55 protein-coding genes (1 of these 55 only partly in view) are annotated in these 55,107 nt (G+C 72.3%); 21 read left to right on the top strand and 34 right to left on the bottom strand.

The genetic code is table 11. The features are described 5' to 3' along the window. Positions 1-116: 116 nt before the first annotated feature. Positions 117-1,622, bottom strand: coding sequence for an MFS transporter (locus tag IO20_RS0127450; protein WP_030554766.1), 1,506 nt, complete (start codon positions 1,620-1,622; stop codon positions 117-119). Between the two features lie 150 nt (positions 1,623-1,772). Between IO20_RS0127450 and IO20_RS0127455 the strand changes: the two genes are divergently transcribed. After that, the gene (locus IO20_RS0127455; RefSeq protein ID WP_030554767.1) at positions 1,773-2,210 is read left to right on the top strand and encodes a MarR family winged helix-turn-helix transcriptional regulator; all 438 of its coding nucleotides are present in this window, start codon (positions 1,773-1,775) and stop codon (positions 2,208-2,210) included. Between the two features lie 44 nt (positions 2,211-2,254). Here IO20_RS0127455 and IO20_RS0127460 read toward each other — a convergent pair whose 3' ends face one another. The 6 genes from IO20_RS0127460 to IO20_RS0127485 form a co-directional block, all read right to left on the bottom strand. Continuing rightward, on the bottom strand, positions 2,255-2,833 hold the full coding sequence (locus IO20_RS0127460; protein ID WP_030554768.1) for a hypothetical protein: 579 nt from the start codon (positions 2,831-2,833) through the stop codon (positions 2,255-2,257). Further along, a complete protein-coding gene (locus IO20_RS0127465) occupies positions 2,830-4,005 on the bottom strand; it encodes an ROK family glucokinase (protein ID WP_030221020.1) in 1,176 nt (391 codons plus the stop codon). Before IO20_RS0127465 ends, IO20_RS0127460 begins: the two co-directional genes overlap by 4 nt. Before the next feature lie 57 nt (positions 4,006-4,062). Next, positions 4,063-4,857, bottom strand: a complete 795-nt coding sequence (locus tag IO20_RS0127470) for an ATP-binding cassette domain-containing protein (protein WP_030554769.1) — start codon at positions 4,855-4,857, stop codon at positions 4,063-4,065. After that, positions 4,854-5,909 carry an ABC transporter permease gene (locus tag IO20_RS0127475; protein WP_030554770.1) on the bottom strand — a complete coding sequence of 352 codons (1,056 nt, stop codon included), beginning with the start codon at positions 5,907-5,909 and terminating at the stop codon, positions 4,854-4,856. The genes IO20_RS0127470 and IO20_RS0127475 overlap by 4 nt, the downstream gene beginning before the upstream one ends. Then, positions 5,906-6,925 carry a sugar ABC transporter substrate-binding protein gene (locus IO20_RS0127480; RefSeq protein WP_030554772.1) on the bottom strand — a complete coding sequence of 340 codons (1,020 nt, stop codon included), beginning with the start codon at positions 6,923-6,925 and terminating at the stop codon, positions 5,906-5,908. The genes IO20_RS0127475 and IO20_RS0127480 overlap by 4 nt, the downstream gene beginning before the upstream one ends. A gap of 101 nt (positions 6,926-7,026) precedes the next feature. Continuing rightward, positions 7,027-7,746, bottom strand: coding sequence for a UTRA domain-containing protein (locus tag IO20_RS0127485; RefSeq protein ID WP_030554773.1), 720 nt, complete (start codon positions 7,744-7,746; stop codon positions 7,027-7,029). A 167-nt stretch (positions 7,747-7,913) separates the two neighbouring features. Between IO20_RS0127485 and IO20_RS0127490 the strand changes: the two genes are divergently transcribed. Then, positions 7,914-8,915, top strand: a complete 1,002-nt coding sequence (locus IO20_RS0127490; RefSeq protein ID WP_030554775.1) for a Gfo/Idh/MocA family protein — start codon at positions 7,914-7,916, stop codon at positions 8,913-8,915. 62 nt (positions 8,916-8,977) lie between these two features. On the opposite strand, the gene IO20_RS0127495 is transcribed toward IO20_RS0127490, so the two are convergent. The 3 genes from IO20_RS0127495 to IO20_RS0127505 all read right to left on the bottom strand — a co-directional run bounded on the left by IO20_RS0127495 (position 8,978) and on the right by IO20_RS0127505 (position 11,388). Then, a complete protein-coding gene (locus IO20_RS0127495) occupies positions 8,978-9,403 on the bottom strand; it encodes a PaaI family thioesterase (RefSeq protein WP_030221005.1) in 426 nt (141 codons plus the stop codon). A gap of 102 nt (positions 9,404-9,505) precedes the next feature. Continuing rightward, the gene (locus IO20_RS0127500) at positions 9,506-10,177 is read right to left on the bottom strand and encodes a response regulator (RefSeq protein ID WP_030554777.1); all 672 of its coding nucleotides are present in this window, start codon (positions 10,175-10,177) and stop codon (positions 9,506-9,508) included. After that, positions 10,174-11,388, bottom strand: a complete 1,215-nt coding sequence (locus IO20_RS0127505; RefSeq protein WP_030554779.1) for a sensor histidine kinase — start codon at positions 11,386-11,388, stop codon at positions 10,174-10,176. Before IO20_RS0127505 ends, IO20_RS0127500 begins: the two co-directional genes overlap by 4 nt. Positions 11,389-11,534: 146 nt before the next feature. On the opposite strand from IO20_RS0127505, the gene IO20_RS0127510 reads away from it, so the two are divergent. Then, a complete protein-coding gene (locus IO20_RS0127510; protein WP_030554781.1) occupies positions 11,535-11,759 on the top strand; it encodes a hypothetical protein in 225 nt (74 codons plus the stop codon). Positions 11,760-11,781: 22 nt separating this feature from the next. Here IO20_RS0127510 and IO20_RS0127515 read toward each other — a convergent pair whose 3' ends face one another. The 3 genes from IO20_RS0127515 to IO20_RS0127525 all read right to left on the bottom strand — a co-directional run bounded on the left by IO20_RS0127515 (position 11,782) and on the right by IO20_RS0127525 (position 13,801). Next, positions 11,782-12,138, bottom strand: a complete 357-nt coding sequence (locus IO20_RS0127515; protein WP_030554783.1) for a hypothetical protein — start codon at positions 12,136-12,138, stop codon at positions 11,782-11,784. Between the two features lie 11 nt (positions 12,139-12,149). Then, positions 12,150-13,079 (bottom strand): DMT family transporter, encoded by a 930-nt coding sequence (locus IO20_RS0127520; protein WP_030554785.1) that lies wholly within the window; start codon positions 13,077-13,079, stop codon positions 12,150-12,152. Positions 13,080-13,192: 113 nt separating this feature from the next. Further along, positions 13,193-13,801 (bottom strand): dihydrofolate reductase family protein, encoded by a 609-nt coding sequence (locus IO20_RS0127525; protein WP_030554786.1) that lies wholly within the window; start codon positions 13,799-13,801, stop codon positions 13,193-13,195. 195 nt (positions 13,802-13,996) lie between these two features. Between IO20_RS0127525 and IO20_RS0127530 the strand changes: the two genes are divergently transcribed. Beyond that, the gene (locus tag IO20_RS0127530) at positions 13,997-14,749 is read left to right on the top strand and encodes an SDR family NAD(P)-dependent oxidoreductase (RefSeq protein ID WP_031127727.1); all 753 of its coding nucleotides are present in this window, start codon (positions 13,997-13,999) and stop codon (positions 14,747-14,749) included. 170 nt (positions 14,750-14,919) lie between these two features. On the opposite strand, the gene alc is transcribed toward IO20_RS0127530, so the two are convergent. Both alc and allB read right to left on the bottom strand, forming a co-directional pair. Further along, on the bottom strand, positions 14,920-16,038 hold the full coding sequence (gene alc / locus IO20_RS0127535; RefSeq protein ID WP_031127728.1) for an allantoicase: 1,119 nt from the start codon (positions 16,036-16,038) through the stop codon (positions 14,920-14,922). Between the two features lie 3 nt (positions 16,039-16,041). After that, positions 16,042-17,376, bottom strand: coding sequence for an allantoinase AllB (gene allB, locus IO20_RS0127540; protein WP_030554790.1), 1,335 nt, complete (start codon positions 17,374-17,376; stop codon positions 16,042-16,044). A 329-nt stretch (positions 17,377-17,705) separates the two neighbouring features. Between allB and IO20_RS0127545 the strand changes: the two genes are divergently transcribed. Beyond that, entirely contained in the window at positions 17,706-18,518 is an 813-nt protein-coding gene (locus tag IO20_RS0127545) for an IclR family transcriptional regulator (protein WP_030554792.1), read from the top strand. A gap of 33 nt (positions 18,519-18,551) precedes the next feature. Further along, on the top strand, positions 18,552-19,151 hold the full coding sequence (locus IO20_RS0127550; protein WP_030554794.1) for a hypothetical protein: 600 nt from the start codon (positions 18,552-18,554) through the stop codon (positions 19,149-19,151). 40 nt (positions 19,152-19,191) lie between these two features. Here the strand turns inward: IO20_RS0127550 and IO20_RS0127555 are convergent, their stop codons facing one another. After that, positions 19,192-19,875, bottom strand: coding sequence for an ABC transporter ATP-binding protein (locus tag IO20_RS0127555; RefSeq protein WP_030554796.1), 684 nt, complete (start codon positions 19,873-19,875; stop codon positions 19,192-19,194). Beyond that, positions 19,872-20,960 carry an ABC transporter permease gene (locus IO20_RS0127560; protein WP_030554798.1) on the bottom strand — a complete coding sequence of 363 codons (1,089 nt, stop codon included), beginning with the start codon at positions 20,958-20,960 and terminating at the stop codon, positions 19,872-19,874. Before IO20_RS0127560 ends, IO20_RS0127555 begins: the two co-directional genes overlap by 4 nt. Before the next feature lie 112 nt (positions 20,961-21,072). Between IO20_RS0127560 and IO20_RS0127565 the strand changes: the two genes are divergently transcribed. Both IO20_RS0127565 and IO20_RS0127570 read left to right on the top strand, forming a co-directional pair. Then, on the top strand, positions 21,073-22,311 hold the full coding sequence (locus IO20_RS0127565; protein ID WP_030554800.1) for a sensor histidine kinase: 1,239 nt from the start codon (positions 21,073-21,075) through the stop codon (positions 22,309-22,311). Between the two features lie 3 nt (positions 22,312-22,314). After that, positions 22,315-22,941, top strand: coding sequence for a response regulator (locus IO20_RS0127570; protein WP_030554801.1), 627 nt, complete (start codon positions 22,315-22,317; stop codon positions 22,939-22,941). A gap of 85 nt (positions 22,942-23,026) precedes the next feature. Here the strand turns inward: IO20_RS0127570 and IO20_RS0127575 are convergent, their stop codons facing one another. Further along, positions 23,027-23,356 (bottom strand): DUF5955 family protein, encoded by a 330-nt coding sequence (locus tag IO20_RS0127575; RefSeq protein ID WP_037636385.1) that lies wholly within the window; start codon positions 23,354-23,356, stop codon positions 23,027-23,029. Between the two features lie 197 nt (positions 23,357-23,553). Between IO20_RS0127575 and IO20_RS0127580 the strand changes: the two genes are divergently transcribed. The 3 genes from IO20_RS0127580 to IO20_RS0127590 all read left to right on the top strand — a co-directional run bounded on the left by IO20_RS0127580 (position 23,554) and on the right by IO20_RS0127590 (position 27,480). Further along, positions 23,554-24,177 (top strand): nucleotidyltransferase family protein, encoded by a 624-nt coding sequence (locus tag IO20_RS0127580; RefSeq protein WP_030554805.1) that lies wholly within the window; start codon positions 23,554-23,556, stop codon positions 24,175-24,177. 271 nt (positions 24,178-24,448) lie between these two features. Further along, positions 24,449-26,071: a malate synthase A gene (gene aceB / locus IO20_RS0127585; protein ID WP_030222423.1), complete on the top strand. Its 1,623-nt coding sequence runs from the start codon at positions 24,449-24,451 to the stop codon at positions 26,069-26,071. 263 nt (positions 26,072-26,334) lie between these two features. Continuing rightward, positions 26,335-27,480: a GDSL-type esterase/lipase family protein gene (locus tag IO20_RS0127590; RefSeq protein WP_030554807.1), complete on the top strand. Its 1,146-nt coding sequence runs from the start codon at positions 26,335-26,337 to the stop codon at positions 27,478-27,480. 3 nt (positions 27,481-27,483) lie between these two features. Here the strand turns inward: IO20_RS0127590 and IO20_RS0127595 are convergent, their stop codons facing one another. The 3 genes from IO20_RS0127595 to IO20_RS0127605 all read right to left on the bottom strand — a co-directional run bounded on the left by IO20_RS0127595 (position 27,484) and on the right by IO20_RS0127605 (position 31,642). Next, a complete protein-coding gene (locus IO20_RS0127595) occupies positions 27,484-29,271 on the bottom strand; it encodes a hypothetical protein (protein WP_030554809.1) in 1,788 nt (595 codons plus the stop codon). A gap of 64 nt (positions 29,272-29,335) precedes the next feature. Further along, positions 29,336-30,562, bottom strand: coding sequence for a beta family protein (locus IO20_RS0127600; RefSeq protein WP_078946192.1), 1,227 nt, complete (start codon positions 30,560-30,562; stop codon positions 29,336-29,338). 114 nt (positions 30,563-30,676) lie between these two features. Then, positions 30,677-31,642, bottom strand: a complete 966-nt coding sequence (locus IO20_RS0127605; protein ID WP_030554812.1) for a fibronectin type III domain-containing protein — start codon at positions 31,640-31,642, stop codon at positions 30,677-30,679. A gap of 131 nt (positions 31,643-31,773) precedes the next feature. On the opposite strand from IO20_RS0127605, the gene IO20_RS0127610 reads away from it, so the two are divergent. Further along, positions 31,774-32,358, top strand: coding sequence for a hypothetical protein (locus IO20_RS0127610; RefSeq protein WP_030554814.1), 585 nt, complete (start codon positions 31,774-31,776; stop codon positions 32,356-32,358). An 85-nt stretch (positions 32,359-32,443) separates the two neighbouring features. Here IO20_RS0127610 and IO20_RS0127615 read toward each other — a convergent pair whose 3' ends face one another. The 9 genes from IO20_RS0127615 to IO20_RS0127660 all read right to left on the bottom strand — a co-directional run bounded on the left by IO20_RS0127615 (position 32,444) and on the right by IO20_RS0127660 (position 40,515). After that, positions 32,444-33,115 (bottom strand): aspartate/glutamate racemase family protein, encoded by a 672-nt coding sequence (locus IO20_RS0127615; protein ID WP_030554816.1) that lies wholly within the window; start codon positions 33,113-33,115, stop codon positions 32,444-32,446. Positions 33,116-33,177: 62 nt separating this feature from the next. After that, positions 33,178-34,626 carry a nucleobase:cation symporter-2 family protein gene (locus IO20_RS0127620; protein WP_030554817.1) on the bottom strand — a complete coding sequence of 483 codons (1,449 nt, stop codon included), beginning with the start codon at positions 34,624-34,626 and terminating at the stop codon, positions 33,178-33,180. A 310-nt stretch (positions 34,627-34,936) separates the two neighbouring features. Next, on the bottom strand, positions 34,937-36,325 hold the full coding sequence (locus IO20_RS0127630; RefSeq protein ID WP_030554819.1) for an 8-oxoguanine deaminase: 1,389 nt from the start codon (positions 36,323-36,325) through the stop codon (positions 34,937-34,939). A gap of 48 nt (positions 36,326-36,373) precedes the next feature. After that, positions 36,374-37,792: a nucleobase:cation symporter-2 family protein gene (locus IO20_RS0127635; RefSeq protein WP_030554821.1), complete on the bottom strand. Its 1,419-nt coding sequence runs from the start codon at positions 37,790-37,792 to the stop codon at positions 36,374-36,376. Positions 37,793-37,864: 72 nt separating this feature from the next. After that, positions 37,865-38,788 (bottom strand): factor-independent urate hydroxylase, encoded by a 924-nt coding sequence (gene pucL, locus IO20_RS0127640; RefSeq protein ID WP_030554823.1) that lies wholly within the window; start codon positions 38,786-38,788, stop codon positions 37,865-37,867. Between the two features lie 5 nt (positions 38,789-38,793). Continuing rightward, positions 38,794-39,186 carry a hydroxyisourate hydrolase gene (gene uraH / locus IO20_RS0127645; protein WP_030554825.1) on the bottom strand — a complete coding sequence of 131 codons (393 nt, stop codon included), beginning with the start codon at positions 39,184-39,186 and terminating at the stop codon, positions 38,794-38,796. Continuing rightward, positions 39,183-39,725 carry a 2-oxo-4-hydroxy-4-carboxy-5-ureidoimidazoline decarboxylase gene (gene uraD / locus IO20_RS0127650; RefSeq protein WP_030554827.1) on the bottom strand — a complete coding sequence of 181 codons (543 nt, stop codon included), beginning with the start codon at positions 39,723-39,725 and terminating at the stop codon, positions 39,183-39,185. The genes uraH and uraD overlap by 4 nt, the downstream gene beginning before the upstream one ends. Before the next feature lie 155 nt (positions 39,726-39,880). Beyond that, the gene (locus IO20_RS0127655) at positions 39,881-40,219 is read right to left on the bottom strand and encodes a helix-turn-helix domain-containing protein (protein WP_051874731.1); all 339 of its coding nucleotides are present in this window, start codon (positions 40,217-40,219) and stop codon (positions 39,881-39,883) included. Between the two features lie 44 nt (positions 40,220-40,263). Next, a complete protein-coding gene (locus IO20_RS0127660; RefSeq protein ID WP_078946193.1) occupies positions 40,264-40,515 on the bottom strand; it encodes a YkoF family thiamine-binding protein in 252 nt (83 codons plus the stop codon). A 140-nt stretch (positions 40,516-40,655) separates the two neighbouring features. On the opposite strand from IO20_RS0127660, the gene IO20_RS0127665 reads away from it, so the two are divergent. From IO20_RS0127665 to IO20_RS0127680, 4 genes are all read left to right on the top strand, one after another. Further along, a complete protein-coding gene (locus tag IO20_RS0127665; protein ID WP_030554832.1) occupies positions 40,656-41,489 on the top strand; it encodes a TIM barrel protein in 834 nt (277 codons plus the stop codon). A 47-nt stretch (positions 41,490-41,536) separates the two neighbouring features. Then, on the top strand, positions 41,537-42,427 hold the full coding sequence (locus IO20_RS0127670; protein WP_030554833.1) for a 2-hydroxy-3-oxopropionate reductase: 891 nt from the start codon (positions 41,537-41,539) through the stop codon (positions 42,425-42,427). Between the two features lie 188 nt (positions 42,428-42,615). Further along, complete coding sequence (locus IO20_RS0127675) at positions 42,616-44,073, top strand: catalase (RefSeq protein WP_030554835.1); 1,458 nt, start codon at positions 42,616-42,618, stop codon at positions 44,071-44,073. Positions 44,074-44,699: 626 nt separating this feature from the next. Beyond that, positions 44,700-45,365, top strand: a complete 666-nt coding sequence (locus tag IO20_RS0127680) for an HNH endonuclease family protein (RefSeq protein ID WP_030554837.1) — start codon at positions 44,700-44,702, stop codon at positions 45,363-45,365. On the opposite strand, the gene IO20_RS0127685 is transcribed toward IO20_RS0127680, so the two are convergent. Next, entirely contained in the window at positions 45,301-46,533 is a 1,233-nt protein-coding gene (locus IO20_RS0127685) for an MFS transporter (RefSeq protein ID WP_030554838.1), read from the bottom strand. The two genes, IO20_RS0127680 and IO20_RS0127685, sit on opposite strands and share 65 nt — an antisense overlap. Positions 46,534-46,608: 75 nt before the next feature. Between IO20_RS0127685 and IO20_RS0127690 the strand changes: the two genes are divergently transcribed. Continuing rightward, entirely contained in the window at positions 46,609-47,583 is a 975-nt protein-coding gene (locus IO20_RS0127690) for an ArsR/SmtB family transcription factor (protein WP_030554840.1), read from the top strand. 79 nt (positions 47,584-47,662) lie between these two features. Here the strand turns inward: IO20_RS0127690 and gcl are convergent, their stop codons facing one another. Then, positions 47,663-49,441: a glyoxylate carboligase gene (gcl, locus tag IO20_RS0127695; protein WP_030554841.1), complete on the bottom strand. Its 1,779-nt coding sequence runs from the start codon at positions 49,439-49,441 to the stop codon at positions 47,663-47,665. Positions 49,442-49,983: 542 nt separating this feature from the next. On the opposite strand from gcl, the gene IO20_RS38085 reads away from it, so the two are divergent. The 3 genes from IO20_RS38085 (at position 49,984) to IO20_RS0127710 (ending at position 52,318) form a co-directional block, all read left to right on the top strand. Continuing rightward, positions 49,984-50,856 carry a hypothetical protein gene (locus IO20_RS38085; RefSeq protein WP_245685069.1) on the top strand — a complete coding sequence of 291 codons (873 nt, stop codon included), beginning with the start codon at positions 49,984-49,986 and terminating at the stop codon, positions 50,854-50,856. A 114-nt stretch (positions 50,857-50,970) separates the two neighbouring features. Then, complete coding sequence (locus IO20_RS0127705; protein WP_051874732.1) at positions 50,971-51,771, top strand: TIGR04222 domain-containing membrane protein; 801 nt, start codon at positions 50,971-50,973, stop codon at positions 51,769-51,771. Positions 51,772-51,790: 19 nt separating this feature from the next. Next, the gene (locus IO20_RS0127710) at positions 51,791-52,318 is read left to right on the top strand and encodes a GNAT family N-acetyltransferase (protein WP_030554847.1); all 528 of its coding nucleotides are present in this window, start codon (positions 51,791-51,793) and stop codon (positions 52,316-52,318) included. Positions 52,319-52,450: 132 nt separating this feature from the next. Here the strand turns inward: IO20_RS0127710 and IO20_RS0127715 are convergent, their stop codons facing one another. Further along, positions 52,451-53,110: an NADPH-dependent F420 reductase gene (locus IO20_RS0127715; RefSeq protein ID WP_030554848.1), complete on the bottom strand. Its 660-nt coding sequence runs from the start codon at positions 53,108-53,110 to the stop codon at positions 52,451-52,453. A gap of 76 nt (positions 53,111-53,186) precedes the next feature. On the opposite strand from IO20_RS0127715, the gene IO20_RS0127720 reads away from it, so the two are divergent. Beyond that, positions 53,187-53,537 carry a winged helix-turn-helix transcriptional regulator gene (locus IO20_RS0127720; protein WP_030554849.1) on the top strand — a complete coding sequence of 117 codons (351 nt, stop codon included), beginning with the start codon at positions 53,187-53,189 and terminating at the stop codon, positions 53,535-53,537. 22 nt (positions 53,538-53,559) lie between these two features. Here IO20_RS0127720 and IO20_RS0127725 read toward each other — a convergent pair whose 3' ends face one another. Beyond that, on the bottom strand, positions 53,560-55,107 hold the 3' portion of the coding sequence (locus IO20_RS0127725; protein ID WP_030554851.1) for an AMP-binding protein. The gene runs 66 nt beyond the window's last position; 1,548 of the gene's 1,614 nt are visible here — the last part of the coding sequence; its start codon lies beyond the right edge, outside the window — the gene reads right to left on this strand; the stop codon is at positions 53,560-53,562.

A 55,107-nucleotide genomic window follows, 5' to 3' on the forward strand; every position in this document is an offset into this window, starting at 1 on the left:
CATCGCCACCCGCTACGACAAAACCGCCCAGTCCTACGAAGCAGCCGTCACCCTCGCATCACTCCTGATGTGGGCGTGACATTTGACGACAGAACCTAGGGCAGCCGGTCCTTCCCTCAGGCGGCCGTCACCTTCTCGGGGGCCGCGGCGGGGACGTTCGCCGGGGTCGTGCGGGCGGCCCGGCGGGGGCGGAGGCCCAGGCCCGCTATGGCGGCGACCAGGGCGAAGGCCGCCGCTCCGATCCAGAAGGTGAGGGTGAAGCCGGACTCGGCGGGCAGCGGCGGGGCGCCGGCCGGGAGGTGGTCCAGGGTCTGGGAGGCCAGGATCGTCGTCACGACGGCGCTGCCGATCGCGCTGCCGGTGGAGCGGGAGATCGAGTTGATGCCGTTGGCGATGCCGCTCTGGTGGTGCGGGACGCTCGCCATGATGACCGCCGGCATGGCCGCGTAACCGAAGCTGACGGCCGCGCCGACCACGATGCCGGCACCGATCACCGAGGCGGTGTGCCCGTGGTCGAGGCCGAGCCAGGCGAAGCCGAGGGCGCCGAGGCCGGCGGCCAGGGCCAGGGCGGTGCGCGGGCCGCGGTGGCGGACCAGCATGCCGCCGATCGGCGAGGCGAGCAGCGAGACGATCGCGCCCGGCAGCAGGAACTGGACGGAGGCGCGGAGGATCGACGCGTCGAAGCCGTAGCCGGTGAGCGCCTCGGGCATCTGGACGAGGTAGGAGACGCCGAGGAAGTTCGCGAACATGCCGAAGCCGACGAGGACGCCGGCCAGGTTGGCCATGAGGACGGGCCGGTGAACGAACATCTTCATGTCGACGAGGGGCTCGCGGACCTTGAGTTCCGTGAGGACCCAGACGGCGGCCATGACGGCCGCGCCCGCGAAGGCGCCGAGCGTGCGGCCGGAGGTCCAGCCCCATTCGTTGCCCTGCGAGATGGGCAGCAGGAGCAGCAGCAGGGTGAGGCCGAGGGTGAGCGCGCCGAGGAGGTCGGTGCGGCCTCCGGTCTTGTGGCGGGTCGCCGGGACGAGGAGGACGACGGCGAGCAGGGCGAGCGCGGCGAAGCCGGTGGCCATCCAGAAGGCGTTGCGGTAGTCGGCGGCGGAGCCTGAGGTGAGCAGGCCGGTCGCGACGAGCGCGAGGCCGCTGCCGAAGGCGAGCGTGCCGCTGACCAGGGACATGGCGCCGGGCAGCTTCTGCGGGCGGACCTCCTCGCGCAGCACGGACAGCGCGAGCGGGAAGATCGCGGTGGCGGCGCCCTGGAGGACCCGGCCGAGGATCAGCAGCGGCAGCGAGGTCGCGAGGGCGGCGACGACGGAGCCGGCGACCATGACGACGAGGACGGCGACGAGCGTGGGCTTCTTGCCGTGCTGGTCGCCGAACCGGCCGAGCAGCGGGGTGAAGACGGCGGCGGAGAGCAGCGTGGCGGTGGTCACCCAGCTGACGTCGGCGGTCGAGACGCCGAGGTCGGCGCGGATGAGGCCGAGGATCGGGACCGGCAGGGTCTGCATCATCGACACGACCATGGCGGCGAGGCTGAGCGCGAAGACGACGACCGTCTCGCGCCGGGGGTCGGCGGCGGACGCGGCGGACGGCGCCGACGTGGCGGGGGTGTGACTCATGGCAAAGGGGCCTTTTCGTGCCTGTCAGCGTCAGAGCTTCAGGCCATCGATGTTTGATGTCGTCAAGTACTTCGGCGACGGTAGACCCCGATAGTTGAGGTGGTCAAGTAAACAATTGATAATGTCAAGCATTCTGAGTACCCTCGCACCATGAGCGCGACCCCCGAGACCCCCACGAAGCTCCAGCTCCTGGAGCTGCTCGCCGCCATCGGCACCGCCCAGTGGCGCGACTTCGCCGCCGCCGCGGCGCACCACGGTCTGACCTCCACCCAGGCCAAAGCCCTCGCCCAGCTCAACGGCCCGCTGCCGATGCGCGCCCTCGCCACCCTCCTGGTGTGCGACGCGTCCAACGTCACCGGGATCATCGACCGCTTGGAGGCCCGCGACCTGGTGCGCCGCGAGCCCGACCCCGCCGACCGCCGTGTGAAGAACGTCGTCGCGACCGACGAGGGCCGCGAGATCATCCGCCGCGTCCGCGAGGAGATGCAGGCCACCAGCGGCGCGCTCGACACCCTCGACGCGGACGAGAGCGCGACCCTCTACGCCCTGCTCGGCCGACTGCGTCCGGGCATGGAGAAGAGCGCCTGACCGGATCCGATCAGGCGCTCGGCTGCCCCTGGGGGGGCGGCGGGTCAGGGGCTCGTCGTCGAGACCGCGTAGACCCGCGGGAACGCGGGGTCGGTGAGGTCGACGGTGAGGTCCGTGGTGGGGCGAGGCCTTTCGCGCCCCACCGTCGTGCCCGCCCAGTTCATGCCCTCGGTGAAGGTCCAGCCGGCGATGTCGGTGTCCCGCTCGCCGACCGTGACGCGGCCCGGGGCGAGGGCCGCCCGGCTGGTGCCGGACTCGGCGAGGAAGGCGTCCAGGCCGGTGGCGGTCGTGGTGAACTGGACGTACAGCCGGCTCGTCTTCCAGTTGCTGGTCTCGTAGTAGGCGACACCCCAGGAACCGGCCGGGACCGGGACCTCGAAGACCCGGCGCTTCATCAGCGAGGGCCAGTTGTCCTGGAGACCGGCCGCCGAGGACTCGCGCTCCTTGTCGCGGCCGCTGTCACGGCTCTGACCGGCGGAGATGACGAGATACCCGGCCGGGATCCCCACGAGCAGCACGATGATGACGGCCGTCAGCCAGCGCCGGCGGATCATGTGCCGGCGGTCCTCGGGCAGCTTGTCCTGCGGGGTGCGGGCGGGGGTGGACTGGTGGCGCACGGTCATGAAGGCGGATCCTCGGGGGTACGGGCGGCCCGGCCCGAGGTCCCGTTGCGCAGGGCCTGGGCGTAGCGCTCGTACCGTTCGTACCGCTCGACCCGGCGCCGGTTGGCGCGGCGGAAGCGGCGGGCGACGAGCCGGGCGAGGTCGGCGGCGCCGACCATCCCTGCCTCGGGGCCGAGCTGGGCGCGGGTGATGCGGGCCTCGGGACGGTACCCGCGGCCGGTGAGATGGCGGCGGAAGGCCTCCCTCGCGGGGCCGATGAGCAGGTCGTCGGCGGCCGAGACGCCGCCGCCGATGACGAAGCAGGAGGGGTCGAGGGCGGCGGCGAGGTTGGCGATGCCGACGCCGAGCCACTGGCCGATCTCCTGGAGCAGCTCGATGCTCATGGCGTCGCCCTCACGGGCGAGCTCGGTGATGAGCGGCCCCGTGATGTCGGGGATGTTGCCCTTGACCCGCTCGATGATCCCGTACGCGACCGGGGAGTCGGCCGCGGCCAGCTCGCGGGCCTCGCGGACGAGGGCGTTGCCCGAGCTGTACTGCTCCCAGCAGCCGCGGTTGCCGCAGGGGCAGCGGTGTCCGCCGGGGACGACCTGCATGTGGCCGAACTCGCCGGCGACCCCGTACTTGCCGCGCTTGACCTGGCCGTCCTCCAGGATGGCGCCGCCGATGCCGGTGCCGAGGGTGATCATGACGAGGTGGTCCTCGCCGCGACCGGCGCCGAAGCGCCACTCGGCCCAGGCGGCGGTGTTGGCGTCGTTGTCCACCATGACGGGGACGGCGAGGCGACCCTGGAGGGCGTCCCTGAGCGGCTCGTTGCGCCAGGCGAGGTGCGGGGCGAAGAGGACCCGGGCCCGGTCGGCGTCGACCCAGCCGGCCGCGCCGATCCCGACCGCGTGCACGTCGTGCCGGTCGGCGAGGTCGAGGACCAGCTCGACGATGGTGTCCTCGACGACCTTGGGGCTCTTGGACTTGTCCGGGGTCTCCGTGCGGAGCTTCTCCAGGATGTTGCCGTCGGCGTCGACGACGCCGGCCATCACCTTCGTACCGCCGATGTCGATGCCGACGGTCGGCACCCGGGGCGCCGTCAGGTGGGAGCGCCGCTCCCGGGTCCCGACGGTCCGCAGCACGGTGCCGCGGGCGGATCCCCGGTGCGCGAGGTCACGGTAGGTACTCATCGGCTCCGATTCTGCCAGGTGGGGTGTGAAGGGGCCGTCACCATGAGGGCGTGGGGGTCACGCGCCGGAGGGCCTCTCCAGTTCGTGGCGCAGGTCCTCCAGCTCGGTGCCGCCGGCCATCTGCCGGGTCAACTCGTCGAGCGTGACGGAGCCCTTGGTGTGACTGCCGGCCATCACCCCGCGCTTGAGGAGGACGAACCGGTCGCCGACGAGGTAGGCGTGGTGCGGGTTGTGCGTGATGAGGACCACGCCGAGTCCCTGGTCACGGGCGGCGGCCACGTACTTGAGGACGACGCCCGACTGCTTCACGCCGAGCGCGGCCGTCGGCTCGTCGAGGACGAGGACCTTGGCGCCGAAGTGGACGGCGCGGGCGATGGCCACGCACTGGCGCTCGCCGCCGGAGAGGGTGCCGATCGGCTGGTCGACGTCCCGCAGGTCGATGCCCATGCGGAGCAGTGCCTCGCGGGTGGTGGACCGCATCAGGCCGACGTCGAGCCGCTTGAAGGGGCCGGAGCCCCTGGTGGGCTCGGAGCCGAGGAAGAAGTTCCGCCAGACCGGCATCAGGGGGACCACGGCCAGGTCCTGGTAGACGGTGGCGATGCCCCGGTCGAGGGCGTCGCGCGGGTTGGCGAGGGCGACCTCCTCGCCCTCGATGCGGAAGGTGCCGGCGTCGTGCCGGTGCAGGCCCGCGACGATCTTGATGAGGGTGGACTTGCCGGCGCCGTTGTCGCCGAGGACACAGGTGATCTCGCCCGCGCGGACCTCCAGGGAGACCCCTTCGAGGGCGCGGATGTTGCCGTAGTACTTGCTGACGTCGTCGAGCTCGACGAGGGAGGTCCGTTCCGTGGTCACTTGGTGGCCTCCACACGCTTGCGGATCCAGGCGTTCAGCAGGGTCGCCAGGAGGAGCATCGCTCCCAGGAAGAACTTGAACCAGTCCGGGTTCCACTCGGCGTACACGATGCCCTTGCTGGTCATGCCGAAGATGAGGGCGCCGACCGCCGAGCCGATGGCGGAGCCGTATCCGCCGGTGATCAGACAGCCGCCGATGACGGCCGCGATGATGTAGATCAGCTCGTTGCCGACCCCTTCGCCCGACTGGACGACGTCGAAGGAGAACAGCAGGTGCTGGCCGGCGATCCAGGCGCAGAACGCCACGCCCATGTAGAGGCCGATCTTCGTCCGGTAGACCGGGACGCCGACCGCGCGGGCCGCGTCGGCGCCGCCGCCGACCGCGAAGATCCAGTTGCCGAAGCGGGTCCTGAGCAGGATCCAGGTGGCGAGCGCGACGAGACCGAGCCACCACAGGATGGTGACCTTGAACTCGACGCCGCCGATCGTGAGCTCCGAGGCGAAGAGCTTGCGCGCGGAGGAGAAGCCCTCCATGTCGGCGATGGTCTTGGTGGAGACGGTGCCGCTGATCAGCTTGGTCAGGCCCAGGTTCAGGCCGGTCAGCATGAGGAAGGTGCCGAGCGTGATGATGAAGCTGGGCAGTCGGGTACGGGTCAGCATGAAGCCGTTGAAGACGCCGATGGCCAGGGTGACGAGCAGCGAGACGCCGACGCCGACCCAGACGTTCGCCGTCATCTGGTAGCTGACCATCGACGAGACGAGGGCCGAGCTGGTGACCAGGACACCGGCGGACAGGTCGAACTCGCCGCCGATCATGAGCAGCGCGACGGGGACCGCCATGATGCCGATGGTGGAGGCGGCGTAGAGGACCGTGCCGAGGCTGGAGGGACGCAGGAAGCTGTCCGCTACCACCGAGAAGAAGACGAAGACGGCGACGGCGCCGACGACCGAGCCCAGTTCGGGCCGGGCGAGCAGCTTCTTCAGCGGGGAGGTCCGCAGCAGCCGCTCGTCGACGTGGTCGATGCCGTCCGAGGGCGGGGCGGTGGAACTCATCGGGTGCCCCGCTCCGCGTAGTCGACGAGTGCCGCGGCGTCGTCCTTGGTGATGATCTGCGGGCCCGTGAGGACCGGCCTGCCGCCACCGAGGACGTCGGCGTTGTAGCGGTACAGCCAGAGCAGGTCGACGGCCTCGTAGCCCTGGAGGTAGGGCTGCTGGTCGACGGCGAAGCCGAGCGTGCCGGCCTGGAGGGCGCCCGCGACCTTGGCGTTGAGGTCGAAGGTGTCGACCTCGGCCTTGCTCCCGGCGCTCTTCGCGGCCTGCACGGCGGTGTCGGCGAAGGGCGCGCCGAGGGTGACGACGGCGTCGACGTCCTTGTCGGACTGGAGCTTGGCCTCGATGGACGCCTTGACGTCGGGCATGTTGGTGCCGTCGACGTACAGGTTGACGAGTTCGCCGCCGAAGGTCTTCTTCGCTCCGGCGCAGCGCTGCTCGTGGCCGACGTTGCCCTGCTCGTGCAGGACGCAGAGCGCCTTCTTCTTCCCCCGCTTGTCGAGTTCCTCGCCGACGGCCTCGCCCGCGACACTCTCGTCCTGGCCGATGTGGGTGAGCGCGCCGTACGCCTTGGACTGCTCGGCACCGGAGTTCACGGTGATCACCGGGATGCCCGCCTCGACGGCCTTCGCGACGGCGGCCTTCATGGCGTCGGGCTTGGCGAGGGTGACGATGAGTCCGTCGACGCCCTTGGAGACGTACGAGTCGATCAGCTGCGCCTGCTGCTGGGCCTCGTCGCTGTGGGCGTAGAGGAAGTTGATGTTGTCCTTGGCGGCGGCCTGCCTGGCGCCCTTCTGGACGATGTCCCAGAAGGTGTCGCCGTCACCCGAGTGGGTCACCATGGCGACGGTCCAGCGGGGGGTGTCGACGGCCGCCCTGCCCTGGGCCTCGGCGGCCTTGCGGGCGTCCTCGGCCCGCTTTCCGCCGGTGCTGCTGCATCCGGCGAGTGCTCCTGTGAGCGCGAGCGCGAGCACGGCGCCGACTGCGGCGCGTACCCCTCCGGTCCGAAGCCTGGTCACGAGGCGGTGCCCTCCTTTGTGTCCTTCTGCGTGCTGTGTCCTGCGTGCACTGCAGTATCGGTCATGCGGATCCTGGCGCCCGTCAGGGGGGCCGTCCAGGGCTACGGACGGACCATCAGCTGGAACTCGAAGGAGTAGCGGGCGGCCCGGTACAGGTGGGAGCCGTACTCGACGGCCCGGCCGGTGTCGTCGAACGTGACCCGCTCCATCGTCAGCAGCGGGGCACCCGCCCGCTCGTCGAGCAGCGCCGCCTCCGCGGCGTTCGCGGCGCGGGCGCCGACGGCCTGGCGGGCGCTGTGCAGGGTGAGCGCGGCGGCGCGGAGCAGCCGGTAGAGGCCGGTGGTCCCGAGCCGCTCGCCGTCCGGTTCCAGGAGCCCGGCCGGCAGGTGGTTGCGGAGGTACGCCAAAGGCTCGCCGTGCGCGGTACGGAGCCGCTCCAGATACAGGACCTCGTGGCCCTCCGGTACGCCGAGGGCCGCCGCGACCTCGGCGGTGGCGGGTTCGAGGCGGTTGACGAGGACCCGGGTCGCGGGGAGCTGCCCGGCGGCGTCCAGGTCGTCGTAGAGGCTGCTGAGCTCCGGCGGGCGCCGGACCGCGCTGTGCACGACCTGGGTGCCGATCCCCCGGCGGCGGACGAGGAGGCCCTTGTCGACGAGCGTCTGGATGGCCTGGCGGACGGTCGGGCGGGAGAGTCCGAGACGGGTGGCGAGGTCGATCTCGTTGCCGAGGAGGGTGCCCGGTGTCAGCGTCCCGTCCGCCACGGCGTCCTCCAGCTGCCGGGCGAGCTGGAAGTACAGCGGGACCGGACTGGTGCGGTCCACGGCGAGCGGGGGCAGGGAGGAGCCGGACTGCTTGGACACGGGGGGAGCGTAGCCCGGGGCGCCGACGACAGGAAGGTGACGGCGGGAAGCCGCTGACGGGACGTCGTGACGTCCGGTTGTCCTGACACCTCCTTGACACCGTGGACGGGCGCCTCCACGGTGGGCCCATGCGCATCGGACTCATCGGTACGGGACGGATCGGGAGCTTCCACGCGGGGGTGCTGGCCCGCCACCCGGAGGTCGCGTCGCTGGTCGTGGCGGACGCGGACGCCACCCGGGCCGCCGGGGTCGCGGGGGCGCTCGGGGCGGAGGCGGCACCGGACGTGACGGCGCTGTTCGGGCACGCCCTGGACGCCGTGGTGATCGCGTCGGCGACGGCCGCGCACGCCGAGCTGATCGCCCGCGCGGCGGCCGCGGGGCTGCCCGCCTTCTGCGAGAAGCCGATCGCCCTGGACGTGCCGGGGACGAGGGTCGCGCTCGCGGCGGTGGCGGAGGCGGGGACCGCGCTGCAACTCGGGTTCATGCGGCGCTTCGACGCGGGGTACGGGGCGGCGCGCGAGGCCGTCCGGTCGGGAAGGCTCGGCCGGCTGCACACCGTACGGGCGGTGACGTCCGACCCGGAGCCGCCGCCGGCCGCGTATCTGCCGCTCTCCGGGGGTCTCTTCCGGGACTGCCTGGTGCACGACTTCGACATCGTCCGCTGGGTGACCGGCCGGGAGGTCGTGGAGGTGTACGCGACGGGCTCGGACGCGGGCCCCGCGATGTTCCGGGAGGCGGGGGACGTGTCCACGGCCGCCGCGCTGCTCACCCTGGACGACGGCACGCTGGTGACGGCGACCGCGACCCGCAGCAACGGCGCCGGGTACGACGTCCGCATGGAACTGGCGGGCGACCGGGACCAGATCGCGGTGGGCCTGGACGACCGCACCCCGCTCACCTCGGTGGAGCCGCAGGGCCCGGCAGCGCCGGGGAAGCCCTGGTCGGGGTTCCTGGAGCGGTTCGGCGCCGCGTACGAGGCGGAACTCGACGCCTTCGTACGGCTGGTGCGCGGCGAGGCGGCCAACCCGTGCGACGGCCGGGAGGCCCTCGCGGCACTCCGGATCGCGGAGGCGTGCGAGCGCTCGCGCCGGGAACGGCGGCCGGTACGGGTGGACGACGCCACCGGGTAGCCGGCCGGCGTCACGATCGGCCGGCTGCCCGGTCGGTCGACGCCACGTCCGGGCGGCCGCCGTCAGGGGTTCGCCGAGCGGACCGTGCCCTGCGCCAGGGCGCACAGCGTCTCCACACCGTCCGCGTCGACGGTCAGCAGCTCGCAGCGGACCACCGCCTGCCTGCGGCCCGCGTGCAGGACGTCCGCGCGGGCGCGCAGGGTGCCGTCGGCGGCGGGCCTGACGTAGTCGATGGAGTAACCGGCGGTCAGGACGGCCGGGCCGAGGACCGTGCCCGCGGCGAAGGTGATCGCGTTGTCGGCGGCGTACGAAAGGACCCCGCCGTGCACGAATCCGTTCTGCTGCCGCAGGTCTTCCCTGATCGCCAGCTCCAGAGTGGCTCCCCCGTCGCCGAAGGCGGTGACGGTGGCTCCGAGGAGGCGGCTGAACGGCTGGGCGTCCAGCACCTTCCGTGCGAGGGCGAGGGCGGGTTCGTCGATGTCGGTCATCCGGTCAGCCTATTCAGGGCTTGATCCGAACGACACGACCTAGGGCCTTTCGTTTGGATCATGCCGGGCTCGCGGGGTCCGGCCTGATCCAAACGAAAGACCCTAGGCGCCGTCCTCCGCGTCGAGGAGGCCCGCGTCGTGGACGAGCAGGGCGATCTGGACGCGGTTGTTGAGGCCGAGTTTGGCGAGGACGCGCGACACGTACGTCTTGACGGTCGGCACGCTCATGTAGAGCTCGGCGGCGATCTCGGCGTTGGAGTGCCCGCGGCCGACGGCGACGGCCACCTCCCGCTCGCGGTCGGCGAGTTCGGCGAGCCGGTCGGGGGCCGCGGGGCGCCGGGGCCGGTGCGGCTCCCCCGCCACGTGGGTCATCAGCTGGCGGGTGACGGCCGGGGAGAGCACCGGGTCGCCGGCCGCGACCCGGCGGACGGCGGCGACGATCTCGGCGGGCGGGGTGTCCTTGAGGACGAACCCCGCGGCGCCTGCGCGCAGGGCGCGCAGGACCTGCTCGTCGGCGTGGAAGGTGGTGAGGACGACGACCTCGGGGGCGCCGGGGAGGGAGCGGAGCCGTTCCGTGGCGGTGAGCCCGTCGACGTGGGGCATCCGGATGTCCATGAGGACGACGTCGGGGGCGAGCCGGTCGACGAGTTCGGGGACGTCGCGGCCGTCGGCGCCCTCGCCGACGATCTCCAGGTCCTCGGCGCCGCCGAGCATGAAGGTGAGGCCCGCGCGGACCAGGGGGTCGTCGTCGACGATGAGCAGCCGGATGGTCATGAGGGCCACGGTAGCCAGGCGCGCAGGGTGAATCCGCCGTCGGGGTCCGGGCCGTGCTCGAGTCTGCCGCCGGCGAGGGCGGCGCGTTCGGTGAGTCCGATGAGGCCCTGGCCGGAGCCGGGGACGTGCGGGACCGGTCCGGCGGGTGCCGGGTTGTGGACGCCGACGGTGAGGCCGTCGCCGGGGCGGCCCCGGACGGTGACGGTGACCTTCGTGCCGGGCGCGTGCTTGCGGGCGTTGGTCAGGGCTTCCTGGGCGATGCGGTAGACGGTGCGGCCGGTGGCGGCGGGCACGGTCGCCGGGTCGTCCACGGTGGTGTCGAGGACGACGTCCGCCCCGGCCTCGCGGGATTCGTCGATCAGCGCGTCGAGGGTGGCGAGGGTGGGCTGCGGCCGGTGGCCTCCGTCGCCGTTCTCGCCGGGGGCGCGCAGGACGCCGATGATCTCGCGGAGGTCCTGGAGCGCTTCGTGGGCGCTGTCGCGGATGACGCCGGCGGCGCGGGCGATCTGCTCGGGCGGGGCGTCGGGCCGGAACTCCAGGGCTCCTGCGTGCACGCTGAGCAGGGTGAGCCGGTGGGCGAGGACGTCGTGCATCTCGCGGGCGATGGACTCGCGGGCGAGCCGCTGGGCCTGAGCGGCGCGCAGTTCGGCCTCCGCCTCGGCGCGGCGGGCGCGTTCCCTGAGGGCCTCGACGAGCTGGCGGCGGGAGCGGACGAGCATGCCCCAGGCGGTGACGAGCAGGATCAGGACGAAGCCGAGGAGGGCGGAGACGCCGGCGTTGAGGGTGGGATCGGGCCGGACGAACACCTGCACGGTGGAGGCGGCCACGGCGAGGGCCCCGAGCCAGGCCACCTCGCGGAAGGGACGGCGTACGGCGACGCTGAACAGGCTCGCGAGGAGGGCGCCGCCCGCGACCGGGGCCACCACGCTCGCCAGGGTGAGCGCGATCGCGAGGCCGGCGGGCCAGCGGCGGCGCAGCCAGAGGGCGCAGCAGGCGGCGGCGCCGGCGAGTTGGTCGAAGAGGATGACCGGCTCGCTGCTGTACTCCGCCGCGGCGTCGGCGGCGACGAGGCCGACGAGGGACGCGAGGAGGAAGAGCGAGATGTCCACGATCCAGTCGCGGACGGTACGGCGCGGCCGGGCCGTCCCGCTCGCGCCCGGTTCGACCAGGTGGGAGGGGAGCAGCCGGCGCTGCCGGTCCGTGCGAGTCATGTCCGCAATGTACGCAGGCGGGGGCGCCGGGCGGGGCATGGGCGGCCCGGGGAGGTACCGAAGTCGCGGAGGTCGATACTTCGGTAGCGGGGAGCGTGGACCGGAGGCGGACGCGGCGGGGAACCGCCCCCGGTCATGATCACTTCATGAAGAAGTTTCTGGAGGTCATCGGTTTCCTGCTCGCCCTCTTCGGTGTGGCGGGGGTGGTGCGCGAGCTGACGGACGGCTGGTTCCGGCTCCTCGGCGTGACGCGGTTCCTCACGGAGAACGTGGGGTTCCTTCAGGGTCGGGAGCTGTTCGCCAACATCGTGATCGCGGTCCTCGGCGTCGTTCTCCTGATCGTGTCGGACCGGGTGCCGAGGAAGTCGTGAGCGGCCCGCCCGTGTGCGGGGGTCAGCCCTTCGCCGCGTCGAGGCGCTTCACCTCGGCGAGGTGCTCGGCCATCCGGTGGGAGACGGATCCGCTGGTGTAGAGGACGCCGCCGATGACGGCGAAGGGGACGGAACCACCGAGGACGGCGAGGAGTCCGGGCCAGTCGCGGGCCTCGACGCAGTCGTCGTGGTGGACGTACTCGCTGGTGAGGAGCGCGGGGCAGGGGCTGCCGCCGCCGTCACCGTCCTCGTACGGGGTCAGGAGCAGGACCCCGAACCAGACCCAGCACAGGGCGGCGACGGTCAGGAGGGCGAGTCCCCAGCCCTGGGTGCGGCGGGCTCGGGCCCGGAACTCGTTGTCGTAGACCAGTGAACGCATGGTCGAAGAACCTACCCGGCGTCCTTGTCGGCGGCCCGGCGGCCCCAAGTGGTGCCCGCGAGCACGAGGATGGCGCCCGCCAGGCCGAGAGCCCCGGGGCGGTCGCCCGCGAGGGCGATGCCCACGGCGGCGGCCCAGAGCGGTTCCGTGCCGAGGAGGAGGCTGACCCGGGACGGGGAGCTGCGGCGCACCGCCCACATCTGCACGAAGAAGGCGAAGAGCGTGCAGAAGACGGAGAGGAAGATCAGCCCGGCCCATTCGCGGGGGCCGAAGTCGAGGGCCACCGTCCAGGGCGAGGCGCCGGTGCCGGGGAAGGCCGCGATGACGGCGAAGACCGCGACGGCGGAGCCGAGCTGCACGGTGGTGAGGGAGAGCGAGTCGGCCGACTCGACGGCCTTGATCCGGGACATGGCCAGGACGTGGACGGTACGGGCGAGGGCCGCGAGCAGCATGAGGAGGTCACCGAGGGAGGGGGCGGTGAACCCGCCGCCCTGGGTGAGCAGCACGACTCCGGTGACGGAGAGCCCGGCGGCGGCGAGGAAGGCGCGGGGCGGGGCGACCCGGGTGACGGCGGCCTCGGCGAGCGGGGTGAGGATCATGGTGAGGCTGATGATGAGGCCCGCGTTGGTGGCGGAGGTGTGGACGACGCCGTACGTCTCCAGGAGGAAGATCCCGCTGAGGATCAGACCGAGGGTCGCGGCGCCGCGCCACTGGGCCGCGCTGAGCGCCCGCAGCCTGGACCACCCGGCGACGACGAGGACGGGCAGCACCACCGCGAACCGCAGGACGAGGACCGCGATGACGGTGTGGGTGGTGGTGATGCCCTTGGCGGCGAGGTAGCTGGTGCCCCAGACGACGGCGACGAGCAGGACGGGCAGGTCGGTGAGCCAGGCGCGCCGGGGGGCGCCGAGGGGCAGCGGGGCGGCGATCGAAGCCGACATCGTGGGCCGTTCTCCAACTCTCAGGGTGATGTGGAGACTTCAACGGCTCACACGCGGAGCGATCACCGTACCCGGCGGGGCCCGTGGTGGCTACACCTTTCCCCGCCTCGGCATCAGTAGCTGCCGTACTCGGGGCGTCCCACCAGCTCGTACGTGAGGAGGGCGACGCCCGAACCGGTGGTGCGGGACGCGGTGTTGCGGAAGGCGGTGGGGCGGACGCCGTCGGAGAAGAGGCGGCGGCCGGTGCCGAGGATCACCGGGAAGACGAGCAGGTGCAGGGTGTCGATCAGGTCGTGGTCGAGCAGGGTCCGGGCGAGGCCGCCGCTGCCGTGCATCTGGATCTCGCCGTCGAGGCTCTCCTTGAGGTCGGCGACCTCCTTCACCACGTCGCCGCGCAGGAGGGTGGTCCCGGTCCAGTCGGCGGAGTCGAGGGTGGTGGTGGCGACGTACTTGGGGAGGGCGTTGAGCTTGGAGGCGATGGGGTCGGCGGGGTCGTCGTGCCGCGGCCAGTAGCTCGCGAAGATCTCGTACGTGCGGCGGCCGAGGAGGAAGGCGGTCGGGCGGGTGAAGACCTCGTTCATGTACTGCCCGAAGTCCTCGTCGCCGAACGGCACGGACCAGCCGCCGTGCTCGAATCCGCCGCTGGGGTCCTCCTGGGGGCCGCCGGGGGCCTGGTGGACGCCGTCGAGGGTGAGGAACTGGGTGAGGCTGAGGGTGGCCATGGCGGGTGCCCTTTCGTTCTCCGAACCATCGTGTCTCACCCGTACTGACCGCGCCGCCCGGCGAAAGTCATCGGTGCGCACGAGGCGGGGTCCGACCCGCTCCCGGGTCGGGGTCCGATTCCCGCCAGCGTCCGGCGGCCACGGCGACTTTCATTGAACCCGCAACCACTCGGTACGGCTCACGGAGGTCTCGGGATGTCCACGACGAACGGCACGATGAACGGCACGGCGGTCCTGGTGACGGGCGGCAGCAGGGGGATCGGCGCGGCCACCGCCGTGCGTCTGGCCCGGGAGGGCGCGGACGTGGCCTTCACCTACGCCCGGGACGAGGCCCGGGCCAAGGAGGTCGCCGCCCTGATCGAGGCGGCCGGCCGCAAGGCGCTGCCCCTGCGGGCCGACGCCGCCGACGCCGGGGACGCGGCGGGAGCGGTGACGTGGGCGGCGGACGCGCTGGGGCGGCTCGACGTCCTCGTGAACAACGTGGGCGTCGGGGTCCTCGGACCGCTGGAGTCCTTGCCCCTCGCGGACGTGGACCGGGTCCTCGCGGTCAACGTCCGGGCGGCCTTCCTCGCCTCCCAGGCGGCGGCCGGGCGACTGCCGGAGGGCGGGCGGATCGTCACGATCGGCACCTGCATGAGCCAGCGGGTGCCGAGTCCTGGCGGCACGCTGTACACCATGAGCAAGTCGGCGCTCGTCGGCCTGACGAAGGCCCTCGCCCGCGAGCTCGGAGGGCGTGGCATCACGGCCAACATCGTCCACCCCGGTCCGACCGACACGGACATGAACCCGGCGGACGGCCCGTACGCGGAGGGCCAGGCGACGATGACGGCACTCGGCCGCTTCGGTACGCCGGACGAGGTGGCCGCGATGGTCGCCTTCCTCGCGGGGCCGGAGGGGCGGTACGTGACGGGCGCCGAGTTCTCGGTGGACGGCGGGCATGCGGCGTGACGGGGGGTGGGCGTGCGCCCGGTAAGCGTGTGACGCCCACCAGGTGCCCGGCGAGTGAGCCGAAGGGGCGCGGCCGGGGGAACAGGGCCGAGCGCGCGGAGCCTCCCGAGGAACGAGGGAGGCGAGCACGGTCGGCCCTGTGAGCCCCCGCCCGGTTCAGGGGGAGCCGGTCAGCCGCCCAGCTCCTGGTGGCGGGCGGTCAGCCGTGCCGTACCGGCGTCCGTGAGGGAGCCGTAGAGGCGGAGGCGGGAGATGCCGCCGTCCGGGTAGATGTCGATCCGGACGCGGGAGCCGACCGCCGGGGTGTCGAGCACGAAGCGGTGGTTGGTGTCGGGCTGGAGGCGGGTCCTGGGCAGGATCTCGGTCCAGTCGTCGGAGCCTTCGGCGGCGACGGAGAGGGCGGCCCAGCCGGCGCTGTTGCCCTTGAGGTACGCGGTGTCGATCTCGACGGCGCGGATCTCGGACTCGGCGGCGAGCTGGTAGCGGATCCAGTCGTTGCCCTTGTCGCGGCGGCGGCGGGTCTCCCAGCCGTCGTCCATCTTGCGGGAGCGGCCGGGCTGGATGGTGTTGGTGGCCGGGGAGTAGAAGCGGTCGGAGGCGTCCTCGACCTGGCCGCCGTTCTCCAGGGCGGCGAGGTCGAAGGTGCCGAGGACGCCGAGCCAGGCCGGGTCGGGGGCGACCTCGCCGTAGACGCGGAGGCGGGCGATGCCGCCGTCGGGGTGCTGGTTGACGCGGAGGTGGGTGAAGCGCTGTTCGACGTCGACGGCGAAGCCGTTGGCGGCGTGGCCGCCGACGGCGGTGCGCGGGACGAGCGTCGTCCACTTCACGTCGTCGGCGAGGAGTTCCTCCGGTGAGGGGGAGCCTGCGACGGAGGTGGCCTCGACGGAGACGGCCTGCGGGTAGTTGCCGCGGAAGTGGGCGGTGTCGACGACGATGCCGCGGACGACGCCGGGCGCGCCGAGGCGTACGAGGGCCCAGTCGTGGTCGTCCTGGGTGGGGTGCGGCTGCTGGGCGGAGATGCCGCGGCGGCGGCGGGTCTCCCAGCCGTCCATGATCTTGCCCTTGTGGCCGAAGTGTTCGGGGTCGAACTCGGCGGCCTCGGGCTTGAGCAGGTTCTCGCGCTCGGCGAAGAACTCGTCGTTGGCGGCGATGACGCCGGCGCCGAGGCGGCGGTCGGCGAGGTCGGCGTACCGGGTGAAGGGGAAGTCGGCCGTCCGGTAGTCGGCGTACGGGTCGCCGCCGCCGTAGGGGCTGGCGTCGCCGGTGAAGGAGGGTATGCCGGTGCTCACGGGTCAGTTGTTCCTTTCGAGGAGGCGGCCGGTCGGCTCGGCGAGGGTGCCGCGGTCGACGATGCGCTCTCCGCGCAGCCAGGTGGAGGTGACGACGCCGCTGAGGGTCTTGCCGGCGTACGCGGTGATCCGGTTGCGGTGCTGGAGCTCGGCCGGGTCGACGGTGAAGGTGGCGTCGGGGGCGAGGACGGCGAAGTCGGCGTCGCGGCCGGCCTCGATGGCGCCCTTGCGGGTGAGTCCGGCGAGCCGGGCCGGACCCTCGGACATCCAGCGGACGACGTCCTCCAGGGTGTGGCCGCGGCGGCGGGCCTCGGTCCAGATGGCGGGCAGGCCGAGCTGGAGGGAGGAGATGCCGCCCCAGGCGGACGCGAAGTCGGGCGTCTTGAGGTCGGCGGTGGACGGGGAGTGGTCGGACACGATGCAGTCGATCGTGCCGTCCGCGAGGCCCTGCCACAGGGCGTCCTGGTTGGCGGCCTCCCGGATGGGCGGGCAGCACTTGAACTCGGTGGCGCCGTCCGGGATCTCCTCGGCGGTGAGGGTGAGGAAGTGCGGGCAGGACTCGACGGTGATCTTGACGCCCTCGGCCTTGGCGGCGGCGATGAGCGGCAGCGCGTCGGAGGAGGAGAGGTGCAGGACGTGGACGCGGGCGTTGAGCCGGCGGGCCTGGTTGACCAGGTTCTCGATCGCCGTGTTCTCGGCGTCCCGGGGGCGGGAAGCGAGGAAGTCGGCGTACGCGCCGCCGGTGCGCTGGGGGGCGGCGGCGAGGTGGTGCGGGTCCTCGGCGTGCACGATCATCAGGCCGTCGAAGCCGGAGATCTCCGCCAGCGAGGTCGCCAGCTGTTCCTGGTCCAGCTCGGGGAACTCCTCCACGCCCGAGGGCGACAGGAAGCACTTGAAGCCGAAGACGCCGCTGTCGTGCAGCGGGCGCAGGTCCTTGACGTTGTCGGGGAGGGCCCCGCCCCAGAAGCCGACGTCGATGTGGGCCTTGCTGCGGGCGACCTCCCGCTTGACGCGGAGGTTCTCCACGGTGGTGGTCGGCGGGAGGGAGTTGAGGGGCATGTCGAGCAGGGTGGTGATGCCGCCGGCCGCCGCCGCCCGTGTGGCGGTCCAGAAGCCCTCCCACTCGGTGCGGCCCGGGTCGTTCACGTGCACGTGGGTGTCGACGAGTCCGGGCAGGACGACGTCGTCGCCGACGTCCTCGAGCCGGGCGCCGTGGGGTACCTCGGCGTCGTACGGGAGCACGGCCGCGATCGTCCCTCCGGAGACGGCGATCGACGCCGGGCGCGTCCCTTCGGGGGTGATGACACGCGTCGAGCGCAGGACCAGGTTGACGTCCACCCGTACCCCTTCTTCAAGCACTGCAGCAGGAAATTCAACGAACTGTTGAAAAGGAGTCTTCACTTCCAGGCGACATGCCGTCAAGGGCACACTTCCAGCATCGGGCGTCGTCGAACCCGGCTTAGAGGTTTCCACAAAGTGGAATGGAAGTTCCGTACAGTAGAACGTAGCTCCGCACATGCGGGGCCGACCCGGCCCCCGCCCGGGGTCCTGCCGACACCGGACAAACACCCCCTGACCGGCGTTGACGCCGACCCCGGGGCCAGGTGCCCCGGCCGGTGGCCCGGTAGGCTGCTGCCTTGCCCGCCTGCCCCGAAAGGACCGTTGACGTGCCGACGTCCAACGCCAGCACCACCGACGCCGCCAAGCCCGCCGCAAGCGGGGGCGTCCAGTCCCTTGAGCGTGCCTTCGACCTCCTGGAGCGGATGGCCGACGCCGGCGGCGAGGTCGGGCTGAGCGAGCTCTCCGCCAGCAGCGGACTGCCCCTCCCCACGATCCACCGCCTGATGCGCACCTTGGTCGCCTGCGGCTACGTGCGCCAGCAGCCCAACCGGCGGTACGCGCTCGGCCCCCGCCTCATCCGGCTCGGCGAGTCCGCCTCCCGCCTCCTCGGCACCTGGGCCCGCCCGTACCTGGCGCGGCTCGTCGAGGAGACCGGCGAGACCGCGAACATGGCGCTGCTCGACGGCGACGAGATCGTGTACGTGGCCCAGGTGCCGTCCAAGCACTCGATGCGCATGTTCACCGAGGTCGGCCGGCGGGTGCTGCCGCACTCGACCGGTGTCGGCAAGGCCCTCCTCGCGCACGCCCCGGCGGACGAGGTGCGCGCGCTGCTCGCCCGTACCGGCATGCCCGCGGCGACCGAGAAGACCATCACCACGCCGGACGGCTTCCTCGACGCGCTCGTCGCGGTCCGCGAGACGGGGTACGCCGTCGACGACAACGAGCAGGAGATAGGAGTCCGCTGCCTCGCGGTGCCGGTACCCGACTCCCCCACCGCCGCGGCGATCTCCATCTCGGGCCCGGCGGGCCGCGTCACCGAGGCGGCCACGGAGAAGATCGTCCCGATCCTCCAGCAGGTCGCCCGCGAACTGTCGGCGGCCCTGGCGAACACGGCGGGGAACGGGAACGGACACGGCTGAGCACGGCCTGGCACGCGCCCTGGGGTCGTCGCCATGGGCGTGGACATCGACGGTGTGATCGAGATGCGCGAGCGCGAGGGCCGCTGGGGCATCGCGCTCGATCTGCCGGACCGCGCGCTCGGGCGCGACCGGCACGCCTGGGAGTGCCTCTTCGGCTTCGGCGGCGCCCTCGGGGTGGACCGCGCCCTGTTCGACCGGCGGGGCTGCCCGGAGGACGTCTCCGAGCCGGTCCCGCGCACGTCCGAGGAGCTGCACCACGGTCACTCGTACGCCACGTGGGCCGAGATCGCGGCCGTCGACTGGGACGTGCCGCTCGGCGACGGGCCCGACGGGAACCGCGTCGGCGAGTGGCGGCCCGGACCCGACGGCGCACTCGCCCTGCACCAGGTGCCCTGGACACCGATCGAGGTCCTCGACGCGGCGGAGGAGCTCTTCGGCGAGGACCTGATGCCGCCGGAGTGGCCGCCGGGCGCCGACGTCCCATGGAACGGCGCCGTGTACCGCCCGGTGACCCTCACGCCCCGCATGTTCGCCCCGCCGGACGGCGACTGGGGCCCGGTGTGGGCGGCGATGGGCGGGCTGGCGGCCGTCCACGGGGACGAGAACGTCCGCCTCGTCGTCTGGTTCGGCTGACCCGGCCCGCACCGTGGCCCCGCCCCGGGCCCCCAGGCCCTCAGACCCGTACCGGCTCCGCCGTGAGCCTGCCGTCCTGGACCGTCACCGTGCGGTCGGTGCGGGCGAGGTGCGCGCGGTCGTGGGTGACCAGGACCGTCGCCGTACCGCGCTCCGCCGTGAGGCTCGCCAGGAGGTCCATGACGGCCGCGCCCCGCTCGTGGTCCAGCGCGCTGGTCGGCTCGTCGACGAGGAGCACGGACGGCTCGTTCATGAGCGCCCGCGCGATGTTCACCCGCTGCCGCTGACCGCCCGAGAGCTGGTGCGGCCTGCGGTGGGCCTGGTCCGCGAGGCCCACCGCGTCGAGGAGTTCCAGGGCACGGCCCCGTACCGCCTTCGGCGGTCGCCCGGACAGGTGGGCCATCACCTGGAGCTGCTCGGCCGCGTTCAGCGAGGGCAGCAGGTTGGGCTGCTGGAAGACGATCCCGATGTGCTCGCGTCGCAGTCGCGCCTTGTCGGCGGGGGTGAGCGCCGCCGTGTCCGTACCGGCGACGGCCACGCGTCCCCGGTCCGGGGTCACCAGGGTGGCGGCGACGGCGAGGAGGCTGGACTTGCCGGAGCCGGAGGGGCCGACGACCGCCGTGAGCGTACCGGCGGGGACGTCGAGGGAGACGGCGTCGAGGGCGGTGAGCCGGCCGTCCCCGTCGGGGTAGGTGAGGGTGACGGAATCGAGGACGAGACTCATCGGGCGCTCCCGAGGGCGGTCAGAGGGTCGACGGCGGTGATCCGCCGGATGGACAGCGCCGCGCCGAGGACACCGAGCACGACGATCACCGCCGCAGGTCCGAGGACGGTGAGCGGCTCCAGTACGAAGGGCACGTTCCCGCCGCTGACCAGGGCGCCGATGCCGACGGCGAGCGCGGTGCCCAGCAGGGTGCCGGCGGTGAGCATGAGGACGGCCTGCCCGAGAGCGTCCTTGAGGAGGTACGGGGTCGAGGCGCCGAGCGCCTTGAGGACGGCCACGTCGCCGCTGCGCTGGATGGTCCAGACGGTGAAGAAGGCTCCTATGACCAGGGCGGAGATGGCGAAGAGGAAGCCGCGCATGAGCTGGAGCGAGCCGTTCTCCGCCTGGTAGGACCCTATGGCGGTGAGGGCCTCGTCGAGGGTCCGCGCCTCGGTGCCGACGGTCTCGTCCCCGGCCGCCCAGTCGGCGCCCTCGCCCCCGTCGGCGCCTCTCAGCGCGATGACGGTGGCCTCCTCCTGCGCGGTCGTGCCGGTGCGGCCGAGCTTCTGCCAGTCGTCGAGCGAGGTCCACACCACCGGGGTGTGGCTGTACGAGGCGTCGCCGGCGACCGCCGCGACGGTGAGCTCCAGGGGGCCGAGGCGGACGGCGTCACCGGTGGTCACGGCCAGTTCCTCGGCGGCCGACTCCGAGAGGACGGCCCGCCCGGCGGCGGGCGGGGAGGGGGCGAGGCCGGTGTCCGGCTCCGTACCGAAGGCGGACACGGCGGCGGTACGGTCCCCGGCGGCGGCGTTGAGGGTACGGATGCCGAGCGGCGCCGCGGCCGTCACGCCGGGCCGCTCCGACCAGCGGCGCCACTGTTCCTCCGTCACCGTCGAGTTGGTGAAGGAGACCGACTGCCCGGACGGCGGTGCCGCGAAGGCCAGCCGGTCGGCGGGTAGGCCGGTGATCGCGGAGATGTTCTCCCGCGCGAGTCCGGCCGTCAGCCCTGACAGCAATCCGACGAGCAGGGTGATCAGCACGATCACGGTGCCCATGAGTGCGAATCGCCCTTTGGCGAATCCGAGGTCTCTCCATGCCACGAACATGCTGACCAGGGTGGTCCGCGGGGGGCCCGGCCGGCATCGCGCCACGGATGGCCCCGCAATCAAACTTTCGGTTGAGTCCGGATCGTCTGCCGCTGTCTACGCTGGGGGGACCATGCGTCCCCCTTCCTCCCTCCGCCCCCCACGGCGTTCTGCCCTCCACCCCGCCGAGCGGCCCTCCCTCACCCCGGCCCCGCGCGCGCTGCGTGTCTGCCTGCACCTGCTGACGGCCGGCCTGCTCGCCCTCACGGCGGTACGGGCGGAGTCGGCGGCCGGGACGGCGATGGCGGTGGTGACGGGCGCGGTCTACGCGGCCGGTTCGTACCTGCCGTCGGTGCGCGACTCACGGCGGGGCGCCGCCGTGTGGCTGGGAGTCCTGTGCGCGTCCTGGCTCGTGCTGCTGTGGCTGACCCCGGAGGCGCTCTGGGTGGCGTTCCCGCTGTACTTCGTGCAGCTGCACCTGCTGCCCGCGCGCTGGTCGCTGCCGGTGGTCGCCCTGACGGCGGGCGCGGCGATCCTCTCGTACGTGGGGCACGGCGCCCCGCTCAATCCGGGCGTCTTCATCGGGCCGCTGCTCGGCGCGGCGGTCGCGGTGGCGACGGTCCTCGGCTACCAGGCCCTGTACCGGGAGAGCGAACGGCGGCGCCGGCTCATCGAGGAGCTGCTCGCGACCCGGGCGGAGCTGGCGGCGGCGGAGCGGCACGCGGGGACGCTCGCCGAACGGGAGCGCCTCGCGCGCGAGATCCACGACACCCTCGCGCAGGGTCTGTCCTCGATCCAGCTGCTGCTGCGGGCGGCGGAGCGGGCCCTGCCGCCGGGGTCCCCGGCCTCGGGACACATCGAACGGGCGCGGCAGGCGGCCCAGGACAACCTGGCGGAGGCCAGGCGCTTCGTCCGCGCCCTTTCGCCGCCGGACCTGGAGCACGGCTCCCTGGCGGCGGCGCTGGAGCGCCTGTGCGAGCCGGGCGCCGGACCGGGTGCGCACGGGCCGGGCGGGGCGGGGCCGCGGGTGCGCTTCTCGGTCAGCGGTACGCCGGTCGAGCTGCCGACTCCGTACGAGGTGGCGCTGCTGCGGATCGCGCAGTCGGCGCTGGCGAACACGGTGCGGCACGCGGGGGCCTCGCGGGCCGAGATCACCCTGTCGTTCATGGACGCCTCGGTCACCCTGGACGTCGTCGACGACGGGAAGGGTTTTGATCCCGCCTCCGTGGGCCGTCCCTCGTCGGACGGCGGTTTCGGGCTTCCGGCGATGCGCTCGCGGGCGGAGTCGCTGGGCGGCACGTTCACCGTGGAGTCCGCGCCCGGCCAGGGCACGGCCGTCGCCGTGTCCCTCCCCCTCCCCGCTGGAGTGTGAACCATGACCATCCGTCTGCTCCTGGCCGACGACCATCCGGTGGTACGGGCGGGTCTGCGCGCGGTCCTCGACACGGAGCCGGACTTCGCCGTCGTCGCGGAGGCTGCCACCGCCGAACGGGCGGTGGAGCTGGCCACGGCCGGCGGTGTGGACGTGGTGCTGATGGACCTGCAGTTCGGGTCCGGGATGCACGGCTCGGAGGCGACGGCGGCGATCACGGCGGCGCCCGGCGGCCCGAAGGTGCTGGTCCTGACGACGTACGACACGGACGCGGACATCCTGGCGGCGGTGGAGGCGGGCGCCTCCGGCTACCTCCTGAAGGACGCGCCGCCGGAGGAGCTGGCAGCGGCGGTCCGGACGGCCGCTGCCGGTCAGTCGGCGCTCGCCCCGGCGGTGGCGCACCGACTGATGGACCGGATGCGGACGCCGGCGGAGGCCCTGACCAAGCGGGAACTCGAAGTGCTCCAGCTGGTCGGCGAGGGTCTGTCGAACCAGCAGATCAGCAAGGTGCTGTTCCTGAGCCAGGCGACGGTGAAGTCGCATCTGGTGCACGTCTTCGCGAAGCTGGGCGTGGACTCGCGCACGGCGGCGGTGGCGACGGCGACCGCGCGCCGGCTGATCAGGCGGTAGGACCGGGGTCCTGTGCGGCTGCCGGGACGCCTCGTGATCAGGCGGTAGGGCCGAGGTCCTGGGCGGCTGCCGGAACGCCTCGTGATCAGACGGTAGGACCGGTGTCCTGAGGCGAAGGCCCGAAGAGTTCGACGGCGCGGCGGACGCCCGCGAGTCCCTCGGCGAGCGCGCTGACGGATCCGACGCAGCCCGCGACGAGCAGCAGGGAGCGGCGAAGGCGTCGTACCTCGGGGGCGCCGCTGAGCGCCATCGCGTCCAGGGCGGCGAGCTCGTCCTCCGCGATGCCCCGGTCGGTGAACTCCACCCGGTGGGCGGCCAGTTCTCGTCGGAGCCGGGCCACGGCGGATCGCAGTTCAGCCACTCTGGGGTCCACGCCCTCGCCGGTCACTCGCCTCTGCCCCACGCTTCGCAACACGGTTCTCCCCCTCGCACGACACTGTGCGCAGAACGCCGTACCCCGAACACACCCGGCCTCGCCCGGCCGACCCGTGAAACGGGGTCGGCAGCCGCGAGCCGCGGGCCAGTTAACTCCTTCGCCACCCCGGCGCGCCACCCTTGGTGGACGGAATTCAGGCGACCGTGTCATTCCGCCTGATGCGGTATGCACTTCCCATGACAACAGCGCATGATCGAAACCCCGTCGTCGCCGGTCTCGTCCTCGCCGCCGGGGGCGGGCGACGGCTCGGGGGCCGGCCCAAGGCGCTGCTCTCCCACCGGGGGCGGCCGCTGGTCGAGTACGCGGTGGGGGTGCTGCGCGCGGCCGGGTGCGAGGTGGTGCACGTGGTGCTCGGGGCGTCGGCCGGTGCCGTACGGGAGCGGGCGGATCTGGCCGGTTGCGTGCTGGTGGAGAACCCGGACTGGGCGGAGGGGATGGGTTCCTCGCTGCGGGCGGGGCTGGTCTCCCTCGCCGCCGATCCGCGCGGGGTGGACGCGGCGCTCGTGCTGCTCGTCGACCAGCCGGGGATCGGGGCGGAGGCGGTGGCCCGGGTCCGGGCGGCGTACGGCTCGCGGGACTCGCTCGCGGCGGCGTCGTACGGCGGGGAGCGCGGGCATCCGGTGCTGTTCGGCGCGGGGCACTGGGCGGGCATCGCGGAGACGGCGGTGGGCGACCGGGGCGCGCGGGACTATCTGGCGGCGCACTGGGATGCGATCACGCCGGTGGACTGTTCGGATGTGGCCGAGCCCTATGACATCGACACGGAGGCGGATCTGGCCCACCTCGAAGGACCGGCGTAAGGAGCGGCCGTAGGACCGGCCCCAAGGAGCGCGAACGGGGCGTGAACGGGCTGGCACCGAGCGCCATGGTCTGTCGATCCAGAGAATCTCGACATCAACAAACCATTGAACTTCCACCATGAGGAAACTAGTATCCACTGTTCAGAAGCGCCTGCTCGTTCAGAAGGCGCTTGCGGCCGTATCTCGGCGCCTGCGGCACTGCGTGCCGTTCCGCGACGCCCGGCGGCCGCCTGGCACCGCCCGTGAAGTCCGCTGAAGGAAGTGACAGTTCATGTCCGCACCAGCGCCGTCCCCCCTGGCCGTCGTCGATGCCGAGCCCCTGCCGCGTCAGGAAGAGGTGCTCACCGAGGCCGCCCTGGCCTTCGTCGCCGAACTGCACCGGCGGTTCACCCCGCGCCGGGACGAGCTCCTCGCCCGCCGGGCGGAGCGCCGCGCCGAGATCGCCCGAACCTCCACGCTGGACTTCCTGCCGGAGACCGCCGCGATCCGCGCCGACGACTCCTGGAAGGTCGCGCCGGCCCCGGCGGCCCTGAACGACCGCCGCGTCGAGATCACCGGCCCGACCGATCGCAAGATGACGATCAACGCGCTCAACTCCGGCGCGAAGGTCTGGCTCGCCGACTTCGAGGACGCCTCGGCGCCGACCTGGGAGAACGTCGTCCTGGGCCAGGTCAACCTGATCGACGCGTACACCCGGAACATCGACTTCACCGACCCCCGCTCGGGCAAGTCGTACGCCCTCAAGCCCGCCGACCAGCTCGCCACCGTCGTCATGCGACCGCGCGGCTGGCACCTGGAGGAGCGTCACCTCACCTTCGACGGACGCCCGGTGCCGGGCGCGCTCGTCGACTTCGGCCTGTACTTCTTCCACAACGCGCAACGGCTGATCGACCTCGGCAAGGGCCCGTACTTCTACCTGCCGAAGACGGAGTCGCACCTGGAGGCCCGCCTCTGGAACGACATCTTCGTCTTCGCCCAGGACTACGTCGGCATCCCTCAGGGCACCGTCCGCGCCACGGTCCTCATCGAGACCATCACGGCCGCGTACGAGATGGAGGAGATCCTCTACGAACTCCGCGACCACGCCGCCGGGTTGAACGCTGGCCGCTGGGACTACCTCTTCTCCATCGTCAAGAACTTCCGTGACGGCGGAGCCAAGTTCGTCCTTCCGGACCGCAACGCGGTCACGATGACGGCCCCGTTCATGCGCGCGTACACCGAGCTCCTCGTGCGCACCTGCCACAAGCGCGGCGCGCACGCGATCGGCGGCATGGCGGCCTTCATCCCGTCCCGCAAGGACGCCGAGGTCAACAAGGTCGCCTTCGAGAAGGTCAAGGCCGACAAGGACCGCGAGGCAGGCGACGGCTTCGACGGCTCCTGGGTCGCCCACCCCGACCTGGTGCCGATCGCGATGGCCTCCTTCGACGCCGTCCTCGGCGAGAAGCCCAACCAGAAGGACCGCCTCCGCGAGGACGTGTCCGTCGCGGCCGGCGACCTGATCGCCATCGACTCGCTCGACGCGAAGCCCACGTACGCGGGCCTGGTCAGCGCCGTGCAGGTCGGCATCCGCTACATCGAGGCGTGGCTGCGCGGCCTCGGCGCCGTCGCGATCTTCAACCTGATGGAGGACGCGGCCACCGCCGAGATCTCGCGCTCGCAGATCTGGCAGTGGATCAACGCGGGCGTCGTCTTCGAGAACGGGAAGACGGCGACTCCGGAGCTGGCCCGCGAGGTCGCCGCCGAGGAGCTGGCCGCGATCCGCGCGGAGATCGGCGAGGAGGCCTTCGCGGCCGGCAAGTGGCAGCAGGCGCACGACCTGCTCCTGCACGTCTCCCTCGACGCGGACTACGCGGACTTCCTGACGCTCCCCGCGTACGAGCAGCTGGTCGGCTGACCGCGGCAACACGAGACGGGTTGACCGGCTGCCCGCACAGCTGCCGTCACAACCTTTTCGATCAAGGCCCCGCCTCCCGGTGTCGCACGACACCGGGAGGCGGGGCCTTTTCGTACCCCTGTGAGGTCACAGGTGACGTGACGGAACCGAGATATGCAGCTACCTAGCGGTAACAAGCCAGGGCGTGCGAGATTCCGCCATGTCACCGGCGCCGGCGGCTGTCCCCCACATCACTGCGTACCGCATACCGCAGGAGCACAGCCATGCCTTCGTCCCCCTCTCGTGCGCTCCGCGCACTCCTGGCACTGTGTACCGCCGCCGGGCTCGCCTCCGTCGCCGTTCCGTCCGCCCAGGCCTCCCCCGGCAGCGGGCCCACCGCCGTCGTCGCCATGGGCGACAGCTACATCTCCGGCGAGGCCGGCCGCTGGTTCGGCAACAGCCTCACCAACTCCGGAAGCCGCAACGGCACCGACCGCGCCTGGACCGGCAGCGGTTACGACACCTCGCGGGTGTACGGCGCCACGGCGGGCGGCTGTCACCGCTCGGACACCTCCGAGGTGAAGAGCGCGGGCCCGATCGCGAGCTCCCTCGTCAACCTCGCCTGCTCCGGCGCGACGACGGACAACGTCTTCCGCGCCTCGCAGGGCGGCGTGGCCTACAAGGGCGAGGCCCCGCAGGCCGACCAGCTGGCGGCCGTGGCCGCCACGCACGACGTGAAGCTGATCGCGCTCTCCATCGGCGGCAACGACCTCGGGTTCGCCGACATCATCTCCACCTGCGCGACCGACTACATCGTCTGGTACTCGTACTGCCACGACGACCAGCAGGCCGAGGTCGACGCCAAGATCGACGGGGTGATGGCGGACGTCGGCCGTTCGGTCGACGAGATCCGGGCCGTCATGACGGGCGCCGGATACGGCTCGTCCGACTACCGGATCGTCCTCCAGTCGTACCCGTCCCCCATCCCCCGTGCCGCCGACAACCGGTACTCCGAGAGCGGCTGGGCCCGTACGAACACCGGCGGCTGCCCCTTCTGGAACGCCGACTCCGACTGGGCCCGCGACTCCCTCGTCCCGCAGATCGCCAACCGCCTCAAGGGCGTCGCCGCGGCCAAGGGCGTGCAGTTCATGGACCTGCGCGACGCGCTCCAGGGGCGCGAGGTCTGCGCCAAGGCGAGCAAGCAGGTGACCTCGACCGTGCCCGCTTCGGGGACCACGAGCGAGTGGGCGCGCTGGATCGACAGCCAGAGCACCCAGGGGCTCGTCCAGGAGTCCATGCACCCCAACGCCTACGGCCAGCAGGCCCTCGGCCGCTGCCTGGCCCTGGTCAACGCCCGTCCGACCGGCAACCACAGCTGCCGCAACACGGCGGGCTCGGGACCGTCCTCCATGTACCTCACCACGGGGTGACGTTCAGGGAGCGGTGAGGCCGAGCGGGCCGAGGACCCGCTCCGTCTCATGGCGGTCCGCCGCGGCCATCGCCCGCACCAGGGCGGCGGACCCGCCCGGCCAGGCCGACGCCGCCTCGTCGAAGGTCGTACGCCGGGACTCCAGCGGGCCCTTCTTGGCGGGCAGCGCGTCCAGGACGTACAGCGCCCGCGCCGAGGTGCCCACCTGGATCAGGTCGGAGGGTTCGCCCCGCAGGCGCAGGGCCTGGTGGGCGTAGGCACCGATCACCGGGTCACGGAGGGCGCCACGCAGGGCATCGGGCGGGGCGGCGGCGGTGTCGAGGGCGTGGAAGAGCCCCCGGACGGCCGCCGCGTCGGAGGTGCCGGCGTGAACGGAGCCGAGCGCCGCCAGCAGCTCGGACCAGGCTTCGGCGGTGTCCCCGCGGGCGTGGAGCCAGTCGGCGAGCACGCGCGTGGCGACGCACCCGGGCCAGCCCGCGGCGGCGGCCACCACCTCGGGCGCCGCCCACCCGCGGGCCTCGCCGACGTCGGGCGCGGCGACTCCTCGGACGCCGAGCAGATAGCGCACGACGCCCGCGCCGCGCGGGGTGAGCCCGAAGGCGTCGCCGGTGCGGAAGACGAGGCCGGTGGCGGCCAACCGGTCCAGGACGGTGGCCAGATCGCGGGCGGCCCCTTCGAGTCCGGCCCGGTCGGCCTCGGTCACGTCCGCCGTGCCGAGGAGCCGGACGAGCTCCGGCAGGGGCGGCAGCGCGTACCCGTCGGGCGCCTCGGCCGGTACCGGTACGGGCAGGTCCTCCAGGTCCGGATCGACGGACCAGTCCTCGTACTCGGCGGCCTTGCGGGCCACGGACTCGGCCGAGCAGCCGCGCCGGTAGACCACGTACAGGAGATGGGGAGCCTCCCCGCCGTAGGGCTCGAACTCCTCCTCCGCCAGTTCCTCGACGGCGGCGATGAGGGTGTCCGCGTCCCGCTCGGCCGGCCCGGCCTCGATCGCGGGCGGCGGGGGCACGGGGACGGCGGCGTCCCCGAAGTGGTCGAGGTGCTCGTCGAGGAGGGCGTCGGCCAGGACGAGGTGCGGGAACGCGTCGGGTCCCGGCGCGAACCGCGCGTACGCTCCGGCGAGCTCCTCGGCGAGCCCTGCCGCTGTCCACCGGTCCTGGAGCGCGGCGGCCACCTTCCCGATGCCGGTCGCGACGGCGTGGTCGGTGAGCAGCGGCCCGACGGCGGGCGGCTCCTCGGCGTCCCGGACGTACGCGCGCGTGAGCGCCTCGGCGAGGAGCACGTCCGCGAGGGCCGTGCGCCCCATGAGGTCGGCCGGGTGCACACCGTCGGGCAGCGGCGCGCCGTCGAGGGCGGCGAGCCGGCTCCGTACGTCGTCGGGGTCGGCGAGATCGGCGCCGCAGGCCCGCAGCAGGGAGGCGTACCAGCGGTGCCAGGTGAGGTTGCCGGGGTCGGTCATGGCCCGCTCGAAGTCGGGCGCGGCCTCGTCCACGACGGCGGCGACCCGCTCACGCAGCTCCCCGTCGAACCGCCCGGCGAGTTCCCCGAGCACGGCCGGATAGACGGCGAGCTCTCCCGGCGCCGCGTAGACGAACGTGGGCAGGTCCTCGACGAGCAGCTGCCGCACGAGGGCGGGCGTCGGTTCGGGCACTCCGCTCCCCCGGTCGGCTCCCCGCAGGGCGAGCAGCCCCAGGACCGCCTCGGCGGCGCGGACGAACACGGGATCGCGGCGCTCGGGCGCTCCGTCGAGGAAGCTGTCGAGCCCGGTGTTGGTCAGAACGGTCTCGGCCACGCTTCCCAGAGTAGTTCGGCGGGGACGAATCGGACGTACGACGCAGGCGGGGAGCGGCGTGGAATCACAGGCGTCTGCGCAGGGCGCGGACGACCTGGGCCATGTGCTGGACGTGGCCCGCGCGCGCCCACGCCTCGGGACCGCCGACCCCCGCGGGGCCCGCTCCGGCCGCGCAGGAGGCGAGCCAGCGCTCGCCCTCGCTGAACTCCTCTCCTCTGAAGCCCTCCGCGTGGACGATCTCCCGGACCAGCGAGCGGACCGTGTCCGCGTGGCCGGGCCCCTGGGTGGGCACCCGTACGAGCAGGAACGTGCGCTCGGTCGTGTAGCGCACCACGCCCCACGGTGGGGCGCCTCCCGCGCGCGTGGGCGAATCGGCGCTGCCGGTGTGGGCGGCTCCGTAGTCGCCGTGGACGACGGGCGGACCGGGGTGTTCGGCGCCGTCGGCGAGCATGTGCCAGACGTCCCAGTCGAAGCGGTGCGCCTCCGCGAGGGGCGCCCCGTAGTCCTCGGGGAAGGTACGGGGGAAGGAACCGGCCAACAGGACGACCGTGCGCCAGTGGTGGAGGGGGCCGAGCAGGCCGAGGGCGCGCAGGGCCCACTTCTCCGCCGGGTGGTGCTCGTCGACGACGGCGCCCAGGTCGAGCAGCAGGTCCACCGGGCAGTGCGCGAACGCGATCCGCGTCAGGAGACCGCCGACCGCGTCCCTCAGTCCCTCGTCCGGCGGAACGGTCAGGAACACGCGGACGCCGAGACCGTTTCCGCTGAGCCGCGCGGCCTCCGCCGCGGCCGTCTGCCGCCATGCGGCCCGCTCGACGCCGGTCACGGGCCGGAGCGGGGTGCCCGCCGCCGTGAGCCAGGACTCCGCGGCGAGCGGCCCCGCGGTGAGCGGCTCCGTCCCGTCCTCCGTGTGGAAGGCGTCGACCCAGGCGGGGCGGCCGCGCTGGGCGGTCTCGATCGCGCGCAGGGCGGTCCTCAGGTGGGAGGCGAGCGCGGTGCGGTCGGGGTCGAGCGGGTGAGGGGGCATCCGGCCCATGGCGCGGACCCCGCCGACCCGGGGCGGGATGCTCCACAGCGGCGTCACGCACGCGCGTGCCCGGGGATGGAGCCGGCTGTACGCGGCGAGCGCGCTGCGGCGGGCGGGGAGAGCGGGGACGTAGAGGGGTCCGGACGAGAGCCCTGGCGGCAGGTCCGATTTCGGGTCTGACGGCAGGTCGGATGTCGGGTCTGGCGGCAGGTCGGACGAACCGTACGACGGTCGCTCTGACGGCAGGTCTGACATCGGCTCGAACATCGGCGCCCCCCGGTGGCCCGCTGCATCCCCTGTTCGCAGGGTGAGGCGCGGCGGTCCGAGGCGAAAGAGGGCGGTTCCGGCCAATCTCACGGCCCGTCAGCGCGGGCCCGGCCGTCAGCGCACCACCGCCGTCCGGGGTGCCGAGAAGTCGCCCCAGGTGCCGTCGGGGAGCCGGGCGCGGAGGGTGACGGTGTAGCGGGTGCCCGGCGGGTCCTGGACCGGGAAGGTGTAGGTCGCTCGGCCGGGGGGTGGGGTGGTGCCCCAGATGATGGTGGTGGCGAAGCGGCCGTCGAGGTGGAGTTCGTGGTGGGTCACAGGGGCGCCGGTGTCGGGTGGGGTCCAGGTGACGGTGATCGCGCGGTCGGTCGAGGTCACGGCGAGGCCGGTGGGGGCGGTGTTCGGGGGCGCGCCGGGGACGGGGGCCGTGGTGAGGTCGGCGGGGGCGCTGTCTCGGGAGGAGTTCTCGGCGGCGTCGCGGGCGCGGACGGTGAACGCGTAGGCGGTGCCGGGGCGCAGGCCGGTGACGTGCGCGGTGGTGGCGGTGCCGGGCACGGTGTGGATGCGGGTGTCGGCCTGGTAGACGTCGTAGGCGGTGACCCGGGTGTCGTCCCGGGCCGCGGACCAGCGGAGGGTGGCGGCGCGGCTGCCGTCGGGTGCGGCGCGCAGGGCGGTGGGCGTGGTGGGGGGTGTGCGGTCCTCGGCGGCGGCGCGGAGCGTGGTGGCGGTGACGGTGGTGCTCGGGGGCGAGGCGTTGCCGGCGGCGTCGCGGGCGCGGACCGTGAAGCGGTGGCGGGTGGCGGGGGCGAGTCCGACCACGTCGGTCATCAGGGTGGTGGCGGGGAGGTCCTTGACCTTGCGGCCTTCGCGGTAGACCGCGTAGCCGGTGACGGCCCGGTCGTCGGTGGCCGCGTTCCACATGACGTGGACGGTGCTCGCGCTGCCCGCGGTCGCGGTGACTCCGGCGGGTGCGGTGGGAGCGCGGGTGTCCTTGGGCGGGGGTGCGGCGGCGCCCGCGCACCCGGCGAGGGTGAGGGCGAGCACCAGGGGGGTCAACAGGCTTGCGGCGAGCGGGCGTTGCACGGGCCGGCCTCCGTCCGTCGAAAAGGTCCAGACCTATATCGCACAGGTGGGCGGAGCCGGGCAAGGGGGCGTTGTCAGTGGCGTGCGCTTCACTGAGAACATCACTCTCCGTAGTCGATTCAGGGGGAATCATGACGGACCGTACGACCTATGTGACGTTCGCCGGGGTACGTCGCCGCGGCTGGACCGACACGATGATGCGGGACCTGCTCGGAACACCCGATCTGCAGGGCCGGGACCCGCGCCGCTGGTCCCTCTCGCCCCTGCGGCTCTACCTCCTCGCGCGGGTCGAGACCGTGGAGCGGACACCCGAGTTCGTGGAGACCTCGGCGCTCGCCCCGGCCCGCTCGGCGGCCGCCGTGGCGTACGCCGAGCGGCGCCGGGCCGCCGTACTGGCTTCGATCCGCGCGGAACCGATCGAGGTGCCCCGGCTCCCCGGGCCCGAACTGGAGCGGCGGGCGGCACGCCACCGGCGGTTGCTCGGCGCGCGGGAGGGCGCGGCGCGCGGGACACCGGCCGGCGCCCTCGTCCGGTGGCAGGTGAGCTATCTGCGGCACGCCCTCGCGCGGTACGAGTCACTGCTCGACGGGCTGTACGGGGAGACCGGGCGCGGCGAGGCCGAGCGGCTGTTGCGGCGGCGGCTGTACGAGGCGATCGCCGGCGCGTACCCGGCGCTGGCCGACGAGTGCCGTCGCCGGATCGGGGTGGAGCGGTGACGGCGCAGATCCTGATGCTGATCTTGGAGATGGCCGCGCACCTGGCCGGGCACGTGGCCGCGCACCTGGCCCGGCCGGGTGGCGGTCAGCCGGACAGCAGGCGCACGACCGCTCGGCAGGCCGCCGGGATCGGGGCCACGATTGCGACACCGCAGCGGGTACGGAGTTCTTCCGCCGCCTCCCCCAGCGGACCGCCTCCGATGACGACCGCCCGCGCCCCGTCCCGTTCCGCGCAGGCGCGGACCGCTCGCTCCAGCCGGTCGACGAGCAGGGCAGGGTGCGCGGAGAGGTGCTCGGGGGTGCCCGTGGTGAGGCGGAGGCCGGTGTACCGGTCGGCGAGGCCGAGGGCCGTCACGTGCGCGGCGATGGCGTCGGCGAGGAGCGGGGTCGTGGTGGCGATGCCGAAGGGGGTCCCGCCGGCGGCCGCCTCGGCGAGGGCCGCCTCGCCGAGGCCCACGACGGGGACGCCGACCGCCGCGCGCAGCTCCGCCACGCCCGGGTCGCCGAAGGCGCCGACGAGGAGCGCCGCGCAGTCGCCCGCGGCCACGGCGCGCAGGCCCGCGGCGAGGACCTCGGGGGCCGCGGCGCGCAGCGCGGCCGGGTCGGTGAGCATGCGAGGGCCTCGGGAGACCGTGACACCGCGGACGGAGGGGGCGCCGCCCGGGGCGTGGAGGGGCAGCGCGCGGCCGAGGCTCCGCCCGGCGATGGCGGTCATCATCCGGGTCGTGGCGGTGGACGTGTTCGGGTTGATCAGCACGACCGCCCCGGGCCCCGCGGTGTGCGCGGGGACCGGGGCAGGCGGTGGGGCGTCGGCTGGGTTCAGTGGGCGTGCGCCGCCTTCGCCGTGGCGCTGCCGGAGATCTCCTCGCCCGGCTCCATCGGTGCGGTGACGTCGTCGTCGTCCTTTCCGCGGCCCAGGTGGTTGAAGACCACGTTGAGCAGGACGGCCGCGACGCAGCCGGTGGAGATGCCCGAGTCCAGGATGATCTTCGCGGTCTCGGGGAAGGCGTGGTAGAACTCCGGCGCCGTGATCGGGATGATGCCGACGGCCAGGGAGACGGCCACGATCAGGACGTTGTTGTCCTTCTCCAGGCCGGCCTTGACGAGGGTCTGGATGCCGCTGGCGGCGACCGAGCCGAAGAGGACGACGCCCGCGCCGCCGAGGACCGGCCGGGGGACGACCGAGATGAGCGAGGCGGCGACGGGCGAGAGGCCCATCAGGACCAGGAAGCCGCCGCCGCAGGCGACGACGAAGCGGCTGCGGATCCGGGTCATGGCGACCAGGCCGATGTTCTGCGCGAAGGCGCTGCACATGAAGCCGTTGAAGAGCGGGCTGATCGCGGAGCCGAGGGTGTCGGCGCGCAGTCCGGCCGCGATGGTCTTCTCGTCGGCCGGCCGGTCGACGATCTCGCCGAGCGCCAGCATGTCGGCGGTCGACTCGGTCATGGAGACCAGCATGACCACGCACATGGAGATGATCGCGGCGAGGGCGAACTGCGGGCCGCCGAAGTGGAACGGCGTCGGGAAGCCCACGATGTCCGCCTCGGTCACCGGGGAGAAGTCGGTGACGCCGAACGGTATGGCGATGAGGGTGCCGATGACGAGGCCGACGAGGACGGCGATCTGCTTGAGGAAGCCGCGGGTGAAGCGGCGGAGCAGCAGGACGACGACGAGCGTGATGCCGGCCAGGGTGAGGAAGGTGGTCGAACCGTAGTCCTCGGCCCGGGGGTTGGGCCCCTGGGCCCAGCCGAACGCGACCGGGAGGAGGGAGACGCCTATGAGGGTGATCACGGTGCCGGTGACGACCGGCGGGAAGAACCGCACGAGCCGGGAGAACCAGGGGGCGGCGAGGAAGCCCAGGAGGCCGGCGACGATGATCGCGCCGAAGATCACGGGGAGCGCGTCGGCCTTGTCGTCGGTGGTGTCGACGATGGCGAGCATCGGAGCGACACCGGCGAAGGTGACGCCGTTGACGAACGGCAGGCGGGCGCCGATCTTCCAGATGCCGAGCGTCTGGAGGAAGGTGGCGAGTCCTGCGGTGAAGAGGCTGGCGCCGGTCAGGAAGGTGAGTTCGGTGCCGGAGAGGCCGACGGCCGCTCCGACGATCAGGGGCGGCGCCACGACGCCCGCGTACATGGCGGCCACGTGCTGAAGGCCGCTGGTGAGCATCTTTACTGGGGGCAGCGTCTCGTCGACCGGATGTGTCTCCCGGTCTTCGGGGGCGGAGCCTGCGTCTGGTGCATTGCGAACCTGGGGCTTGGCGGCCACGGCGGTTCCTCCGGTCGGTTACACGTCGGCGGGGACGCGGGGTTCAGGGAGGTGGTGCGATGCGGTGCGAGGTGCAGGAGGTGCGGCTCGTTGCGGGGGCGGTGCGGGGCGATGCGGTGGGGTGCGCGCGTGGGGAGTCCGCGACGCGGTGACGGGGTGCCCGGTGGGGGTGCGGGCGGACATCACCGTCCCGGGAGACGCCGTACGTCTTCTGCGTACGACGCCTCCCGGTCGGGCTGCCGCGGACCCCGCTCGGGTCCGCGGCGACCGACCGAGGGCCGTCCCCCTCGGTCGGACTCCATGGGAAGGGTCAGCCCTGGGCCGTGATGCGGGCCAGGCGCTGCGCCTGCGCGCGTGCGTCGCGCGCGATCTGCTCCTCGTCGGCGAACAGCAGTCGGTTGTTCTCGACGATCTGCCGGCCGTTGACGAAGGAGGCGGTGACCGGGGCCGCGGCGCCGAAGACGACGGCGGTGACCGGGTCGGCGATCGAGGAGTGGCCGAGGCCGTCGATCTTCCAGAGGACGAAGTCGGCGAGCTTGCCGGCTTCGAGGGAGCCGATGTTGTCGGCGCGGCCGAGGACCTGCGCGCCGCCGTAGGTGCCGAGGCGCAGGGCCTGGCGGGCGTTGAGCGCGGCCTCGCGGTGGGCGCCGAGACGGTTGATGAGGAGCGCGTTGCGCAGCTCGGTGTGGAGCTCGCCGGACTCGTTGGACGCGGTGCCGTCGACACCCAGGCCGACGGGTACGCCCGCCTTGAGCATGTCGGGGACGCGGGCGATGCCGGCGGCGAGGCGCGCGTTGGAGGACGGGCAGTGCGCCACACCCGTGCCGGTGCGGGCGAAGGCCGCGATGTCGGAGTCGTTCATGTGGACGCAGTGCGCCATCCACACGTCCTCGCCGAGGAAGCCGGTGGACTCGAAGTAGTCCGTCGGGCCCATTCCGAAGAGCTCGTGGCAGAACTTCTCCTCCTCCACGGTCTCCGAGCCGTGGGTGTGCATGCGCACCCCGAGGCGGCGGGCCAGCTCGGCACCCTGCTTGAGCAGCTGGGTGGAGATGGAGAAGGGGGAACAGGGGGCGACGGCGACCTGGGTCATCGCGTCGAAGGAGGCGTCGTGGAACTTCTTCACCGTCTCCTCGGTCGCGGCGAGCGCGCCCTCGGTGGTCTCGACGGCGAAGTCGGGCGGCAGGAAGCCGTCCTTCTCGCTCATGTCCATCGAGCCGCGGGCGAGGGTGAAGCGGACGCCCATGTCGGAGGCGGCACCGATGATGGCGCCGGACAGGTCGCCGGAGTTCTTCGGGTAGACGTAGTGGTGGTCCATGGCGGTGGTGACGCCGCCGCGGGCCATCATCGCCAGGGAGCCCTGGGCGGCGACGCGGACCATCGGCTCGTCGATCCGCGACCAGGTCGGGTAGAGCGCGACCAGCCAGTTGAACAGGTTGTGGTCGGTCGCCAGGCCCCGGGTGATCCACTGGTAGAAGTGGTGGTGGGTGTTGACGAGACCGGGCGTGATCAGGTGACCGGTGGCGTCGATCCGCCGCACCACGTTCTCCAGGCCTTCGGGAGCCTTGCCGGCACCGATGGACTCGATCTTGTTGTCGGCGACGACGAGGTGGCCGGAGGCGTACTCGGTGTCGTTCGCGTCGACCGTGGCGATCGCCGCGTTCTCGATGACGATGCGCTGGGCTGCCGAAGGTGCTGCCATGGCGGTGGTTCCTTCATTCCTCTGGGGTGGTGTGGGCACGGCAGGACCCTAGGAGGATTTGAGTGCCGGGGCCGTGTGACGGCTCCGGGTGCCGAGATGGTGGAAGAACAGGTTGAGCAGGACGGCGACGAGCGCGCCCGCGCTGATGCCGGAGCCGAGCACGGTCTGCGCCCAGGCCGGGAAGTCGGCGTAGAAGGTGGGCGCGGCGAGCGGGATGATGCCCGCTCCGAGCGCGACGGCCACCAGGATGATGTTGGAGCTGTCGTCGAGTCCGGCTTCCGAGAGGGTACAGATGCCGCTGACGGCGATCGAGCCGAAGAGGACGATGCCGGCGCCGCCGAGGACGGGCATCGGGACCATCGAGACGACCGCGCCGAGGGCGGGGAAGGCTCCGAGGACGATCAGGGCGCCGCCGGCGACGGCGACCACGTACCGGGAGCGCACCCGGGTCAGCGACACGACGCCGACGTTCTGGGCGAAGGCCGAGGTCGGGAAGCCGCCGAAGACGGGGCCGAGGAGGGTGGCGATGCCGTCGGTGCGCAGTCCGCGGGTGATGGTCCGGCCGTCGCTGCGCCGGTCGCAGATCTCGCCGAGGGCGAGCATCCCGGCGCTGGACTCGGTCATGAGGACGAGCATGACGATGCAGAGGGAGAGGATCGCGGCGGGCTGGAACTCGGGGGCGCCGAAGGCGAAGGGGGTGGGCAGGGCGGCGACGGGGGCCTCGCGCAGGGCGGCGAAGTCGGCCATCCCGAAGGGGACGGCGGCGAGGGTGCCGATGAAGAGGCCGAGGAGCAGCGCGATCTGCTTGACGAAGCCCTTGCCGAAGCGCTGGAAGAGCAGGATGACGACGAGGGTGAAGCCGGCGAGCGCCAGGTACTTCATGGCGCCGAAGTCGGCGGCGGTCCTGTCGCCGCCCTGGGCCCAGCCGACGGGCACGGGCATCAGGGTGACCCCGATGAGGGTGATGACGACGCCGGTGACGAGCGGCGGGAAGAAGCGCAGGAGCCTGCCGAAGAAGGGTCCGACTGCGAGGCAGAAGACTCCGGCGACCATCACCGCGCCGTAGATGGCGGGGAGTTGGTGTCCCGGGACGCTGGTCTCCGCGATGGCGAGCATCGGCGCGATTCCGGCGGAGGAGGCGGCGTTGACGAACGGGAGCCGGTTGCCGGCGAAGCGTCCGATGCCGAGGGTCTGCAGGAGGGTGGCGCAGCCGGCGATGAGCAGGCCGGCCGCGATGAGCCGGGTCATCCCGGCGGCGTCCAGGCCGACGGCCTGGCCGATGATGAGCGGAGGGGTGACCACGCCGGCGTACATGGCGGCGATGTGCTGGAGCGCCGCGGGGACGAGCCGCGAGGCGGGGAGCTTCTCGTCCACCGGGTGGCACTCTGTCGAGGCCGTGGCAGGGGTGGACGGCGGGGTGGAACACGGGCCTTCGGCGGTTGCCGGCCCCTTTGTGGGCTGTGCCATGGGGGTTCCCTCCGGTCTGGTGCGGTCCCCGCCCGACTGCGGGCGGGCGGGGACCGGTCACTCAGACGCCGCTTAGAGGTTGGTCATGTCGACCGGGATCTGCGCCGAGGCTCCGTCGCGGAGGACGGTGGCCTCGATGAGGCCGTACATGCGGTCGGCGGCGTAGTAGACCTCGTTGTCGTTCTTCAGGCCGAAGGGCTCGAGGTCGACCAGGAAGTGGTGCTTGTTCGGGAGCGAGAAGCGGACTTCGTCGATCTCCGAGCGGTGGTTGATGATCCGCGAGGCCATCTGGTAGAGCGTCTGCTGGAGGGAGTACGAGTACGTCTCCGAGAAGGCCTCCAGCATGTGCTTGCGGGTCTGCTCGTAGGACCGCTCCCAGTTGGGCATGCGCTGGTCGTCGTCGGTCCAGTTGAAGCGCCACCTGGCGGACACCTGCGTGGCCAGGATGCGGTCGTACGCCTCCTGGAGCGTCGTGTACTTGTCCTTGATGTAGCCCCAGAACTCCGAGTTGGTGGAGTTCATGACGACGAGGTCCTTGAGGCCGGAGATGACCTCCCACTTCTCGCCGTCGTAGGTGACCTGGGTGACCCGGGTCTCCTGGCCCTTGCGGGCGAAGGAGTGGTTGACCTCTTCGGCGCCGATGAACTTGGAGTTGGCGTCCGAGGAGGCGATGCGCTCCCAGGAGTACTCCTCGATCCGGATCCGGGCCTTCTTGATCGGCTCCTGGCTCGTCACGAAGTGACGGGCGAGGTGGATGCCGAACTGCTCGGCGGACTCGATGCCGTACTCCTTGGCGAACGCGAAGATGGTGTTCTTCGTCGTGTCGGTGGGGAGGCAGTGGGCGTTGGAGCCGGTGAGGTGGACGTCGTCGAGGTCGCCGGAGAGGGCGACGGAGACGTTCAGGTCCTTGATGTGGTGGGTGTCGCCGTCCCGCGTGATCTTGACGACGCGGTTCTCTGCTTTGCCGTACTGGTTCTGGCCGAGAATCGTGGGCATGTCTGCTAGCTCCCTCGGTATACGGAGTAGCCGAACGGGTTGAGCAGCAGCGGTACGTGGTAATGCTCGCCCGGGGTGACGGCGAACGTGATCGCCACCTCCGGGAAGAACGCACCGCTGTCCCTTACGCGGGGGGCGTCCTGCTGCGCCTCGGCTTGCTTCTTGTTCACGAAGTACTGCTCGACCTCGAAGTCGAGACGTACATGGGTGGTGCCCTCCGGCAGCGCCGGGAGGTCCTTGCATCGTCCGTCCGCGTCGGTGGCCGAACCGCCGAGCGTGATCCACTGCGCGTCGGAGCCGCTGCGGGCCGCGAGCGTGATGGCGACGCCCTCGGCGGGGCGGCCGACGCTGGTGTCCAGGATGTGTGTGGACACCGAGGCCGTGGTGTCGGTGCTCATACGGAGCTCTCTTCCTCGGAGGTCTCGGGGGTCTCAGGGGTCTCCACGAGACGGGTCAGCCGGATGCGGTTGATCTTGCCCAGTTCGGTGCGGACGATCTCCCGCTCCTCCTCGGGCGAGTTGCCGATCCGCTTCCGGAGCGCGTCGCGCATCTGCTCGCCGGTCAGACCGGTGGCGCAGATGAGGAAGACGTGTCCGAACGTGTCCTGGTAGGCCAGGTTGAGTTCGAGCATCTCGGCCTTGAGCTCCGTGGAGGCGCCGGCCATCCCGCTCTGTTCGCGGGAGGAGGTCGGGTCCCCTGCCTTCGGACGACCGATCGGCGGGTGCCCCGCCATCGCCTCGGCCAGGTCCTCGGCGGTCAGCTCGGCCATGGCGGCGTCGCTGGCGAGGAAGAGGGCTTCGGCGGTGGTGTACGGGCGCTGGGCGAGAATCCTGCTCCCCCACGCCGAACTGGAACACACCTCGTGGAGCGCGGCTGCGGCCTCGCTGTCCGCCGAGGTGTTGAACCGGGTGAGACCCGGTGTCGTACCTGAAGTCACGGGAAGCCTCCGTGGCTGTTTTTCGCTGTGCGTCGGACGGGCTGCGGATAGCTAACGCCCTCCGCAACACAACGTCAACACTTTGTTGAAAAGTCGGCCACGCAAAAGCCGTCGTCCCGACATGCGGACGACGGCTTCTGGTCACACATGATCAACTAGTCGCTCTTGGGGGCCTTTTCCCTGTTCAGGGCGGTCTCCCGGTTGAGGTAGTTGTAGACGGTGAAGCGGCTGACACCCAGTGCACCCGCCACCGTCTCCACTCCATGACGCACCGAGAAGGCGCCCCGCGCCTCCAGCAGCCGGACGACCTCCTGCTTGGACTTGCGGTCGAGCTCGGCCAGCGGCACCCCGTGCCGCCGCTCCATCGCGGCCAGGATGTGATCGAGGGAGTCGGACAGCTGGGGCAGCCGTACGGCGAGCACGTCCTCCCCCTCCCAGGAGAGGACGACGTCGTCGGCCTCCGCCTGCGCGGGGACCAGCACCTCGGCGCCCATGGCGTCGACCAGCGGCTTCACCGCCGCAACCAAGGGGTGCTCGCTCACTTGCCGTCCTCCCCGATCACGTTCACCTGGAGCGAGACGCGGGTGGCGCCGGCCGCGAGCGACTGGCGCAGCAGCGCGTCGACGGCGGTGAGCACCGCGTCGGCGCCGCCTTCCGCCGTATTGCCGAAGGGGCCGACGTCGACCGCGTCCAGTTCGGCGGACTGGATGACCTCTCGGGCCACGACCGCGTGCGCCGGGGCCTCGTCGAGGTCGAACGGCTCGGTCGTGAACTCCACTCTCAAACGCACCATGGGCCCACGCTACGGCCCCACCCGGCCCGAGGGGAGCCCCGGACCTGCGGGGACCTCTTGACAAGCGCGCCGCCCACCTTGCAACATTCCGTCAGACAGAAACTTACTTCCGCGATACGGAAGGAGCGCCGCCCCTCATGGGATACACGGACCAGCGCTTCGATGTGAACCTGTCGATCCTCTTCACGGAACTCCCGCTCCTGGAGCGCCCCGCGGCCGCCGCCGCGGCGGGCTTCACGGCGGTCGAGCTGTGGTGGCCCTGGATCGACACCGCCACCCCCGAGCAGAGCGAGCTCGACGCCCTCAAGAAAGCTCTTGAGGACGCCGGCACCCAGCTGGTGGGCCTGAACTTCTACGCCGGGCAGCTGCCGGGCCCCGACCGCGGAGCCCTCTCCGTGCCCGGGGACGAGTCGGACCGCTTCCGCGCCAACATCGAGGTGGCCGCCGACTTCGCCGCCTCGGTCGGCTGCAAGGCGCTCAACGCGCTCTACGGCAACCGCGTCGAGGGCGTCGACCCGCAGATCCAGGACACCCTCGCCCTGGAGAACCTGGTCCTGGCCGCCCGCGCGGCTGACCGGATCGGCGCGATCCTGCTGATCGAGACCCTCAACAAGCCGGAGTCGCCGCTCTACCCCCTGGTGAGCGCCCCCTCCGCCATCGAGGTCGTCGACAAGGTCAACGCGGCCACCGGACTCGGCAACGCCAAGTTCCTCCTCGACATCTACCACCTGTCGATGAACGGCGAGGACGTCAGCCAGGTCATCGCCGAGTACGCGGCCAAGACCGGCCACGTGCAGATCGCGGACAACCCGGGCCGTGGCGCGCCGGGCACCGGCGACCTGCCCCTGGAGCAGCTCCTCGACGAGCTGAAGAAGGCCGGCTACGACGGCTGGGTCGGCCTGGAGTACAAGGCCGCCGACGCCGCCGCGTCCTTCGAGTGGCTCCCGGCCGAGGCCCGCGCCTCCCGCTGACCAGCGACTTCTCCCCGTACCACCTTGTTTTGAGAGGCACCCTCACCATGAGCAATCTCCCCAAGATCGCGTGGATCGGTCTCGGCATCATGGGCTCCCCCATGTCCGAGAACCTCCTCAAGGCCGGCTACTCGGTCACCGGCTTCACGCTCGAGCAGGACAAGCTGGACCGCCTCGCGAAGGCCGGCGGCACCGCCGCCCCGTCGATCGCCGAGGCCGTGAAGGACGCCGACGTCATCGTCACGATGGTGCCCGCGTCCCCGCAGGTCGAGGCCATCGCCTACGGCGAGAACGGCATCCTGGAGAACGCGAAGTCCGGCGCGCTGATCGTCGACATGTCGTCGATCACCCCGCAGACCTCGGTCGACCTCGCCAAGAACGCCAAGGAGAAGGGCATCCGCGTCATCGACGCGCCCGTCTCCGGCGGCGAGGCCGGCGCCATCGAGGCCGTGCTCTCGATCATGGTCGGTGGCGAGCAGGCCGACTTCGACGAGGCCCTGCCGATCCTGGAGGCCCTCGGCAAGACCATCGTGCTCTGCGGCCCGCACGGCTCCGGCCAGACGGTGAAGGCCGCCAACCAGCTGATCGTCGCGGTCAACATCCAGGCGTGCGCCGAGGCCGTGGTCTTCCTGGAGAAGTCCGGCGTGAACCTCCAGGCCGCCCTGGACGTCCTCAACGGTGGTCTGGCCGGCTCCACGGTCCTGACCCGCAAGAAGGACAACTTCCTGAACCGCGACTTCAAGCCCGGTTTCCGGATCGACCTGCACCACAAGGACATGGGCATCGTCACCGACGCCGCCCGCAACGTCGGTGCGGCCCTCCCGGTCGGCGCGGTCGTCGCCCAGCTCGTCGCCTCGCTGCGCGCCCAGGGTGACGGCGGCCTGGACCACTCGGCCCTGCTGCGCGCCGTCGAGCGCCTCTCCGGCCAGCAGGTCTGACCCACCGCCCCGGTGAAACGGGGCCCCTGATTTCCGGTCGGCGGCGGCGCTGACACCTGTCCTGTCGCGCCCAGGCGTCGCCGCCGACCGGAACACCACACTTCCTTTTCAACAAACTGTTGACGTTACGTTCGGGCCGAATTTACGCTCCTCGGACCGTCAGCAGAGTTCCCGTACGGAAGGTCACGATGTCGAAGCGCGTGCTTACGACCGAGTCCGGCGCCCCCGTCGCCGACAACCAGAACTCCGCCACCGCCGGCGTCGGTGGCCCTCTCCTCCTCCAGGACCAGCACCTGCTGGAGAAGCTCGCGCGCTTCAACCGTGAGCGGATCCCGGAGCGCGTGGTGCACGCCCGCGGCTCCGGCGCGTACGGCTACTTCGAGGTGACCGACGACGTCACCGGCTACACCAAGGCGAACTTCCTCGGTGAGGTCGGCAAGAAGACCGAGACCTTCATCCGCTTCTCCACCGTGGCCGACTCGCTCGGCGGCGCGGACGCGGTCCGCGACCCGCGCGGCTTCGCCCTGAAGTTCTACACCGAAGAGGGCAACTACGACCTCGTCGGCAACAACACCCCGGTGTTCTTCATCAAGGACCCGATCAAGTTCCCCGACTTCATCCACTCGCAGAAGCGCGACCCCTTCACGGGCAAGCAGGAGCCGGACAACGTCTGGGACTTCTGGGCGCACGCCCCCGAGGCCACCCACCAGATCACCTGGCTCATGGGCGACCGCGGCATCCCGGCCTCGTACCGTCACATGAACGGCTACGGCTCGCACACCTACCAGTGGACCAACGAGGCGGGCGAGGCCTTCTTCGTCAAGTACCACTTCAAGACGAACCAGGGCATCCGCTCCCTCTCCGCCGACCAGGCCGCCGAGCTCGTCGGCAAGGACGCCAACTCGCACCAGACCGACCTGCTCCAGGCGATCGAGCGCGGCGTGAACCCCTCCTGGACCCTCTACGTCCAGGTCATGCCGGCCGCCGAGGCCGCGGACTACCGCTTCAACCCGTTCGACCTCACCAAGGTGTGGCCGCACGCCGACTACCCCCTGCAGCGCGTGGGCCGACTGGTCCTCGACCGCAACCCGGAGAACGTCTTCGCCGAGGTCGAGCAGGCCGCGTTCTCCCCGAACAACTTCGTCCCCGGCATCGGCCCCTCGCCGGACAAGATGCTCCAGGGCCGGCTCTTCGCCTACGCGGACGCCCACCGCTACCGCCTCGGTGTGAACCACACCCTGCTCCCGGTGAACGCCCCCAAGGCGACCGTCGCGCAGAACTACGGCCGGGACGGCCTCATGGCCACCCGCAACGGTTCGCGCCACGACAAGAACTACGAGCCCAACTCGTACCAGGGCCCGGCCCAGACCGACGCCGCGCTCTCCGCGCCCCTCGCGATCCACGGCTGGACCGGCACCCACGAGGCGCCGCAGCACACCAAGGACGACGACTTCTTCCAGGCCGGTGAGCTCTACCGCCTGATGTCCGAGGACGAGAAGGGCCGTCTGATCGCCAACATCGCCGGCGGTCTGTCCCAGGTGTCCCGCGAGGACGTCATCGAGAAGAACATCGCGCACTTCGCCGCCGCCGACACGGACTACGGCAAGCGCGTGGCGGAGGCGGTCCGCGCCCTGCGCGAGGACTGACCTCACCACAACACCCAGACTGCGTACGACACCTGACGGGAGGTCAGTGTCGTACGTGGTCCGGATCGCCGACCCGGATGAGGGGTGGCCGGCGAACCGGACAAGCGTGAGGACCGCGGCGGTGCCGAGCCAGTGCGGTGGTAAGGACGCCGGGCCCCCCTTCTTGACCTGAAAGAAGGGACGGCCGGTGCGCCCGTCGACACCGCCGCGGTCCCAACGCCCCCGCAAGGGGACCCGAGACTCCTCCCGTACACGCCAGGACTCCGCCCGGCGGCGCGAACGACCCGTTCTCGGCGCCGCCCTCGCACTGCTTCGCAGGCTTCGGACGGCTGCGCCGGACTCCGTCCGTCGGCCCCGGAGCCCGTGCACCCCAAGACCCCGCCCGGCGGCGCGAACGTCCTGTCGCGCCAGCCTCGTGCCGTCGGGCGGTCATCAGACGAGAGCGCGGAACCAGGTTTACGGTCCCTGGTTCCGCGCTCTTCTGTGTGTGTACGCAACTCTGTGCGTGTGCGCAGCCCGTCCGCCCCGCAGCGCATCGTTTCTGCGGTGAATGTCCGCACCCGCTCGGTGGAGCGCACCGCGATTCGGGTCCCGTGCGCCCCTCGACCGGCGCTATCCACGGGGACATGATCAAGAACCTGATGCGCGGTCTCGCGCCGCTCGCCCTGATCCTGTCCCCGCTCGCCGTCCCCTCCCCCGCCCTCTCCGCCAACGTCGTCCTCCTCCCCGACGCGCTCGCCGCGCTCCCCGAGGCCTCGGAGGATCCGGCCGGCTACAAGGAGACGGCGTTCGCCCACTGGAACCAGGGCCTCGACCCGGCGGACGGCTGCGACACCCGCGCGGAGGTGCTCGTGGCCGAGGCCGTCGACGCCCCGAAGACCGACAAGGACTGCACCCTCACGGGAGGCACCTGGACCTCGTACTACGACGGCCAGAACGTCTCGGATCCCGCCACGCTCGTCGTCGACCACCTCGTGCCGCTCGCCGAGGCCTGGGAGTCGGGGGCGTCCGGCTGGACGGCCGCGCGCCGCGAGAAGTTCGCCAACGACCAGGGGGCGGCCGCGACCCTCGTCGCCGTCACCGCCCGCAGTCAGCGGGACAAGGCCGGGCGCGACCCCGCCGAGTGGGTGCCCGCGGAGAACGCCCGGTACTGCCGTTACGTCGGCGAATGGGTCGGCACCAAGCTGCGCTGGGGCCTGTCGGTCGACAAGGACGAGATGGAGGCGCTCAAGCTGTTCGCCGACGGTCCGTGCGAGGAGACGGTCGTGCACCGCTCGACGGCGCCTCGCTAGTGGGTGCCCCGTCGGCCCGTCGGTCGGCCCGCGCGAGCGCCAGGGTCACCGTGAGCGAGGCGAGGGCGAGCAGCACCATGCCCGTACGCGGTGACGTGTACTGGGCGAGGGTGCCGGCCAGCGCCGCGCTCACCCCCTGGAGGGCCAGCATGCCCGAGCTGTGCAGCCCGAGGGCGTGACCGCTCAGCTCCTCCGGAACCAGGGTCATCAGCCGCTCCTGGTGCAGGAGGCTCGCCCCGTAGCCGACCGCCGAGACCGTCACGGCGAGGAGCGCGAGCGGCAGCGCCGGGTCCAGGGCGAACAGCAGGAACGGCGCCGCGAGCAGCGCCTGCAGGGGGAAGCGGATCCGGCCGCGCAGCCGCGCCGGCACGAAACGGCCGATGACGGTGTCCCCGGCGAGCATCCCGAGCGCGCCACAGGCGAAGAGGAGCCCGGCGCGCTCGGGGTCGTACGGCACGAAGAGCGACTCGCAGCCCACGACGAGGCCGTTGGGCACCCACAGGGCCAGGTAGCAGCGGCGGCGCGCGGGCGACGACCACAGCCGCCGGTTGGTGCGCCAGGTCTCGGCGACCGAGGCACGGCCCTTGGCGCGCGGCGGGCGCGCGCCGAGGCCGACGCGGGCGAGGAGCGCCGCGGCGAGGTAGAGCCCGGCGCCCACGAGGACCGCGCCGCGCGGCGAGAGCAGGGCGATCAGGACGCCGCCGGTGGCGAAGCCGCCGATCTGGAAGGCGCCGACGGACATGTTCATCACCGAGCGGCCCAGGAGGTAGTTCTCGCGGGGCAGGATCTCGTTGAGGAGCCCGTAGCGCACTCCGCCGCCCAGCGAGGCCACGAGTCCCTCGGCGAACAGGATCACGAAGACCGCCCAGGTGGGCAGCGCGGGGATCGCCAGGACCGCGGTCGCCAGGGCGAAGAAGAGCCCCATCCCCGCGATCGTGGCGCGCGGCGGCAGCCGGTCGGCGGCCGAGAGCAGGGTGGTCGCGCCGACCAGCTGGGCGAGGGAGGGGCCGAACATCGCGAGGGCGGAGAGCAGCGGGGAGCCGGTCGTGCGGAAGACGAGGGTGGCGAGACCGAGCCCGGCGACCGTCTGGGCGGCGCAGTGGGCCGAGCCGGTGAGGAAGAGCGGGGTGAACTCGGGCGTGCGGAAGAGGTCGCGGTAGCGGGGCATGCCGGGGAGTCTCCGGTGCGGCTCGTGCACGCCGGTATTGTTTCGCCGGGACGCGAAAGAACGGGGGTCGGCGTCATGGGCTGGTGGCAGATCGGCACGGACTCCCTGGCCGGGAGCAGATTCGTCGTCTCGCCGCTCGCCGAGACCGTCGCGGCGTTGAAGACCCTGGACCAGGCGACCGCCGCCCACCCGGGCGAGCGGTCCTGGCTGGCCGCGCACCTCCCCGCGTACCGGGAGCGCCTCGCCGCCGAACCGCTCGACGCGCTGCTCGTACGGGCGGCCCTGGGGCCCACCTGGAACGCCGACTTCTTGACGCCGACGCCGCTGGGCGAGCGCGAGCAGTCCTTCGAGGAGGAGGTCGTGGCGGTCCGGGAGACCGAACCGGCTGATGCCGTGCCGCAGTTGGAGGTGGCGGTCGGCGGGCCCGTACCGGAGCCACTGCGGTCGGCGCGGGATCTGCCGCACCGGATGGCGGGCGTCCTGGCGTGGGTGTGGCGGGAGACGGTGCTGCCCGACTGGCCGCGCCGCCGCCGGGTCCTGGAGGCCGATGTCGTGGCGCGGACCGCACGGCTCGCCAGGGACGGCTGGGCGGCGGCGCTCGACGAGATGTGCCCGGGGAAGATGCGTTGGCTGGGCGACGGGCGTCTGCAGGTCAATCCTCGTGCGTACCCGCCGAGATGGGTCGACGGCGGCCGGCTGCTCTTCGTCCCCGTGACGCCGAGCCAGGGCTGGGTCTCCTGGGAGGGCTCCGAACGGTACGCCGTCGTGTACGCGTGCTCCGGCGCCCTCGCGGACGCGGCGGGTCCCGTGGTGCCCGAGGCACTCGGCGCGCTGCTCGGCGGGGCCCGCGCCGGGGTCCTCGTACGGCTCGGATCCCCCAAGTCCACCAGCCAGTTGGTGGCCCTGACCGGCCAGGGCCTCGGCTCGGTGGGACGGCATCTGAAGGTGCTGCTCGACGCCGGCCTCGTACGGAAGGGCCGGGCGGGACGGTCGGTCCTGTACGAGTGGACGGAGGCGGGCGCGGTGCTCGTACGGGCGGGCAGACCCTAGGCGCGCGGAACGGCCCCCGCCCCGGTGCTCCTCGGGGCGGGGGCCGTGTCAGGGCTCCCGGATCAGGCCTTGAGGCGGATCAGACCTGGAGGGCCTTGATCGCGGTCGGCGCGTGGCCGGGCTCGGTCGCGAGCTCCTCGAACTCGGTGACGTCGCTCATGTCGACCGTCTTGCTCATCGCGATGTTGGTGATGCGCTCCAGGATGGCCTCGACGACGACCGGGACCTGGTGCTCGACGGCCAGCTTCTTGGCCTCTTCGAGCGCCTCGCCCAGCTTGTCCGGGTCGGTGACGCGAATGGCCTTGACGCCCAGGCCCTCGGCGACCTTGACGTGGTCGACGCCGTAGACGCCGATCTCCGGGGTGTTGATGTTCTCGAACTCGAGGTTGACCTCGAAGTTGATGCCGAGGCCGCCCTGCGCCTGCCGGATCAGACCCAGGTAGGCGTTGTTCACGAGGACGTGGACGTAGGGGACCTTGTGCTGGGCGGCGACCGCCAGTTCCTCGATCATGAACTGGAAGTCGTAGTCGCCGGAGAGCGCGACGACCGGGGTCTCCGGGTCGGCGGTGGCGACGCCGATCGCGGCCGGGATCGTCCAGCCGAGCGGGCCGGCCTGGCCGCAGTTGATCCAGTGGCGCGGCTTGTAGACGTGCAGGAACTGCGCGGCGGCGATCTGCGAGAGGCCGATGGTGGTGACGTAGCGCGTGTCCGGGCCGAAGGCCTTGTTCATCTCCTCGTAGACGCGCTGCGGCTTGATCGGGACGTTGTCGAAGTGCGTACGGCGCTGGAGGGTGGCCTTGCGCTCCTGCGCGGACGCGGCCCAGGCGGAGAAGTCGGGCAGGGTGCCGGCGGCCTTCAGTTCCTTGGCGATCTCGATGAAGAGCTCGAGGGCGGCCTTGGCGTCGGAGGCGATGCCGTAGTCCGGGGCGAAGATCTTGCCGAGCTGGGTCGGCTCGATGTCGACGTGGACGAACTTCCGGCCCTTGGTGTAGGCGTCCAGGTTGTAACCGGTGTGGCGGTTGGCCCAGCGGTTGCCGATGCCGAGGACGAAGTCCGACTCCAGGAAGGTCGCGTTGCCGTAGCGGTGCGCGGTCTGGACGCCGACCATGCCGGCGGCCAGCTCGTGGTCGTCCGGGATGGTGCCCCAGCCCATGAGGGTGGAGATGACCGGGATGCCGGTCAGTTCGGCGAACTCGACGAGGAGGTCGGTGGCGTCGGCGTTGATGATGCCGCCGCCGGCGACGATCAGCGGGCGCTCGGACTCCAGGAGGAAGCTCAGCGCCTTGGCCGCCTGCGCGCGGGTGGCGCGGGGCTGGTAGACCGGCAGCGGCTCGTAGGTCTCCGGGTCGAACTCGATCTCGGTCAGCTGGACGTCGATCGGCAGGTCGATGAGGACCGGGCCGGGACGGCCGGAGCGCATCAGGTGGAAGGCCTGCTGGAACACGCCGGGGACCTGAGCGGCCTCCAGGACGGTGGTGGCGGCCTTCGTGACCGGCTTGGCGATCGAGGCGATGTCGACGGCCTGGAAGTCCTCCTTGTGGAGCTTCGAGACCGGAGCCTGACCGGTGATGCAGAGGATCGGGATGGAGTCGGCGATCGCCGAGTACAGGCCGGTGATCATGTCGGTGCCGGCCGGTCCCGACGTACCGATGCAGACACCGATGTTGCCGGCCTTGGCGCGGGTGTAGCCCTCGGCCATGTGGGACGCGCCCTCGACGTGGCGGGCGAGCGTGTGGTTGACGCCGCCCACGTTCTTGAGCTCGCGGTAGAAGGGGTTGATCGCCGCGCCGGGGACGCCGAACGCCTGGGTGACGCCTTCGCGCTTGAGGATCTCAACGGCCGCTGCGGCGGCGGTCATACGAGGCATGGGAGTGCTCCTGCTTCGGCCGGGCGGATCCGAGCCCACCGGTCTGCTCCGAGAGCCCGGTACGGCTGGTCTCCGCTTGTTTCCGTAATGCGGAAATACTGTTCTGCTATACGGAAGCAATGTAGGTCGGGCCCCGGAGAGCCGTCAAGAGAAGTCCGCCCGCCGGGACGGAGGAAGTGGCCGAAGTGCCTCCCCCGGAGGGGCGGATGGGTGGACGATGGGGCGGTCGGAACGACAGGGGGTTGACCGTGGGCGAGTCGGTACCGGTGCGCTGTCCTGAATGCCTGCACACGCAGGCGTACGCGGCGCCCGTCTTCCCCTGCGCGTGCGGAAGCCCGGTGGCACCGCCCGTGAAGGCCGGCGCGACGGCGGAACGGATCACGCACCGGAACTGGACGGACGCGTGGGTCACCGTCCGCTGCGAAGCGTGCGGACGGGAGGACGACTGGCCCCACCCGGAACTGGGCTGCTCGTGCGGGACGGTCCTGCGGGTACCGGTCCGGCCGGTTCCACCCGTTCGACCGGTGGAGCCGGTGGCTTCCGGAGGGACGGACGAGGCGGAAGTGGACGGCTCGGACCCCGGAGCGGTCGGGGACGTCGCGGACGTCGGCGGGCCGGTTTCGACCGGGTCCGCCCCGGCCTGGCCCCAGGGGCCCCGGACGGTCGACCGCGGCTCGGAGTGGTTCGGCGCCGGTCCTGCCGGCGGCCGCGGCGCGGGTACGGGTACGGGCGGACAGGGTGCGGCCGGCGTCCGCGCGAGCGACACCGGCACCCCTTACGGCGGACCGGACACCAGCGCACCCGGCACCGGCAGCGGCACCGGCGGGCCCGACTCCGGCCGGTCCGGCCCGGGGCCGCAGCCCGAGCCCGAGGATCCGCCCCGCGCGACCGCGTCCCCGACGCCGCCCCCGTCACACGGGCCCCAGGGGCCCCACGCACCCCTCACGCCCCCACGATCGCGCCCGTTCGCCGAGCGCTACCCCGTGCACATACCGCTGCCGCCCACCGGCCCCCGCCCCGCTCCGGCCCGGGGCACCTTCCAGCCCCTGACCATCAGGACCGCGCGGGACGCGGTCGCCGCTGCCGCGGAGTACCTGCGGTGGCTCGGGTTCCGGGACGTCGTCCAGCCGGAGGAGCGCCCCGCGTCCGGTGTGGACCTGCGGGCCCCCGGGCTCGTCGCGCAGGTCGACCCCAGCACCCGGCCCACCGGACTCAGGGCAGTCGAGTGCCTGTGGCTCAACGGACTCAGCACCTCCGCCGTGAGCGTGTGCTTCTCGCTGGCCGGCTACACACCGGAGGCCCGCTCACGCGCCGCCGAGATCGGTCTCCCGCTCTTCGTCCTGGACCTGACGGGCACCCCGCAGCCGGTGAACGACGCCGCCGACGGCCTGGCCACGGGCGCCTGAGCCCTCCGCGCCGGGATCCCGGGCCGGTACCCCAGGACCTCGACATCCGAAATCGGCCATTCACGCGTGACGATCACGGTCTTCCGGGCACAACACCCTCGGGGGGTGGGCGTCATGCCGACGGGGATGTGGTGGTTCATCGGAGCGGCCTGCGGGCAGCTGCTGCTCGCCGCCGTGCTGTGGGGAACCCGCAGCCGGAGAAGCGGAGCGCCGCCCCCTGACGAGGTGCCGCCGCCGCAGGCCCTGGCGCTGCTGCGGGGCGGGCGGCGGGCCGCCGTCACCGTGGCGCTCGTGGCACTGCACCAGCGCGGGGCGGTCGCGGCGGGCCGCAAACATACGATTCGGGCCAACGGCGGACCGGGGCGGACCGCCGACCCCGTACAGCTGGGTGTGCACCGGGCGCTCCGCCGGGCCTTCCCGCTGCGGGACCTCGTGCTGCGTCCCGAGGCGCGGCGGGCGGTGGACTCGCTGCGGAGCGAACTGCGGGCGGCCGGCCTGCTCGGATCGCCCGGGCGGCTGGGGGCGGCCAGCGCGCTGCTCGGCTGCGTACCCCTGACGCTGGCGGTGGGGGCGTACGCGACGGCGCCGTCCGGTGCGGTGTTGACCGTGGTGTTCGCGGCGGGTGCGCTGCCGCTGCTCGCGGCGCTGACACTGTTGCGGCTGCTGCCGCCGACCCGGGCGGCGCGGCGCCTCCTCGCCGCCCTGCGGGAGCGGTATCCGCTGCCGGCGCACCGGGGCGAGGTGACGGACGGCCGGCTGGTCCAGCTGTACGTGGCGTTGTACGGCGATCCGGCGCTCGCCCTGTTCCTGCCCCGTTTCTCGCGGGAGGGCGGGCTGCTCGACCGGCCGGCGGAGGCGGACCGGAACCGGCCGCCGCCGGATCCCCGTCCGGCCACGGGTGACCGTCCGGGGTGAGCCCGCGCCATACTGTCGTATGCGCATCAGAGCGGCCGCTCCGGCCGAACTCCCGCTGCTCCAGGACATCGAACGGGCGGCGGGCGAGCCGTTCCGCACCCTCGGCATGGCGGCGATCGCCGACGACGACCCCCTGCCGCTGGACGTCATGGAGTCGTACCGCTGCGCGGGCCGGGCGTGGGTGGCGGTGGACGCCGCCGATCGTCCGGTCGCGTATCTCCTCGCCGACACGGTCGACGGCGCCGCCCACATCGAGCAGGTGTCGGTGCATCCCGGGGCCGCGCGCCGGGGCGTCGGCCGGGCGCTGATCGAGCACCTGGCCGCGTCCGCCAGGGAGCAGGGCCTGGCGGCGCTGACCCTGACGACGTTCACCGAGGTGCCGTGGAACGCCCCGTACTACACGCGGCTCGGCTTCCGCCCGCTCGCGGAGTCCGACCCGGCCCTGACGGAGGGCCTGCGCGCCATCAGCCGCGCCGAGGCCGCCCACGGCCTCTCCGTCTGGCCCCGTGTCTGCATGCGCCGGGAGGTGGAGGGGTCCGCCCCTTGAGGACCCCTCGCGCGCGGTCCGGCGCGCCGCACCCGATGCCCGGTGCGTCCCCCCGCCATGCGGTGCGCCCCACCCGCCGTGCGGTGCGTCCCACCCGGCGTGCGGTGCGTCCCACCCGGCATGCGGTGCGCCTCACCCGCTCTCCTCACTCGGGCCCGTCGCGTACGCCAACGGCGGCGCGATCGCGCGTACGTCGACCTGCTCCGCCACCCACAGTCCGATGAACAGCGCGGCGGTCGCCTCCAGCAGTCCGGCCCGGTCCAGGCCGCCTCCGGGCACCGGCTCGCAGCCCACGTCCCGTACCAGCTCGTACACCCGGGCGAGCGCCGCCTCGTCGTCCCCGCAGACGGGAACCGCGAGGGGCTGACCGTCGAAGGCCGGCGGGGTCATCCGCCACACGTCCTCGTGGCAGAGGTTGAAGGCCTTGACGACCCGCGCACCCGGTGCCGCCGCGGCGAGACGGCGCGCCGCCGAGGGCCCGCCCTCCGTCAGCAGCCGGAAGCCGGGCCCGACCGGATTGGCGCAGTCGAGCAGGACCTTCCCGCTCAGCGCCCCCCGCAACGCCCTGACGACGTCGGTCCCGGCGCCGTACGGCAGGGCGGCCAGCACGACCTCGCCGAAGCGCGCCGCCTCGTCCGGACCGCCGTGTCCCGCGGAGCCCCCGATGCGTGTCGCGAGCCGTCGGGCCTTCCCCTCGTCCCGGCCTCCGACGAACACCTCGTGCCCGGCCCTCACCCAGTGCGTGGCCAGCGCGTCGGCCATGTTCCCCGTTCCCAGCACACCGATCTTCAACGTTCCGCCCCTCTCCGCGTCTGCCTCATCCGCTTCGGGGACGAGACTAGGAAACCCGTCAGGCACCATTCGGTACGTGACGACCGACGCCTATCTCGCCGACTGCCGCGCCCGCCTCGCCTTCGACCTGCTCTCCCACACCTGGAACGCCGTGCTGATCTGGAGCCTGCGGGAGGGGCCCAGGCGCCCCGGCGAACTCCGTGAGCGCATCGGCGGCATCAGCCCCAAGGTGCTGACCGAGACGCTGCGCCGGCTGGAGTTCAACGGCCTCGTGGAGAGACGTTCCTACGCCGAGGCACCACCCCGCGTCGAGTACGAACTCACCGCCCTGGGAAGGACGTTGCTGGGTCCGATCGACGCGTTCGGCGCCTGGGCCTTCGAGCACGGCGACGAGGTCATGGCCGCCCAGGAGCGCAACGGCGGGTGAGCCCCGGGGCGTCGCCGGCATGTCAGGGCGTACGCCCGGTGTCTCCGTACCGCTGCCGCAGTTCCACCTTCCGCACCTTGCCGCTCACCGTCATCGGGAAGTCGGTGAGGATCTCCACCCTGCGCGGGATCTTGTAGTGGGCGAGCCGGTCCCGGCAGAAGGCGGTGAGCTCCTCCAGGGTGGGGGCGTCGGCGGGGTCGCGGGGGACGACGCAGGCCAGGATCTCCTCGCCGTAGTGCTCGTCGGGGACTCCCACGACCTGCACGTCGGCGATCTTCGGGTGTCCGTGGAGGAACTCCTCGATCTCGCGCGGGTACACGTTCTCGCCACCCCGGATGATCATGTCCTTGATGCGGCCGACGATCTGCACGTAGCCGTCGTCGCGCATCACCGCCAGGTCCCCGGTGCGCATCCAGCGGCCGGCGTCGATCGCCTCCGCGGTCTTCTCCGGTTCGTTCCAGTAGCCGAGCATCACGCTGTAGCCGCGGGTGCGGAGTTCTCCCGCCGTGCCGCGCTCCACGGTGACGCCGGTCGCCGGGTCGCTGATCTTCACCTCGACGTGCGGCATCACTCGGCCGACCGTGCCCGTGCGGCGCTCCAGGTCGTCGTCGCGCCGGGTCTGGGTGGAGACGGGCGAGGTCTCCGTCATGCCGTAACAGATCGACACCTCGGCCATGTTCATCTCGGCGACGACCCGCTTCATCACCTCGACGGGGCACGGCGAGCCCGCCATGATCCCGGTGCGGAGGGTGGAGAGGTCGTACGAGGCGAAGTCGGGCAGGTTCAGCTCGGCGATGAACATCGTCGGGACGCCGTAGAGCGAGGTGCACCGCTCCTCCTGCACCGCCCTGAGCGTGGCCGCCGGGTCGAAGGAGGGCGCGGGGATCACCATGCAGGCGCCGTGCGAGGTGGCGGCCAGATTCCCCATGACCATGCCGAAGCAGTGGTAGAAGGGCACCGGGAGGCAGATCCGGTCCTGCTCGGTGTAGGCGATCATCTCGCCGACGAAGTAACCGTTGTTGAGGATGTTGTGGTGGGAGAGCGTGGCTCCCTTCGGGAAGCCCGTCGTCCCCGAGGTGTACTGGATGTTGACGGGTTCGTCGCAGGACAGCGGCTCGGGGCGCAGCTCTCCGGGCGTACGGGTGAGGTACGCGTCCCAGCTCTCGTCCCCGAAGTAGACCGCCTCGCGCAACTCCGGGCACTTGGCGCGCACTTGCTCGACCATCGCCCGGTAGTCGCTCGTCCTGTGGGCGAGCGAGGCGAAGAGCAGGGTGATCCCCGCCTGGTTGAGGACGTAGGCCAACTCATGTGCGCGATAAGCCGGGTTGATGGTGACCATGACGGCGCCGATGCGGGCGGTGGCGTACTGGACGAGGACCCACTCGGCGCAGTTGACCGCCCAGATGCCGACCCGGTCGCCCTTCCGTACGCCGCTGCCGAGCAGGGCCCCGGCGAGGCGGTCGACGTCGGCGCCGAACCGGGCGTACGTCCAGCGGCGTCCGGTGGGGACGTCGACGAGCGCCTCCCGGTCGGGCCAGGCGGCGACGGCCCGGTCCAGGTTGGCGCCGAT

The organism is Streptomyces exfoliatus, from assembly GCF_000725545.1.
Classification (GTDB): domain Bacteria; phylum Actinomycetota; class Actinomycetes; order Streptomycetales; family Streptomycetaceae; genus Streptomyces; species Streptomyces exfoliatus.

Bases quoted from the DNA above. Each gene is read 5' to 3' on its own strand.
- IO20_RS0127450 (WP_030554766.1), bottom strand. From the start codon at position 1,622: ATGAGTCACACCCCCGCCACGTCGGCGCCGTCCGCCGCGTCCGCCGCC.
- IO20_RS0127455 (WP_030554767.1), top strand. From the start codon at position 1,773: ATGAGCGCGACCCCCGAGACCCCCACGAAGCTCCAGCTCCTGGAGCTG.
- IO20_RS0127460 (WP_030554768.1), bottom strand. From the start codon at position 2,833: ATGACCGTGCGCCACCAGTCCACCCCCGCCCGCACCCCGCAGGACAAG.
- IO20_RS0127465 (WP_030221020.1), bottom strand. From the start codon at position 4,005: ATGAGTACCTACCGTGACCTCGCGCACCGGGGATCCGCCCGCGGCACC.
- IO20_RS0127475 (WP_030554770.1), bottom strand. From the start codon at position 5,909: ATGAGTTCCACCGCCCCGCCCTCGGACGGCATCGACCACGTCGACGAG.
- IO20_RS0127490 (WP_030554775.1), top strand. From the start codon at position 7,914: ATGCGCATCGGACTCATCGGTACGGGACGGATCGGGAGCTTCCACGCG.
- IO20_RS0127495 (WP_030221005.1), bottom strand. From the start codon at position 9,403: ATGACCGACATCGACGAACCCGCCCTCGCCCTCGCACGGAAGGTGCTG.
- IO20_RS0127500 (WP_030554777.1), bottom strand. From the start codon at position 10,177: ATGACCATCCGGCTGCTCATCGTCGACGACGACCCCCTGGTCCGCGCG.
- IO20_RS0127505 (WP_030554779.1), bottom strand. From the start codon at position 11,388: ATGACTCGCACGGACCGGCAGCGCCGGCTGCTCCCCTCCCACCTGGTC.
- IO20_RS0127510 (WP_030554781.1), top strand. From the start codon at position 11,535: ATGAAGAAGTTTCTGGAGGTCATCGGTTTCCTGCTCGCCCTCTTCGGT.
- IO20_RS0127515 (WP_030554783.1), bottom strand. From the start codon at position 12,138: ATGCGTTCACTGGTCTACGACAACGAGTTCCGGGCCCGAGCCCGCCGC.
- IO20_RS0127520 (WP_030554785.1), bottom strand. From the start codon at position 13,079: ATGTCGGCTTCGATCGCCGCCCCGCTGCCCCTCGGCGCCCCCCGGCGC.
- IO20_RS0127525 (WP_030554786.1), bottom strand. From the start codon at position 13,801: ATGGCCACCCTCAGCCTCACCCAGTTCCTCACCCTCGACGGCGTCCAC.
- IO20_RS0127530 (WP_031127727.1), top strand. From the start codon at position 13,997: ATGTCCACGACGAACGGCACGATGAACGGCACGGCGGTCCTGGTGACG.
- IO20_RS0127550 (WP_030554794.1), top strand. From the start codon at position 18,552: ATGGGCGTGGACATCGACGGTGTGATCGAGATGCGCGAGCGCGAGGGC.
- IO20_RS0127555 (WP_030554796.1), bottom strand. From the start codon at position 19,875: ATGAGTCTCGTCCTCGATTCCGTCACCCTCACCTACCCCGACGGGGAC.
- IO20_RS0127560 (WP_030554798.1), bottom strand. From the start codon at position 20,960: ATGTTCGTGGCATGGAGAGACCTCGGATTCGCCAAAGGGCGATTCGCA.
- IO20_RS0127565 (WP_030554800.1), top strand. From the start codon at position 21,073: ATGCGTCCCCCTTCCTCCCTCCGCCCCCCACGGCGTTCTGCCCTCCAC.
- IO20_RS0127570 (WP_030554801.1), top strand. From the start codon at position 22,315: ATGACCATCCGTCTGCTCCTGGCCGACGACCATCCGGTGGTACGGGCG.
- IO20_RS0127580 (WP_030554805.1), top strand. From the start codon at position 23,554: ATGACAACAGCGCATGATCGAAACCCCGTCGTCGCCGGTCTCGTCCTC.
- aceB (WP_030222423.1), top strand. From the start codon at position 24,449: ATGTCCGCACCAGCGCCGTCCCCCCTGGCCGTCGTCGATGCCGAGCCC.
- IO20_RS0127590 (WP_030554807.1), top strand. From the start codon at position 26,335: ATGCCTTCGTCCCCCTCTCGTGCGCTCCGCGCACTCCTGGCACTGTGT.
- IO20_RS0127600 (WP_078946192.1), bottom strand. From the start codon at position 30,562: ATGTTCGAGCCGATGTCAGACCTGCCGTCAGAGCGACCGTCGTACGGT.
- IO20_RS0127610 (WP_030554814.1), top strand. From the start codon at position 31,774: ATGACGGACCGTACGACCTATGTGACGTTCGCCGGGGTACGTCGCCGC.
- IO20_RS0127630 (WP_030554819.1), bottom strand. From the start codon at position 36,325: ATGGCAGCACCTTCGGCAGCCCAGCGCATCGTCATCGAGAACGCGGCG.
- IO20_RS0127635 (WP_030554821.1), bottom strand. From the start codon at position 37,792: ATGGCACAGCCCACAAAGGGGCCGGCAACCGCCGAAGGCCCGTGTTCC.
- pucL (WP_030554823.1), bottom strand. From the start codon at position 38,788: ATGCCCACGATTCTCGGCCAGAACCAGTACGGCAAAGCAGAGAACCGC.
- uraH (WP_030554825.1), bottom strand. From the start codon at position 39,186: ATGAGCACCGACACCACGGCCTCGGTGTCCACACACATCCTGGACACC.
- IO20_RS0127655 (WP_051874731.1), bottom strand. From the start codon at position 40,219: ATGGGCGCCGAGGTGCTGGTCCCCGCGCAGGCGGAGGCCGACGACGTC.
- IO20_RS0127665 (WP_030554832.1), top strand. From the start codon at position 40,656: ATGGGATACACGGACCAGCGCTTCGATGTGAACCTGTCGATCCTCTTC.
- IO20_RS0127670 (WP_030554833.1), top strand. From the start codon at position 41,537: ATGAGCAATCTCCCCAAGATCGCGTGGATCGGTCTCGGCATCATGGGC.
- IO20_RS0127675 (WP_030554835.1), top strand. From the start codon at position 42,616: ATGTCGAAGCGCGTGCTTACGACCGAGTCCGGCGCCCCCGTCGCCGAC.
- IO20_RS0127680 (WP_030554837.1), top strand. From the start codon at position 44,700: ATGATCAAGAACCTGATGCGCGGTCTCGCGCCGCTCGCCCTGATCCTG.
- IO20_RS0127685 (WP_030554838.1), bottom strand. From the start codon at position 46,533: ATGCCCCGCTACCGCGACCTCTTCCGCACGCCCGAGTTCACCCCGCTC.
- IO20_RS0127690 (WP_030554840.1), top strand. From the start codon at position 46,609: ATGGGCTGGTGGCAGATCGGCACGGACTCCCTGGCCGGGAGCAGATTC.
- gcl (WP_030554841.1), bottom strand. From the start codon at position 49,441: ATGACCGCCGCCGCAGCGGCCGTTGAGATCCTCAAGCGCGAAGGCGTC.
- IO20_RS0127705 (WP_051874732.1), top strand. From the start codon at position 50,971: ATGCCGACGGGGATGTGGTGGTTCATCGGAGCGGCCTGCGGGCAGCTG.
- IO20_RS0127710 (WP_030554847.1), top strand. From the start codon at position 51,791: ATGCGCATCAGAGCGGCCGCTCCGGCCGAACTCCCGCTGCTCCAGGAC.